Annotated in this window: 49 protein-coding genes; 20 read left to right on the plus strand and 29 right to left on the minus strand. The window is 34.1% G+C overall.

Annotation, left to right across the window (positions count from 1 at the left end):
• Positions 1–291: 291 nt before the first annotated feature.
• Complete coding sequence (locus Q5O30_RS06955) at positions 292–963, minus strand: PHP domain-containing protein (RefSeq protein ID WP_021953030.1); 672 nt, start codon at positions 961–963, stop codon at positions 292–294.
• 180 nt (positions 964–1,143) lie between these two features.
• Between Q5O30_RS06955 and Q5O30_RS06960 the strand changes: the two genes are divergently transcribed.
• The 18 genes from Q5O30_RS06960 (at position 1,144) to Q5O30_RS07040 (ending at position 18,611) form a co-directional block, all read left to right on the plus strand.
• Positions 1,144–3,006: a TIGR03960 family B12-binding radical SAM protein gene (locus Q5O30_RS06960; RefSeq protein WP_021953031.1), complete on the plus strand. Its 1,863-nt coding sequence runs from the start codon at positions 1,144–1,146 to the stop codon at positions 3,004–3,006.
• Entirely contained in the window at positions 2,996–3,676 is a 681-nt protein-coding gene (locus tag Q5O30_RS06965) for a TIGR03936 family radical SAM-associated protein (RefSeq protein ID WP_021953032.1), read from the plus strand. Before Q5O30_RS06960 ends, Q5O30_RS06965 begins: the two co-directional genes overlap by 11 nt.
• The gene (locus Q5O30_RS06970; protein WP_021953033.1) at positions 3,669–4,796 is read left to right on the plus strand and encodes a ribonuclease E/G; all 1,128 of its coding nucleotides are present in this window, start codon (positions 3,669–3,671) and stop codon (positions 4,794–4,796) included. Before Q5O30_RS06965 ends, Q5O30_RS06970 begins: the two co-directional genes overlap by 8 nt.
• The gene (locus Q5O30_RS11710; RefSeq protein WP_021953034.1) at positions 4,796–5,533 is read left to right on the plus strand and encodes an extracellular solute-binding protein; all 738 of its coding nucleotides are present in this window, start codon (positions 4,796–4,798) and stop codon (positions 5,531–5,533) included. Before Q5O30_RS06970 ends, Q5O30_RS11710 begins: the two co-directional genes overlap by 1 nt.
• A 15-nt stretch (positions 5,534–5,548) precedes the next feature.
• Positions 5,549–6,184 (plus strand): extracellular solute-binding protein, encoded by a 636-nt coding sequence (locus Q5O30_RS11715; RefSeq protein WP_370553113.1) that lies wholly within the window; start codon positions 5,549–5,551, stop codon positions 6,182–6,184.
• Between the two features lie 331 nt (positions 6,185–6,515).
• Positions 6,516–8,192: a sensor histidine kinase gene (locus Q5O30_RS06980; protein WP_302674632.1), complete on the plus strand. Its 1,677-nt coding sequence runs from the start codon at positions 6,516–6,518 to the stop codon at positions 8,190–8,192.
• Positions 8,192–9,637 (plus strand): response regulator, encoded by a 1,446-nt coding sequence (locus Q5O30_RS06985; protein ID WP_021953037.1) that lies wholly within the window; start codon positions 8,192–8,194, stop codon positions 9,635–9,637. Before Q5O30_RS06980 ends, Q5O30_RS06985 begins: the two co-directional genes overlap by 1 nt.
• Before the next feature lie 19 nt (positions 9,638–9,656).
• Positions 9,657–10,388 carry a vancomycin high temperature exclusion protein gene (locus tag Q5O30_RS06990; protein WP_021953038.1) on the plus strand — a complete coding sequence of 244 codons (732 nt, stop codon included), beginning with the start codon at positions 9,657–9,659 and terminating at the stop codon, positions 10,386–10,388.
• A 25-nt stretch (positions 10,389–10,413) separates the two neighbouring features.
• On the plus strand, positions 10,414–11,589 hold the full coding sequence (locus Q5O30_RS06995) for a DUF4317 domain-containing protein (RefSeq protein ID WP_021953039.1): 1,176 nt from the start codon (positions 10,414–10,416) through the stop codon (positions 11,587–11,589).
• A gap of 151 nt (positions 11,590–11,740) precedes the next feature.
• Positions 11,741–12,049 carry a 50S ribosomal protein L21 gene (gene rplU, locus Q5O30_RS07000; RefSeq protein ID WP_021953040.1) on the plus strand — a complete coding sequence of 103 codons (309 nt, stop codon included), beginning with the start codon at positions 11,741–11,743 and terminating at the stop codon, positions 12,047–12,049.
• 14 nt (positions 12,050–12,063) lie between these two features.
• Positions 12,064–12,387 (plus strand): ribosomal-processing cysteine protease Prp, encoded by a 324-nt coding sequence (locus Q5O30_RS07005; RefSeq protein WP_021953041.1) that lies wholly within the window; start codon positions 12,064–12,066, stop codon positions 12,385–12,387.
• A 2-nt stretch (positions 12,388–12,389) separates the two neighbouring features.
• On the plus strand, positions 12,390–12,674 hold the full coding sequence (rpmA, locus tag Q5O30_RS07010; RefSeq protein WP_118588605.1) for a 50S ribosomal protein L27: 285 nt from the start codon (positions 12,390–12,392) through the stop codon (positions 12,672–12,674).
• Positions 12,675–12,748: 74 nt separating this feature from the next.
• Positions 12,749–14,032 (plus strand): GTPase ObgE, encoded by a 1,284-nt coding sequence (obgE, locus tag Q5O30_RS07015; RefSeq protein WP_021953043.1) that lies wholly within the window; start codon positions 12,749–12,751, stop codon positions 14,030–14,032.
• A 12-nt stretch (positions 14,033–14,044) separates the two neighbouring features.
• Positions 14,045–14,338, plus strand: coding sequence for a ribosome assembly RNA-binding protein YhbY (yhbY, locus tag Q5O30_RS07020; RefSeq protein WP_021953044.1), 294 nt, complete (start codon positions 14,045–14,047; stop codon positions 14,336–14,338).
• Positions 14,339–14,353: 15 nt separating this feature from the next.
• Positions 14,354–15,556 carry a nicotinate-nucleotide adenylyltransferase gene (gene nadD / locus Q5O30_RS07025; RefSeq protein WP_021953045.1) on the plus strand — a complete coding sequence of 401 codons (1,203 nt, stop codon included), beginning with the start codon at positions 14,354–14,356 and terminating at the stop codon, positions 15,554–15,556.
• A gap of 3 nt (positions 15,557–15,559) precedes the next feature.
• Positions 15,560–15,907: a ribosome silencing factor gene (rsfS, locus tag Q5O30_RS07030; RefSeq protein WP_021953046.1), complete on the plus strand. Its 348-nt coding sequence runs from the start codon at positions 15,560–15,562 to the stop codon at positions 15,905–15,907.
• 14 nt (positions 15,908–15,921) lie between these two features.
• Positions 15,922–17,223, plus strand: coding sequence for an alpha-amylase family glycosyl hydrolase (locus tag Q5O30_RS07035; protein WP_021953047.1), 1,302 nt, complete (start codon positions 15,922–15,924; stop codon positions 17,221–17,223).
• Positions 17,224–17,351: 128 nt separating this feature from the next.
• Positions 17,352–18,611 (plus strand): GTP-binding protein, encoded by a 1,260-nt coding sequence (locus Q5O30_RS07040; RefSeq protein WP_021953048.1) that lies wholly within the window; start codon positions 17,352–17,354, stop codon positions 18,609–18,611.
• A 111-nt stretch (positions 18,612–18,722) separates the two neighbouring features.
• On the opposite strand, the gene lexA is transcribed toward Q5O30_RS07040, so the two are convergent.
• The gene (lexA, locus tag Q5O30_RS07045; protein WP_021953049.1) at positions 18,723–19,340 is read right to left on the minus strand and encodes a transcriptional repressor LexA; all 618 of its coding nucleotides are present in this window, start codon (positions 19,338–19,340) and stop codon (positions 18,723–18,725) included.
• A 216-nt stretch (positions 19,341–19,556) separates the two neighbouring features.
• On the opposite strand from lexA, the gene Q5O30_RS07050 reads away from it, so the two are divergent.
• Positions 19,557–19,934: a LysM peptidoglycan-binding domain-containing protein gene (locus tag Q5O30_RS07050; RefSeq protein ID WP_021953050.1), complete on the plus strand. Its 378-nt coding sequence runs from the start codon at positions 19,557–19,559 to the stop codon at positions 19,932–19,934.
• Positions 19,935–20,094: 160 nt separating this feature from the next.
• Here the strand turns inward: Q5O30_RS07050 and Q5O30_RS07055 are convergent, their stop codons facing one another.
• The 8 genes from Q5O30_RS07055 to Q5O30_RS07090 all read right to left on the minus strand — a co-directional run bounded on the left by Q5O30_RS07055 (position 20,095) and on the right by Q5O30_RS07090 (position 27,005).
• Positions 20,095–21,150: a tyrosine-type recombinase/integrase gene (locus Q5O30_RS07055; RefSeq protein ID WP_021953051.1), complete on the minus strand. Its 1,056-nt coding sequence runs from the start codon at positions 21,148–21,150 to the stop codon at positions 20,095–20,097.
• 15 nt (positions 21,151–21,165) lie between these two features.
• On the minus strand, positions 21,166–21,870 hold the full coding sequence (locus Q5O30_RS07060; protein WP_021953052.1) for an ATP-binding protein: 705 nt from the start codon (positions 21,868–21,870) through the stop codon (positions 21,166–21,168).
• Between the two features lie 118 nt (positions 21,871–21,988).
• Positions 21,989–22,900, minus strand: coding sequence for an RluA family pseudouridine synthase (locus Q5O30_RS07065; protein WP_021953053.1), 912 nt, complete (start codon positions 22,898–22,900; stop codon positions 21,989–21,991).
• A 12-nt stretch (positions 22,901–22,912) separates the two neighbouring features.
• Positions 22,913–23,452, minus strand: coding sequence for a signal peptidase II (gene lspA / locus Q5O30_RS07070; protein WP_021953054.1), 540 nt, complete (start codon positions 23,450–23,452; stop codon positions 22,913–22,915).
• Between the two features lie 39 nt (positions 23,453–23,491).
• Positions 23,492–24,250: an RNA-binding protein gene (locus tag Q5O30_RS07075; protein WP_302674633.1), complete on the minus strand. Its 759-nt coding sequence runs from the start codon at positions 24,248–24,250 to the stop codon at positions 23,492–23,494.
• Between the two features lie 2 nt (positions 24,251–24,252).
• Entirely contained in the window at positions 24,253–24,843 is a 591-nt protein-coding gene (locus Q5O30_RS07080; protein ID WP_021953056.1) for a cell division protein SepF, read from the minus strand.
• Between the two features lie 27 nt (positions 24,844–24,870).
• Positions 24,871–25,563, minus strand: a complete 693-nt coding sequence (locus Q5O30_RS07085; protein ID WP_021953057.1) for a YggS family pyridoxal phosphate-dependent enzyme — start codon at positions 25,561–25,563, stop codon at positions 24,871–24,873.
• Positions 25,564–25,586: 23 nt separating this feature from the next.
• Positions 25,587–27,005 (minus strand): HlyD family efflux transporter periplasmic adaptor subunit, encoded by a 1,419-nt coding sequence (locus Q5O30_RS07090; protein WP_021953058.1) that lies wholly within the window; start codon positions 27,003–27,005, stop codon positions 25,587–25,589.
• 132 nt (positions 27,006–27,137) lie between these two features.
• Here Q5O30_RS07090 and Q5O30_RS07095 point away from each other — a divergent pair, with 132 nt between their 5' ends.
• Positions 27,138–27,353: a DUF378 domain-containing protein gene (locus Q5O30_RS07095; RefSeq protein WP_021953059.1), complete on the plus strand. Its 216-nt coding sequence runs from the start codon at positions 27,138–27,140 to the stop codon at positions 27,351–27,353.
• Positions 27,354–27,466: 113 nt separating this feature from the next.
• Here Q5O30_RS07095 and Q5O30_RS07100 read toward each other — a convergent pair whose 3' ends face one another.
• From Q5O30_RS07100 to Q5O30_RS07190, 19 genes are all read right to left on the minus strand, one after another.
• Complete coding sequence (locus Q5O30_RS07100) at positions 27,467–27,865, minus strand: methylglyoxal synthase (protein WP_021953060.1); 399 nt, start codon at positions 27,863–27,865, stop codon at positions 27,467–27,469.
• A gap of 105 nt (positions 27,866–27,970) precedes the next feature.
• Positions 27,971–29,119: an FtsW/RodA/SpoVE family cell cycle protein gene (locus tag Q5O30_RS07105; protein ID WP_021953061.1), complete on the minus strand. Its 1,149-nt coding sequence runs from the start codon at positions 29,117–29,119 to the stop codon at positions 27,971–27,973.
• A gap of 24 nt (positions 29,120–29,143) precedes the next feature.
• Positions 29,144–29,389, minus strand: a complete 246-nt coding sequence (minE, locus tag Q5O30_RS07110; protein WP_021953062.1) for a cell division topological specificity factor MinE — start codon at positions 29,387–29,389, stop codon at positions 29,144–29,146.
• Entirely contained in the window at positions 29,386–30,183 is a 798-nt protein-coding gene (gene minD, locus Q5O30_RS07115) for a septum site-determining protein MinD (protein ID WP_021953063.1), read from the minus strand. The genes minE and minD overlap by 4 nt, the downstream gene beginning before the upstream one ends.
• Before the next feature lie 67 nt (positions 30,184–30,250).
• Complete coding sequence (locus Q5O30_RS07120; RefSeq protein WP_021953064.1) at positions 30,251–33,088, minus strand: penicillin-binding transpeptidase domain-containing protein; 2,838 nt, start codon at positions 33,086–33,088, stop codon at positions 30,251–30,253.
• Positions 33,078–33,611 (minus strand): rod shape-determining protein MreD, encoded by a 534-nt coding sequence (gene mreD, locus Q5O30_RS07125; protein WP_021953065.1) that lies wholly within the window; start codon positions 33,609–33,611, stop codon positions 33,078–33,080. The genes Q5O30_RS07120 and mreD overlap by 11 nt, the downstream gene beginning before the upstream one ends.
• A gap of 24 nt (positions 33,612–33,635) precedes the next feature.
• Positions 33,636–34,487, minus strand: coding sequence for a rod shape-determining protein MreC (mreC, locus tag Q5O30_RS07130; RefSeq protein WP_021953066.1), 852 nt, complete (start codon positions 34,485–34,487; stop codon positions 33,636–33,638).
• Between the two features lie 43 nt (positions 34,488–34,530).
• On the minus strand, positions 34,531–35,565 hold the full coding sequence (locus Q5O30_RS07135) for a rod shape-determining protein (RefSeq protein WP_021953067.1): 1,035 nt from the start codon (positions 35,563–35,565) through the stop codon (positions 34,531–34,533).
• Positions 35,566–35,589: 24 nt separating this feature from the next.
• Positions 35,590–36,276 carry a DNA repair protein RadC gene (radC, locus tag Q5O30_RS07140; RefSeq protein WP_021953068.1) on the minus strand — a complete coding sequence of 229 codons (687 nt, stop codon included), beginning with the start codon at positions 36,274–36,276 and terminating at the stop codon, positions 35,590–35,592.
• A gap of 132 nt (positions 36,277–36,408) precedes the next feature.
• Positions 36,409–37,701, minus strand: a complete 1,293-nt coding sequence (locus tag Q5O30_RS07145; RefSeq protein ID WP_370553114.1) for an aminotransferase class I/II-fold pyridoxal phosphate-dependent enzyme — start codon at positions 37,699–37,701, stop codon at positions 36,409–36,411.
• Complete coding sequence (gene miaA, locus Q5O30_RS07150) at positions 37,697–38,653, minus strand: tRNA (adenosine(37)-N6)-dimethylallyltransferase MiaA (RefSeq protein ID WP_021953070.1); 957 nt, start codon at positions 38,651–38,653, stop codon at positions 37,697–37,699. Before miaA ends, Q5O30_RS07145 begins: the two co-directional genes overlap by 5 nt.
• Before the next feature lie 12 nt (positions 38,654–38,665).
• The gene (mutL, locus tag Q5O30_RS07155; protein ID WP_021953071.1) at positions 38,666–40,543 is read right to left on the minus strand and encodes a DNA mismatch repair endonuclease MutL; all 1,878 of its coding nucleotides are present in this window, start codon (positions 40,541–40,543) and stop codon (positions 38,666–38,668) included.
• An 18-nt stretch (positions 40,544–40,561) separates the two neighbouring features.
• The gene (mutS, locus tag Q5O30_RS07160; protein ID WP_021953072.1) at positions 40,562–43,252 is read right to left on the minus strand and encodes a DNA mismatch repair protein MutS; all 2,691 of its coding nucleotides are present in this window, start codon (positions 43,250–43,252) and stop codon (positions 40,562–40,564) included.
• Position 43,253: 1 nt separating this feature from the next.
• Positions 43,254–44,660 (minus strand): tRNA (N6-isopentenyl adenosine(37)-C2)-methylthiotransferase MiaB, encoded by a 1,407-nt coding sequence (gene miaB, locus Q5O30_RS07165; RefSeq protein WP_021953073.1) that lies wholly within the window; start codon positions 44,658–44,660, stop codon positions 43,254–43,256.
• A gap of 14 nt (positions 44,661–44,674) precedes the next feature.
• Complete coding sequence (locus tag Q5O30_RS07170; RefSeq protein ID WP_021953074.1) at positions 44,675–45,229, minus strand: 5-formyltetrahydrofolate cyclo-ligase; 555 nt, start codon at positions 45,227–45,229, stop codon at positions 44,675–44,677.
• Positions 45,230–45,235: 6 nt separating this feature from the next.
• Positions 45,236–45,448, minus strand: coding sequence for a DUF896 domain-containing protein (locus tag Q5O30_RS07175; protein WP_021953075.1), 213 nt, complete (start codon positions 45,446–45,448; stop codon positions 45,236–45,238).
• A 1-nt stretch (position 45,449) separates the two neighbouring features.
• On the minus strand, positions 45,450–46,649 hold the full coding sequence (locus Q5O30_RS07180) for a hypothetical protein (RefSeq protein WP_021953076.1): 1,200 nt from the start codon (positions 46,647–46,649) through the stop codon (positions 45,450–45,452).
• Positions 46,650–46,721: 72 nt separating this feature from the next.
• Positions 46,722–48,305, minus strand: coding sequence for an NAD(P)/FAD-dependent oxidoreductase (locus Q5O30_RS07185; protein ID WP_021953077.1), 1,584 nt, complete (start codon positions 48,303–48,305; stop codon positions 46,722–46,724).
• Positions 48,302–49,413, minus strand: a 1,112-nt coding sequence (locus Q5O30_RS07190; RefSeq protein ID WP_302674634.1) for an aminoacetone oxidase family FAD-binding enzyme, incomplete at its 5' end; no start/stop codon positions are given. The genes Q5O30_RS07190 and Q5O30_RS07185, both read right to left, overlap by 4 nt.

Raw genomic sequence — 49,413 nt, forward strand, 5'->3', positions numbered from 1 at the left:
AAGACATTGTGATACCGAAAGGCATCAGCAAGTGCAGTAGTGGTTGAAGCAAGAATCCCCCTGCTTTAGCTGTGGGGAGTGTCAACTATAATTAATACCTGTAAGTGTTAAAAATAGTTTATTATGTAAAAGCAAGGGTTTATACCTTTGCTAATAAAAAAATAATATATGGGAAATGGTCTGATATTAAAGTTATTTCCATAAAAAAATAAAACAGATGTTTTGTTAAAAAATAATTATAATGTTGCTTTACGTTAATTAAAAAATGGGGCTGTGCGATAGCCCCATTTTTTAATTAATGTAAAGCAACTGTTTTGGCTTATTTTCTTTAATACATTTAATGTAGTCCACAATACTTTCAAACCTTTCCTCCACGCCAATGCCGGAGCAGGTAATATCATGATGGTGGCTGTCACCCCCGGCAGTAATTGGAAGATTATATTGTTTTGCATACATATATGCTCTTTCATTTTCTTCGTTATAATTTCCTGCATTGTACACCTCCACCCCGTGTACCTGCTTAGGAAAAAGTCTGATTTTTGGTATATATGGTCTGTCTCTGAAAGGATGAGCATGTATAACCATTCCACCATATTTTGAAACCTCCAAAAACTGCTCCTTTATTGTCCAATGTTCAACTTCAGGGTGATTAAGCAGCCATTCCTTATCAAGTCCATAAACTAAGAAATCCTGTCCATCATATGTTTCTTCCCATCCGAAGAATACCTGAAGACCTATTTTATCTCCATAGTATTTTGCCTCCTCATATCCTCTGCAAAACAGATTAATTCTTTCTTCCCATGGCAAATCCTTTGGTATACAGGTATTTCCCCTAAAAAAATGTTCGGTAATAATAATTCCGGTATAGCCTGCATGCTTGTATTCTAAAGCCTGTCCCTTTCCTGAAATAGTAGCACATGCACTTCCGTGTTTTGTATGTAAGTGTGTTTCGTATTTGTACATTTTATTAAAATCTCCCGGGTTAATATTTCGCTTTTATTGTAAAAAACATTTCTATATAGTATTATAAAGAATGGTATAATACTAAATTAAAGCATATGTGAAACTTATTTTTACAGCTAAATAGTATAACACATTAATATCACAAAAACTACAGAATTAATATAAAAGTCTAGGAGAAATATGAGAAAATTAGCTTTATCAGATGAAATATTGTTAAATATAGAAAAGCCTGCACGTTACATTGGAAATGAAGTAAACATGGTAGTTAAAGACCCTGAAAGTGTAGATATCAGATACGCCATGTGCTTTCCTGATGTATATGATATAGGTATGTCCCATTTAGGTATACAGATTATTTATGACTTATTAAATAAAAGAGATGATGTGTACTGTGAAAGAGTATACTCCCCATGGGTTGATTTAGATAAAATAATGCGTGAGAAAAATATCCCATTATTTGCCCTAGAATCCCAGGATAGTGTAAAGGACTTTGATTTTATCGGCATAACATTACAATACGAAATGTGTTACACTAACATATTACAGCTTCTTGATTTAAGTCAGGTGACCTTACTTTCAAAGGACAGAGGTGAGGATGAGCCTATTGTTATGGGTGGCGGTCCATGTTCTTACAATCCGGAACCGGTAGCAGATTTTTTTGATATTTTTTATATGGGCGAAGGGGAAACTGAATTTTATCACCTCCTTGATTTATATAAAGAAAACAAGAAAAAAGGTGGTACAAGGAAAGAGTTTTTGGAAATGGCTGCGGAAATTCCATGTATGTATGTCCCGGCATTTTATGATGTGACATACAATGAAGACTGCACCATTAAAGAAATGGTTCCTAATAACCCTCATGCCAAAGGTGGCGTGAGAAAAGATATTGTACTTGATTTTGACAAAGTAGAATACCCTGAAAAGCCTCTTGTTCCCTTTATTAAGGTAACACAGGACAGATGTGTTCTTGAAGTACAAAGAGGCTGTATAAGAGAGTGTCGTTTTTGTCAGGCAGGTTCAGTATATAAGCCGTTAAGGGAAAAAAGCCTTGAAAAATTAAAATATTTAGCTACAACCATGCTAAAAGCCACAGGGCAGGAAGAAATTTCCTTAAGTTCCTTAAGCACCAGTGACTATAGTCATTTAAAAGAGCTTATTGATTTCTTAATAGAAGAGTGTAAATCACGACATATAAATATTTCCCTGCCTTCTCTTAGAATTGATGCCTTTTCTTTAGATGTAATGAGCAAGGTACAGGATGTAAAGAAAAGCTCTATAACCTTTGCTCCGGAAGCAGGTACCCAAAGAATGCGTAACGTTATTAATAAAGGACTTACGGAAGAGGATATTTTAAATGGATGTGAACAGGCATTTAAAGGTGGCTGGAATAAAGTAAAGCTTTATTTTATGTTAGGTCAGCCAACTGAAACTAACGACGATGTTGACGGAATAATGGATTTATGCGAAAAAATAGCTGAATTATATTATGAAACAGTGCCAAAAGAAAAGAGAAACGGAAAATGCCAGATTACTGCCAGCACATCTTTCTTTGTGCCTAAGCCTTTTACACCATTTCAGTGGGCACCTATGTGTACCTCCAAAGTTTTCCTGGATAAGGCACGAAGAGTTAATGACAAATTAAAAACTCTGTTAAACAGAAAAAGTATTAAATATCATTGGCATGAGTCAGATATAAGTGTACTTGAAGGTTTACTGGCAAGAGGCGACAGAAAACTGGCCAAAACCATTCTTTATGTATATGAAAAAGGTGGAATATATGATGCCTGGTCAGAATTTCATAATGAAGAATTATGGCAGGAAGCCATTAAAGAAACAAATATAGATGTTGATTTTTATGTAACAAGAGAAAGAAAAGAAGATGAAATTTTCCCTTGGGATTTCATTGATACAGGAGTAACTAAAAATTTCTTACTTAGAGAATGGCATAATGCCCATAATGAAACCGTAACTCCTAACTGTCGTATGAAATGTTCCGGATGTGGAGCAGCATCTTTTGGAGGAGGTATTTGCCATGAAAATTAGAGTGCGTTTTTCAAAACAGGGACAAATGAAATTTATAGGTCATTTGGATATGGTTAGATATTTTCAAAAAGTAATGCGCCGTGGTGAAATTGATGTGGCATATTCGGAAGGTTTTTCACCTCACCAGAAAATGTCTTTTGCAGCACCTCTTAGTGTAGGTGTTTTAAGTAAAGGTGAATACTTTGATATGGAAGTAAACTCCACCCTTTCTACTAAAGAGGCAATAGAAAGAATAAACGAGCAAAACGTTGAAGGAGTAAAAGTTTTAAGCTATAAATTACTTCCTGATAATGCCAAAAATGCCATGGCTGTTATGTCTGCTGCAGATTATTTTGTATATACAGATATATTTACAGACGATGATATTACCGGTTTTATAAATCAGGATTCCATCAATGTAATTAAGAAGACTAAGAAAAGTGAGAAGGAAGTAGATATAAAGCCATTGATATATTCCATCAAAAAAGAGGATAATGGCATTTTTATAAAGCTTGCCCAGGGAAGTGCTCAAAATCTGAAACCAGAATTAGTAGTTACAGCCCTTGAAAATTTCACACAAAAAAGTGATACCTCATATATTTATGAGCGTCTTGATATGTATTGCACTGAGGATGGCAAGCTCATTTCCTTAGATAATATTGGTAGTGATATAGGAGAAAACATTGGATAACAGGCTGATTATAAGTGATTTTTATAATAACATATTACTTGGATTTTATTTTATTAATGATGAATTGTATCGTATTCAAAATTTCAGTGACAATTCATTAATAGGTAATATCTATTGCGGATATGTTAAGGATGTTGTAAAAAATATTGATGCAGCTTTCGTGGAATTCGGGGACAATTTAAAAGGATTTCTTTCCCTTAAAAATATAGAGAAAAAGCCAAAGTCCGGGGGCAAAATTTTAGTTCAGGTTGCAGGAGACAAAATAAAAACCAAGGACTATGCCCTTACCTTAAAGCTAAACCTTTCTTCTGATAATTTGGTAATGGTAGTAGGTGGCAGTGGAATAAGCATATCAAGAAAAATCACGGATAATGACACACGCAACCGGTTAAAGTCGTCCCTTTCCTCTCTTGACACCGGGGAATATGGATTTATTTTACGAACTTCCGGAGCCGATTGTTCCATGGAGGATATATTAGCTCAGGCTGATTTATTAAAGAAACAATATGAAGATATATTAAGGAAATTTAATTTTTCAACTTCTAAAGCTTTGCTTTTTGAAAACAACAAAATTGTTAATGCATGTAATGAATTTATAAATAAATATTCAGGAGAAATAAAAACAGACAATGAAAATGTTTATAAATTTCTTACAAATAGCCGGATATCTGCAACTTATTTTACAGATACTTCCATAAGCTTATGTAACAAATATGCTTTAGGAAAACATTTGAAAAATGCATTATCAAAAAAAGTATGGCTTAAGTCAGGAGCTTATCTGGTAATTGAAGTTACGGAAGCGTTAACTGTAATAGATGTAAATACGGGAAAAGCAGAATTTCGTAGTAACAAAGAAAAAACATTTGAAAAAATCAATCTTGAGGCAGCCCTTGAAATTTCTAAGCAGCTTAGGATTCGTAATATTTCAGGAATTATAATTGTAGATTTTATAAATATGTCTAAAAAAGAAAGTTACCAAAATCTTGAAGACATCTTAAAATCATATGTTGACTGTGATTACGTTAAATGTAATATATGGGGAATGACACATTTAGGCTTAATGGAAATTTCCCGCCAAAAAAAAGAAAAGCCATTAAATGAAATAGTAGGTGATAAGTAATGAAACATAAACAGATAATTAGTGTATTGTTATGCATTGCACTGGCATTATCGCTGTTTTGCAGTTGTGGAAAAAAAGAAAAAGCAGAAAAATATACAGATTTGTCATGGTATATAAATTTTTCGTGGTTTAATACAGACTGGGGTAATAACATTGTATCAAAGGCCATTACCAGGAAAACCAAGTGTAACATCAGCTTTATTACACCAACCGGCAATCCCAATGAGAAGCTGGATTCAATGATTGCCTCCGATTCCCTTCCTGATTTAATAACTCTGGGATGGTGGGAACCTGAAATAAGTGAAATGATAAACGATAAAAAAGTATATGCTCTGGATAAACTTGCAGATGAATACGATACTTACTTTTATAACGTTGTAAATGAGCAGGTTGTAAAGTGGCACTCACGACCTAACGGACATTTATACGGCTATCCAAATTCAGCCTGTTCTCCGTCAGATTACGAAAAATATGATAATTTAGCTTCCAATGAAGCCTTTCTTGTAAGAAAGGATATTTACGAAGCCATTGGAAGTCCTGATATGACTACACCTGAAGGCTTTGTTAAAGCAGTAGAAAAAGCAGCCAAAATGTTTCCTACAATTGACGGAAATGAAATGATTCCTGTAGGTTGTACTGAATTTAACGATATAGGCTGTGATTCCTTTGATAATTATCTTTTGGATTTCTTAGCGGTTCCTTACGTTGACAAAAAAGGGAATGCCATTGACCGTTAAAAAAACAAGGACTATATTACATGGCTTAAAGCCTTTAGAAAACTTGGCGGAGAAGGTCTTTTAAAGGATGAAATTTTTGTTGAGAGTCGAACCCAGAAATCTGAAAAAATTAATAACGGACAATACTTCTGCATGATATATCAATATACGGATTTATCTGATCAGGAAAAAAATCTTTATAAAAACAATCCTGATAGCATATACATTGCCGTTGACGGTCCGAAAAATCTTTCCGGTGACGACTACACTCTTCCGGGAACAAGCGTAAATGGCTGGACTGTAACCATGATTTCAAAGAAGTGCCAAAACCCTAAGGCTGCCATAAAACTTCTCACATACCTTTTAAGTGAAGAAGGGCAGAAAATGACATGGTTAGGAACCCAGGGTGAGATGTGGGACTACAACAAAGATGGTGTTCCTGAAATAAAGGATGACGTTAGAAAGCTTCTATACACTGACCGTAAAAAATACAACAGTATATATGGAGGTGATTCCTGTTACTGGATGATGCAAAATGATGCCATGGCATCCCAGTGGATTAAGGATGATCCTGATAATCCCGTTACCCAGCTAAAAAAATGGTCATATCCTTATACAAAAATGGTCATATCCTTATACCACATACGTTGGGCAATATACCATTGTTTTTGACACTTCAACAGATGTTGGAAAAATTAAAAACAAAGCCGAAAAAAAATGGGGTGACGTTTTACCTCTTTTATTACTATCAAAATCCGACAGGGAATTTGATAAAATTTATAACAACTATATGAAAGAAAGATATCAGATGGGATACGAAAGGGTGTTAAGTGCCCTTACATTAAAAATACAGGAAAATATAGAAAAGTTAGGTTTAGATAAATAAATGAAACGTGTTTCTAATAAAATCAAATTTAAAATGCATATAAACTCCCTAAGCGGCAAAGTAATTATTATAATTACCACATTTATAATTTTATGTGCCGTTTCCTGGACTATTATTATGTTTATAAACATGAGCGGCAATGCCAAAGATATTGCATTAAAAGACGAAAAAATTTATATGAAAACTTTTTTGCAAAATGCCAATGATATACAGGAAGTTTGTAATTTAGCCAAACAGACAATAGAACAAAATGACTCCATTAAGGATTATATAAAGTTAAGACAAAAAGGTGAGGAATTAAGTTCTTCTGAAAAAATCAATTTTTACAAAAAAGAACTGTCTGCCCTTGAAACCATGACCACTATTAATCCTTACATATATCAGGTGCGGCTTTTTGTAAACGCTGACATTACAGAGAAAAAACCATCATTTTACAAAATAAGACGGCTTTCAAATATGGACTGGGCAGATACTTATAAATACAGTCCATGGCAGATAGATTATTTAGATAAGGTGTTTCCTGATAGTGTAAATAAAAACTCTCACCTGATAGGTTTAGTAAGCCAGATAAAAGATGACAACGGCAGACTCCTTGCTATTTTAGAAATATCAACGCCTCTTGAAAATATGTTTTCAGGATATTTTGACGAAAATAACAGTGAACTATGCTGTTTTGTGGACAATAACGGTGGCATTTATTCTTCAGACAAAAACAAAAAGATTTTTGATAAAAACAGAAAAAAACTGTTTGAATTTACATATAAATTAAAAAACAAGTCAGTTTTTGCAACTTTTAACAATCAAAGCTGTATTGTTTCTGTATCTGATTTACCTTCCATGAATGGATGTTTTGTACATATAAAAGGAATAAAAGATACCGTTGACTCCTTTTATATGAGCCAGATACCTTACTTGTACGTTATGCTTATTTCAACGGCAATATTCATAATTATTGTATTTTTTATGATAAGAAATATTTTTAGAAGATTTAATATTCTAACCAGTGAAGTTGCCCAAATTGAAAATGGCGAGAACATTAAACTTACAGAATCAGGAAATGATGAAATATCAGAGCTTGGTAAACAAATAAACAAAATGGTTGTTTCCCTTGATGAGTTAAACCGGGAAAATACCCAAAAACAGCTGCTGGTAAAAAATGCAGAGATTAAATCCCTACAAAATCAGATAAATGCTCATTTTATGTATAACGTTCTTGAAACAATAAAAATGATGGCTGAAATTAAGTCTGAGTTTGAAATATCAGATGCCATTACATCCCTGGGGCAAATGTTCAGATATAGTATGAAATGGACCTCAGGTATGGTAGAATTAAGTGAGGAGATTCATTACATACAAAATTATTTAAATCTTCTAAATTTAAGATTTGACTACGAAATATATTTGTCTCTTAATATACCTGATAAATATATGAAACTTAGAATACCTAAAATGTCTCTACAGCCTTTAGTAGAAAATTCCGTATACCACGGTATTGAAAATATGGCAGAAGACACTTATATTTATATTAAGGCATTTGAAGAAAATAATGTAGTCAATATAGAAGTATCCGATGCCGGTGCAGGTATGTCCGAAGAGAAATTACAGGAACTTAGAGAACGTATAAATGCCGCTGATGGAGTTGATGAATCTAAGGAACACGGACGTGCTTTATATAACGTTTCTAAACGACTAAAAATGTACTTTGGAGCCGAATACGGTTTACAGATTTTTTCAAAAGAAGGCGTATACACAAAAGTGCTTATAAAAATACCACTTGACAAGGAGAATCAATAATGAAAACTTTACTTTTAGTTGAAGATGAGAAATTAATAAGGCAGGGCGTTCGCTCTATGATTGAGAGAAGCGGTGTGGAAATAGAAAATATTATTGAATGTAACAACGGTGAAGCTGCTCTTGAAATTCTAAAAAATCAGGAAGTGGACGTAATGTTTACAGATATTAGAATGCCTAAAATGGATGGAATTACATTAGTAAGCAAAGCTTCAGAATTTAAGAAGAAGCCTTTAATAGCCGCAGTAAGTGGATTTGATGATTTCGACTATGCGGTAGGTATGCTTAAAAACGGAGTTCAGGAATATATTTTAAAACCTGTAGATAGAAAAAAAATCACGGAAACATTAGTTAAGTTTGAAGACATCTATGAAGCAGAACAGGAAAAATACATGCAGGAGCGTAACGTAGCCTTCCAGCAGCTTAAATATATGATTTTCTGCGATGATATTACCGTGGCAGAACTTGAAAACACATGCCATATAATACACAAATACATTCCTTTTGATAAGTATGCAGTATTTTGTTTTAGTGCAAAGGAAGACGATAATGAATTTACGGAAAAGGATAAGTATTTCTATGTTCAGGGGCGTGACTCTCTTAACTTTATTATTACTGATGCCCAATATTTTAACGATGTTAAAGCCAAACTTCAGCATTACTATGTTGGTGTAAGTTTAGTATATGAAAATTTCTTTGACGTTAAACAGGCTTTTTGCGAAGCTGCACAAATGAGAAGATTTTCCTTTGAAAAATGCGAAAAGTTAGTAGATGCAGATGGTTTCAAAGAACTTCCTAAAGACTTTGAATATGGTGTTAAATATATGATGCAGACAGCCAATCTTATTTGTTCAAACAAGTTAGAGGAAGCTATATCACAGCTTACTGCATTTTCAGAAGGTGTAAAGTCCGGCAAATACAACATTAATGAGTTTCAGGAGCAAATGAAAATAATTATAAGAACCACAATGAAGGTTTATAAAAATGTTTTAGCCAACAAAGAAGAGGACATTAATGAATTAGCTGATATATATGCCTTTGAAACCATTGATGTATACATGGATGTGATAAAAGAATGGATTAACCATTTTAACGAACTTGTAGGTCAGGATATAGACGAACACAAAACTAATATAAAAATGCAAAAAGCTATTGAATATATAAAGGAAAAATATGCTACAGACTTGAATATGGCTGTTGTTTCTAATTATATATCCATGAATTATTCATTATTTTCTTATACATTTAAGCAGTATACCGGAACTAATTTTGTCAACTACTTAAAAAACATCCGTGTTGGAGAAGCAAAAAAACTTCTTACTGAAACAGATATGAAAATAAATGAAATTTCTCAGGCTGTAGGATACGACCATGAAAAACACTTTATGAAAACCTTCAAAAGTATTACAGGTCTTACTCCTTCACAGTACCGTAATAATTTAGGTTAAATCTAAAGGAGAAAGCAGAATGAAAAAGTGCAAAGACCAAAAAGGTACTAAAGCGGACAAGAAACAAAAAGGTGGATTTAAAAAAATGCTGATAAAAATTTTCCTATGGATACTTTTTATTTGTCTCGTAACACTGTTAGCAGTTGTTGGTATAAATCTGTACATGACTAACTCTGTATCCGAAAATGTCATTTCATTAGAGGATGCTAAAGATATGGATGCTGACTGCATTATTGTTTTAGGTGCCGGAGTGAGAAAAGACGGCTCACCTACTAATATGCTTGAAGATAGAATTATAATCGGTGACAGATTATATAAGGACAATGCAGCCGGTAAAATACTTATGTCAGGGGATCATGGCAGAGAAAATTATGACGAAGTAAATACCATGAAAAATTACGCAATTAACGAAGGTGTTCCTTCAGAGGATATATTTATGGATCACGCAGGTTTTGAAACCTACGATTCAATGTATCGTGCAAAGGAAATTTTTGGTGCCAGAAAAGTGATTATTGTTACCCAGAAATATCATTTGTACAGGGCTCTTTATATTGCCAAAAGCTTAGGACTTGATGCCTATGGTGTATCATCGGATTTACGGTACTACAGCAAAAAAATGATATATTGGCAGTTTAGGGAATATATTGCAAGGATAAAGGCATTTGGCAAGTGCATTGCCCGTCCGGAACCTAAATATTTAGGTGATAAAATAGACTTAAAGGGTAGCGGTGACATAACTAACGACAAATAAACTACAACAACCAAGGGAGGCTATAATGGATAAAAAATCTATTGGTGAATTACGAAGAAGACTAAAGAAAGACAGCTGCACATTTACAAAAATGTGTGGATGTTATGTAAATGATTCAAAAAATAAAGTTATAAAATTAGATGAAACATTTTTAAATTTGGAAGATGAAGAATATTATAAATATTTAGAAATTGCAAAAAAAGTTTTATCCACAAATGTTGGAAATAATATACTTGAACTGGATTTCCCACTTGAAGAAGAACAGCCGGGAGGCCATCAGCAGTTCCTTTTAGGAATTAAGAAAAGCGGTTTAAAGGATCAGGGATTATTGGATGCTTTCTATGACATGGTTATAGAAAAATATGACTCTTTAGGCAACTATCTTATTTTACTGTTCCATGATGTATATGACGTTATGACTAAAACAACAGATAATAACAAGCTTGATGAATCAGAAGAAGTGTATGAGTACATAATATGTGCCATTTGTCCTATGATTTTATCAAAGCCGGGACTTGGATATAACAAAAGCGATATGCGCATTGGAACCCTTAACAGGGAGTGGATGGTTGGAATGCCTGAAACAGGATTTATTTTCCCGGCATTTAACGAAAGAAGCAGTGACATTCATTCAGTATTAATGTACACGGCTGACAGCAAGAATCCTCATAATGAGTTAATTCAGGATATACTGGGATGCCGTGAGAAACTTACCTTTGTCCAGAAGCAGAACGTACTTTGCGATATGGTATCTGATGTAACTTCTGAGGATGATTTAAAAGAGGTTATGGAATCAGTTAATATTGAACTGGCGCAAATTTCTGATTCAGAGCCTGAAACAGTAGTAAACGAAGAAAATATAAAAAGTGCCCTGACTTATGCAGGAATAGAAGAGAATAAAGCCGACAAAATCGGTAAAGAATATATTACTGCAATAGATAAAGACGAACTGCCTCTTTTAGGAGATATTATTCCTAATAAAGCAGTAAAGGCAGTAAAGGACAATAACGAAAAAGTGCTTTTAAAAGAAGAAATAAAAGAGCTTAACAGAAAAATTGCCCAGGCCTATGATACAGAGGGAAGTGATATAATAATTAAGGTAAACGATGAGAAGCGTGAACTTATACGCCAGGAAGATATTGACGGTGAAACCTATTTAGTTATTCCAATATCTCAAAATGACAGTATAAAAATAAATTAATAACCTAAATCATGTAATATATCGTCAAAAATCAATTGACATCTACATCTTATGATGTTATTATACAATGGTATGCCGCTCAGTGTGGTTATAAGTACTGCATATGCAGTCACCGAAGCTGGCGAGTAATGAGTAATAGGAGGTGCCCATAATGTACGCAGTTATAGCAACAGGTGGTAAACAGTATAAGGTTTCTGAAGGCGAAACAGTTAGAGTTGAAAAGCTCGGCGTTGAAGCTGGAAACAAGTTTACTTTTGATCAGGTTCTTTTGGTTAGCGGTGATGATGTTAAGGTTGGTAACCCAACAGTTGACGGTGCATCAGTTGAAGCTACAGTTGTTGGCGATGGCAAGGCTAAGAAAGTTATCGTTTACAAGTACAAGAGAAAAACCGGATATCATAAAAAGAATGGTCATAGACAGCAGTATACAGAGCTTAAGATTGACAAGATCAATGCATAGTGAAGGTATAAGATATGACAAACATTACTATTTATTGCAGTAATAATGATTATGTTGGTTTTCGTGTAAGCGGACACAGCGGATATTCGGAAGCCGGATATGACATTGTATGTGCAGGCATTTCTGCTTTAACCATTAACTGCATGAATTCCATTGAAGAACTTACTGAAGAAAGATTCAGTGTTTTTCAACATGAGGATGACGGCGTTATTGATTATATGCTAGACGACAAGCCCGGCATGGAAGCAGAAATTTTACTTAAATCTCTTGTTTTAGGACTTAGGGATTTGGAAAAAGAATACAAAGATTTTATATCATTAGATTATAAGGAGGTATAGCTATGATGAAGATGAACCTTCAGTTCTTCGCTCATAAAAAAGGTATGGGTTCTACAAAGAACGGTAGAGACTCAGAGTCAAAGAGACTTGGTGCTAAAAGAGCAGACGGACAGTTTGTTTTAGCAGGAAACATTCTTTACAGACAGCGTGGAACAAAGATTCACCCGGGCGTTAACGTAGGACGTGGTGGTGACGATACATTATTTGCTACAGCTGATGGAATCGTAAGATTTGAAAGAAAAGGCAGAGACAAGAAACAGGTTTCTGTTTATCCGGTAGCTGAATAATTTATACACGAACAGTATTGGGCTTCAAATCAGGTTTTGATTTGGAGCCTATTTTAAATAATGGAGGATTTATCATGTTTGCAGATTTTGCTAAAATTTTTATCCAATCCGGAAAAGGTGGAGACGGACACGTCTCATTTAGAAGAGAATTATATATACCAAACGGTGGCCCAAACGGTGGCGACGGTGGAAAAGGTGGAGATGTAATATTTGAAGTTGATAAAGGACTTAATACTCTTTATGAATTCAGACATAAACATAACTACAAAGCGGAACCGGGACAGGAAGGCGGAAAACAGAATAAAACAGGTAAGAATGGTGCAGACCTTATTATAAGAGTTCCTGAAGGTACCATTATAAGAGAAGCTGAAACCGGCAAAATTGTTGCAGATATGAGTGGCAAAAATCAACGTGTCATTGTACTTAAAGGTGGACGTGGTGGTAAGGGAAATCAGCATTACGCCACAGCTACAATGCAGGTTCCAAAGTATGCCCAGCCGGGTCAGAAAAGCATGGAATTAAATGTTACCCTTGAATTAAAGAGTATTGCCGATGTAGGACTTGTAGGTTTTCCAAATGTAGGTAAATCAACTCTTTTATCAAGAGTTACCAATGCAGACCCGAAAATTGCCAACTATCACTTTACAACATTAAATCCTAACCTTGGTGTTGTGGATTTAGATGGTGGAAGGGGTTTTGTAATCGCAGATATTCCGGGATTAATTGAAGGGGCATCTGAAGGAGTAGGATTAGGTCACAAATTCTTAAAGCATATTGAAAGAACCAAAGTAATCATTCATATGATAGACGCAGCTTCCGTAGAGGGACGTGATCCTATAGCTGATATTAAGGCTATTAATAAGGAGCTTGAAGCATACAACCCTGAACTTCTTACCCGTCCTCAGGTTATAGCTGCCAACAAAATCGATGCTATATATGGTGACACTAACGAGGTTATCGATAAAATCAAGGCAGAATTTGAACCGGAAATTAAAGTATTTCCAATATCTGCCGTAAGCGGTAAGGGACTTAAGGAATTATTATTCTATGTAAGGGAAATGCTTGATCAGTTTGATGATGCCCCAACAGTATATGAACAGGAATATAACCCTGAAGATTACCAGTTAGGAATTGAATTGCCATACACGGTAGAAAAAATCAAAGACGGACTTTATTCTGTTGAGGGACCTAGAATTGAACGTATGCTTGGTTATACAAATATTGATTCTGAAAAAGGATTTATGTTCTTCCAGAACTTTATGAAGGATAATGGCATATTGGAAGAATTGGAAAATCTCGGTATAAAAGACGGTGATACAGTAAAAATTTATGGTCACCAGTTTGATTATTACAAATAAATGGAGAAAAAAATGAATAGTAAACAGCGAGCATATTTAAGAAAAATTTCAGCAATGGAACAGCCTATATTTCAGGTTGGTAAGTCCTCCGTAACACCGGAACTTACATCAGCCATTGATGAAGCCTTGGAAAAAAGAGAATTAATTAAAATAAACATATTAAAGAACTGCTTTGATGACTGCCATCAGGTTGCTCAGGTTTTAGCTGAAAGAACAAAGTCAGAAGTGGTTCATGTTATTGGTCGTAAAATTGTATTATACAGACCTGCAAAAGAAGAAAAGAACAGAAAAATCATTTTACCGTAATTAAAGGAGTGCGTAATGAAAGTCGGTATACTGGGAGGAACTTTTGATCCCATTCATAATGCTCATATTACAATTGCAAAAGAAGCGCTTAAGCAATTTAATCTTGATGAAATATTAATTATGCCAACTCCTTATCCTCCTCATAAGGATAAGAACAAAATAACAGGCAATTTTCACAGGGCAAATATGATTAAGCTTGCCATTGGTTCACTGGACAAAATCAGATTTTCCGATTTTGAGCTTAACAGTCATGATGTAACATATACAGCAGACACTCTTCATATGTTAAAGGAGCTTCACCCTGAAAATGAATATTATTTTATTATGGGAAGTGATTCCATTGCCTCTTTTAAAAGCTGGTACAGACCTGACGTTATATTAAAGTTTGCTAAGCTTATTGCCGTTAAGCGTGACGACGAAAGTTCAAAAAAAATGGATGTTAATATTTCTGAAATAGAGAAGGAGTACAATACTCATATTGGTATTCTTTCCATGCCTGCAGTTGATATTTCTTCAAGTTATATCCGCTGCAACAGTTATGAAGCCATAAAATCCATGGTCCCTGAACCTGTATACGAATATATTGTAGAAAATAATTTATACAACAACAATAACAATGTAAATAAGGCATGGTCCATTAATAAAATCAAGGAAGATTTGGAAAGTTTATTGAAACCTTCCCGTTTTAAACATATTTTAGGAGTTGCAGACACAGCCAAAACCATGGCGGAGCATTTTAAGGTAAACCCTAACAAAGCTTATTTTGCAGGTATTCTTCATGATTGTGCCAAATACATGAGTGATTCTGAGCTTTTAAATATATGTTATGAAAACAATATAGAAGTATCTGATTCAGAAAAGAAAAAGCCTGATTTGTTACATGCTAAGGTAGGAGCTTTTATTGCCCAAAAGAAGTATAATATTACCGACCCTGAAATATTATCTGCCATCCGTTGGCATACTACAGGCAGGGAAGATATGACTGATTTGGAAAAAATAATTTTTTCAGCAGATTACATTGAACCGGGACGGACAAAGCAGCCTAATTTAGATTATTTAAGAAGCATTTCTTTAAAAAATTTAGATTTACTTGTGTATGACATATTAAAAGACACCATGGATTATTTACAGGTAAATTCAGCTGATTTAATTGATGATAACACAAGTAAAGCATATTCTTATTATAAAAATGTAATTAACGAAAATAAGGAGAATTAATACATGACCTCAAAGGAAATGGTAAAAATTGCCTATAATGCAATTGATGATAAAAAAGGAATGGATATTTCCATAATTGATATTTCGGAAATTTCAGTTTTGGCTGATTATTTTATAATAGCCGGTGGAAGTAATATTAACCAGATAAAAGCCATAGCTGACAATGTTGTTGAACAGTTAGGTAAAGAAGATGTTCACCCAAAAAGCATTGAGGGATATAATAATGCCAACTGGATTTTAATGGATTATAAGGATATTGTAGTTCATGTATTTAATCAGGACGACAGACTATTCTATGATTTGGAAAGAATCTGGCGGGATGGCAAAACCGTTAATATAAACGAACTTTAGGAGATGAGATATAAATGTGGGCATATGAGAGTGTATTTTATCAGATTTATCCCTTAGGATTTTGCGGTGCACCCTTTGAAAATGACGGAGTTTTAACCCATCGTATTACAAAGGTTGCCTCATGGATTCCCCATATCAAAGAAATAGGTGCCAATGCCATTTATTTTTCACCTATATTTGAATCTGATACTCACGGATACAATACAAGAGATTATAAGCAATTAGACGTAAGATTAGGGGATAATTCCGATTTTAAGGAATTGTGCAGTCAGTTGCACTCCAACGGAATAAAAGTAGTTATTGACGGCGTTTTTAATCATGTAGGACGTGGTTTTCCGCCATTTATGGATGTGATAAAGAATCGGGAAAACTCACCTTATTTTCATTGGTTTAATATTGATTTTAACGGGAATTCAAACTACAATGACGGTTTATGGTACGAAGGCTGGGAAGGCAATTATGACCTTGTAAAACTTAATCTTTACAACAACGATGTAGTAGAATATCTTTTAGATGCCGTAACCTTCTGGATAAAAGAGTTTGACATTGACGGAATACGTCTTGATGTAGCATATTGTCTTGATTTTGACTTCTTAAGAAGATTAAGAAAACATGTTGATAGTCTTAAAGATGATTTCTTTTTAGTAGGAGAAATGCTTCACGGAGATTATAACCAGCGCATGAATCCTGAAATGCTTAACAGTGCCACTAATTATGAATGCTGCAAGGGACTTTATTCCAGCTTTAACAGCATGAATATGTTTGAAATTAATCATTCACTCCTTCGTCAGTTTGGTCCGGAGAACTGGACTCTTTACAAAGGAAAACACTTGTTGTCATTTGTAGATAACCACGATGTTACAAGAGTGGCAAGTATTCTTTCCAACGAAAATCATCTGCCGCTTATTTATGCACTTTTATTTGGCATGCCTGGTATTCCTTGTATCTATTATGGAAGCGAGTGGGGTGAAAGGGCAGATAAAAATCAGGGAGATCCTGCTTTAAGACCAAGCTTTGATAAACCTGTTTTCAATGAATTAAGTGCCTATATTGCAAAATTATCCCACATAAAAAAGAGTCAGCAGGCATTAAATTATGGAGATTTTACATCAGTTGTTCTTACAAACAGACAATGTATATTTAAACGAAGCTGTAATGGTGAAAATATTTATGTGGCAATTAATGCAGATGAGAACAGTTTCAGCTGTTCCTTTAATTCAGAAAAAGACACTTTTACAGATTTGATTTCAGGTAATAATATAGCTGTAAAACCTGATTTTGAAATGAAAGGTTACACAGCCTATATTTTAAAATAGATATTTAACATTTACTTAACATTATATGTATATTTTTGTATTACCATATAATGGTTTAAGAGGATTATATCTTTGCAGTATACTGCAATATTATATAAATAAATTATTAACGAAGGGAAGTAGATAATATGGAAAAGACAGCAAGAAAATTAGTTCCTGTCACATTACTTACAGGCTACCTAGGAGCCGGCAAAACAACATTACTTAACCAGGTTCTTTCAAATCAGAAGGGATATAAGGTTGCTGTTATTGTAAATGATATTGGCGAGGTAAACATTGATGCCTCATTAATTGCCAAGGGCGGACAGGTTACCCAGAAAGATGACAATTTAGTTCCACTGCAAAACGGTTGTATTTGCTGTACTTTAAAAGTTGATCTTATTAATCAGATTGTTGATTTAATTGGTTCAGGAAAGTTTGACTATATTTTAATTGAAGCCAGTGGTATTTGCGAACCAATTCCTATAGCTCAATCCATTACGATGTTAGACGGTTCTTATGACAAGAGAGCAAAAATTGCCCGCTTAGACAATATTGTTTCAGTAGTTGACGTTGCAAGGATGGCAGATGAGTTTGGTTGTGGTGAAAATCTTGTAAAAGATGACATAGATGATGAAGATATTGAAAATCTTTTAATTCAGCAGATTGAATTTTGTAACACCATTATTTTAAATAAAGTTGATACAGTTACACCTGAACAGCTTGCCAAGGTTAAGGCAATTATCAGAAAGCTTCAGCCAAAAGCTGTTATGCTTGAAACAACATACGGACAGATTGACGTTGATGAAATTCTTAACACTAACAGATTTGATTTTGAAGATGCAAGTATGTCTGCCGGCTGGATTCAGGAATTAGATTCATACGATTACAGTGAGGAAGATGAACGCCGCAAGCACCATGAGGAAGTGGAGGAACATGATGAGCATGAACACGATGAGCATCATCATGACGAGCATGATCACGACCATGACGAACACGGTCATCACCACCATCATCACCATCACGGAGAGGGTGAAACGGAAGAGTACGGCATCGGCTCATTCGTTTACTACAGAAGAACTCCTTTTGAAAAGGAAAAATTTGAGGACTGGCTTGACAATATGCCAAAAACAATTATAAGAAGTAAAGGTCTTATCTGGGCAGCTGAAGATAACAATAATGCTTATCTTTTTGAGCAGGCAGGAAAGCAGTGCAACATTTCCAATGCAGGTCAGTGGGTTGCTACAGCTCCTAAAAAGGTTCGTCAGAAAATGATGCAGGAAGACCCTACACTTATAGATGATTGGGATGAAAAAGTAGGAGACAGAATGATTAAATTGGTATTTATCGGTCATGATATGGATAAAGAAGGTATCATTGATTCTCTTGATAAATGTCTTGCCTACTAATTTCAAAATTAAATAGAACAGCAAAAATCCGGTATTAAGCAGAAATGTTTAACACCGGATTTTTTATGAATAAGAGCTCATTAATCTCAATAATAAATTAACCATCTAATTTTACATAATATTTCTTCTATAAAGTGCATGTGCCCTTCCAACAATAATACAGTCATTCACAATAATAGGATCCATGTTGTCATTTTCAGGTTGAAGTCTGATATATCCGTTTTCCTTGTAAAAACGCTTAACTGTAACAGAATCATCTATTAAAGCCACAACGATATCTCCGTTCTTAGCAGTATCAGTTTTTTCTATAATAAGATAATCTCCCTCTAAAAAACCTACATTAATCATACTGTCTCCATGAACCTCTAATATGTATGTCTCTGCATTAGGCAAAAACTCTGTAGGTATGGCAAAATAATCCTTAATATTCTCCACAGCAAGCAGTGGTTCTCCGGCAGCCACCCGTCCTATAACAGGTATATTGGTCATTTCCCTTCTGGACAATCCAAATTCATCATCTATAATTTCAATTGCCCTTGGCTTAGTAGGGTCTCTTCTGATATAGCCCTTTTCCTCTAAACTGTTAAGATGAGCATGAACAGAAGAAGTAGACTTTAAGGATACCTTCTCGCATATTTCCCTAACAGTAGGAGGATATCCCTTTAACAAAATTTCATCTTTTATATAATCTAATATCTGTTGCTGTTTTGGTGTAATCTTTCCAGCCATAAAAAAAATCTCCTTTTCATATTTGTAAGTCCCGTTTAATGTACTTAATATATGTTAATATTATCATATATGAAAAGAAAAGGCAATAACAAAATCGAACAAATATTCGAAAATGTTGTTGACAAACATTTGTTCTGGTGATATTATATCAATACAAGATACGAACAAATGTTCACTACTTTTTATAAATACAATTATTCGACGGAGGATTTACATATGAAAGAATCAATGAATTACAACAGAAGGGAAGTTGTTGCACAACAGAAACGTACCCGCATTGCTGAATTAAAGAAGAGAATTATTTTATCCTGTAGCTTTATTGCATTATTGGCAGTAGCTGTTGTTACAGCCATTAGTTTCGTTAACGTAAACGCAACTGTACAGGGAGATAACCCTTCATACAAATATTACACCAGCTATGAAGTTCAGCCTGGAGATACATTAACATCCATAGCACAGAAATACACTGCCAATAGCAATGTTTCTGTTCCTGAATACATATCTGAGGTAAAGAAAAACAATGAACTTTCCTCTGATAACATTACAGCCGGAAACTACATTGTTATTTCATATTATTCTAATGAATATAAATAATCTTTTTATTTATATATTTTTGTTTCTGTGGTAGTAGAATAAGTTATCCGTATGTTATTTTACATCCACATTATAATACCGGAAAGGATGTTTATCCCTTCCGGTATTATTTCCCCAAATACAAACTAAATTATTTTCTTCTTAAAATTAGTCTTTTCTTTTAATCTTTTCTTAACTTGACGGCATTTCTTGCCTTACGGCGTCGTTCGTCTTCAATAGCTGCATAGTGTTTTCTGGTTGTATTTACATCCTTATGTCCTAAAACATCTGCAACCAAATATATATCTCCCGTTTCCTTATATAAAGATGTACCATATGTGCTCCGAAGCTTATGAGGAGTTATTTTCTTTAAATTAGTAATTAAGGAAGAATATTTTTTTACCAATTTTTCCACTGAACGCACACTCATACGTTTTTTCTGTAGAGAGAGGAATAGTGCATTTTCATGGCCTGTTACAGCAATAATATGCTTTCTTTCCTCTATATAATCAAGTAAAGCTTCCTCAACCTCCCTGCCGAAGTATACAACAGTTTCGTTTCCGCCTTTTCGCCTGATTTTAATTCCTGAATTTTTAAAATCAACATCTCCAATATCTATTCCCACACATTCAGAAACACGAATACCTGTACCTAACATCAATGTTAAAATTGCCACATCACGAATCTTTGTTTTTTCATGGAAATACTTTTGATTATCCGTTAATTTATCCCCTGTTTCCACCTCATCTAAAAGATTGCCTACCTCATCTGCATCAAGTCGTACAATCTCTTTTTCGTGGATTTTTGGCATATCAACAATAGAAGCAGGATTAGTGCTTATTTTTTCTTTTTTATAAAAGAATTTATATAAGGTTCTAAGACAACCTAATTTTCTTTTAATTCCACATTCTTTGTTAGTGTGTTCCTTACCATCTGAATCTATATAAAACTTAAGATAATCCAAATATTCTTCAATATCAGTAGCTGTAACCTTATCTAACACATCAAGGGTTATATCATGAATATTAACATTCTTTAATTTCGGATTATTTGATTTTAAGTAATTAAAAAATACTGATAAATCATATCCATAGGCAATTCTTGTCCTAGAAGAAGTAGTAGGCTCAATTCCTCTAAAAAACTCCCCACAAAACGCCGGAAGACTTTTAAGCAACTCCCTAAGTTTTAAATTATTATCTACAATAACCTGATCATGATAATTTCTTTGTGTAGCCATTGTTCCTCCTGAAATCTAATCAAAACCGCCATTTAAAACAGCAGTAAAAAGTCTGTCTTTGCAATTAGGATTTTCCCTGTTTAACTGACGGACTAGAGTTTTAATATATTCCCTTTTAGTATGACCGTCCACCGGACATGGATTTTTAGCCACCGGAAGATTATATTTATTGGCGAAACCAATCACATCCATCTCCGAAACATACATCATTGGACGTATAACATTAAGCCCCATACGGTCAAGATATGTAACAGGATTAAAGCAGTGGAAGCGCCCTTCATAAATCAGTGACATAAGCATTGTTTCAATCATGTCATCTCTGTGATGGGCATATGCCACCTTATTACATCCCATTTTCTTTGCCACATCATTAAGAGAACCCTTGCGCATTTTGGCACAAAGAGAGCAGGGATTAGATTCCTTTCGCTTATGAAATACAATATCACCAATTTCCGTGTCAATTATTTTACATTCCACATCTAAATTCTTACAAAAATCTTTTATAAGATTAAAGTCCTGATTTTTGAATCCTAAATTAACCGTCAAAGCCACAATATCAAACTTTTTAGGATAAAATTTTCTTAAACCACTTAATGCATATAAAAGTGCCAGGCTGTCTTTGCCACCTGATACACCAACAGCAATTTTATCACCGTCATCAACCATAGAATAATCATCCATGGCACGTCTTACATAACTATATAATTTCTGAAGCTTCATAAATTACCTCACCAAAAGCAAAAATAGTACTAAAAATTTTTTTCTTACTTTTTCAATTATTATAATACAACTATTCGCAAAACACAAGTTTAACGAATAAAGATATAACAAAAAAGTGCTATGAAAGCACTTTCTCAATAAGATTAATCATATATTCCGGTATTGGAGCCTCAAACTCCATATATTCCTTTGTTGTAGGATGTACAAAACCTATAACCCTTGCATGTAAACATTGTCCTTGAAGCTTATATGGGCATTTATTATGGTTATAAATGCTGTCACCTAATAAAGGATGATTTATACTTGCCATATGAACTCTTATCTGATGTGTACGTCCTGTTTCTAACTGAAATTCCATAAAGGCATATTTATCTAATTGCTTTAAAACCTTATAATGGGTAACTGCCGGCTTTCCGTTTTTTTCATTAATGCACATTTGTTTCCGATTATTTGGATGACGGCCAATTGGTGCATCTATAACGCCTTCAGTTTCATCAAATCTGCCTTGGACAATCCCTACATATTTTCGTGTAATGGAATGAACCTTAAGCTGTTGTGAAATAAAATTATGGCTGTAATCATTTTTACATATTATAAGTGCGCCTGTAGTATCTTTATCGATTCTATGAACAATCCCCGGCCTTAAGACTCCATTAATACCGGATAAATTATCTTTACAATGAAACATTAAAGCATTAACTAATGTTCCTGTGTAATGTCCCGGTGCAGGATGTACAACCATGCCCTTAGGCTTGTTTACAATTAAAACATCATCATCTTCATATAAAATATCCAAAGGGATATCCTCGGCTTTAATGCTGGCAAATATCGGTTCCGGAATATCAACGGATATAACATCACCTAATTTAAGTTTATAATTAGATTTACATTCCCGGCCATTCACTAAAATATTTTTATCATCTATAAGTTTTTGTACATATGACCTGGAAGTATCCTGTAGTGCCTTGCCTAAAAACTTATCAATTCTCTTTCCCTGGGTCTCTTCATTGATGCATATCTTTTCACACATTATCTGCTTCTCCTATCTGCTGTCATTTCTTTTTAAAGAAATAATATTGTTAAAATCATCTTCGCTTATAATAAAAGCGCACATAACAATAATAATGAAACATGAAACTGTAACATAAATATCTGCAACATTAAATATTGGGAAATTAATCAGCTTAAAATATATAAAATCTATTACATACTGGTGTAAAACGCGGTCAATCAAATTGCCAACCGCCCCTGCCATAAGTGTTGCAAAAACATAATTTAGAGCCACAAGTTTTGTGCTTTTATCAGATCGCATTAATCTGAAAATATTTGACATAATTTTTACAATAAATGCAATTGCCACTAAAGTAAAAATTACAAATAAAAAAGTCTTTCCAGACAACATTCCCCATGCTGCACCTGTATTTCCACCATCCAAATAATGAAAACACAAAACATCTTTAATTATATTAAATTCATTTTTGCCTTTTAAGCTGATTGCAGCCCAATACTTGGTTATCTGGTCGAATATAATCAAAATCATCTCAAATAAGGCAATTTTAAGCCAGTATTTATATTTGTTCATTGCTGAAACGTCCTTTCAATTTAATCTGAAAATATAATTTTAAACATAAAGGTCTATGGATATAAGATTTCTTCCTTTTTTAGTTTCCTTTAACACCCTGTTGAAAACGAAACGGCCTAACCCTCTTACGGAAATAATATCATTTTCCTTAATACTGTAACCGTTAGATGTTATTAATTTTCCATTAACAAACACCTTGCCGTTTTCGATATAGGCAATAATACTGTTTCTGGACATATTAAAAGCCGTGGATATAACGCTGTCTAGCCTTACATTGGAAATGGTACCTGTTATATTCTTTAATGTAGGTTTAATATCCACGCTGTTATTAACCGGTAAAACCTCATTATCAATAAAAGTATGTTTGACCTTTGTGAGATTCTCACATATATATTCTGCAATATCTGACATACAGTAAATATATGCAATGTTATCCTTTATAAAAATATCACCTATTTTACTTCTTACAATTCCTAAATTTAAAATAGCACCTAAATAATCCCTGTGAGTAAGATTGTCAGCATATTTGGAATTCTTTGGTGCAATTTTTATTATGGAAACTGGAATTTCCTCCTGATAATATATCTCCATTGGAGAAAATATGGCAATTTTTCTTTCTGCATAATTATTACCCCCTGTAAGGTTAATTCTAACAGGAGGTAATTTATTTTTCACTGATTCTAATATATTTATTTCATTTATGTTTAAAAACTCGGTGTTGGTATATATATTTCTATTAAATGCCACATCTGCAAGCTCATTAAACCTGTTTATTAGAAAATGTTCTTCTTTATTCAAATCTATTCACCGTAATAACTTCTCCTGGATTCATAGGATGCTGAATTGTAATCACTGGTTCTGTCACTGATACTGTCTGCGAAATCCCCTGTAATGTCAACAGAACTTGGAGTTACTAAATATATGTACCCACTAATCTTTTGAAGATTTCCTCTTATGGCATAACATCCGCCACTGACAGAATCAACTATACGCTGTGCCAGTTCTAAACGCATTCCTTCTAAGTTAAGTACCACTGACTTTCCATCTAATAATGTATCAATAATATCCTTTGTTTCCTCATAAGCTGTCGGCTTGATAACACATACTTCCATATCACTGTTACTTCTCATTGGTACTACCTTGCTGCTTCTTGTACTTCTTCCACTGTTTCTTGCGGAAGATGTTGAACGGGTAGTTCTTGTTCTTGAAGGTGTAGGTGACGGTGCTGATTCAAAGTCATCATCCCTTACCACTCTTTCACGTTTTTTCTTTACTACCGGCTCTGCTTCCTCTGCATTATCCTCTTCGTAATCATCATAGAAATCATCATCGTAATCATCTTCATAATCCACGGTGAAAATATTTTTAAATTTATCCCCAAATTTTGACATCATTCTCTCCTATATCTATCATTAAATTTATATATTATAATTTCTCTCACCAAATATTCCGGTTCCAACTCTAACCATGGTAGCACCTTCTTCCACAGCCACCATATAGTCACCTGTCATTCCCATTGAAAGAACATCCATACTAACATTATCAATGTTTTTATCTCTTATGTCAACTGATAATTTCTTAATTTCCCTAAAGTAATCTCTGTTACTTTCAGGATCCTCCGTATATGGTGCAATTGTCATAAGCCCTTTAATTCTTACATGTTCAAATTTTGCAATTTTTCTTATAAGTTCTTCTGTCTCCTTTGCATTTATGCCAAATTTGCTTTCCTCCTGAGCTATATTTACTTCCACTAATATATCACAAACCTGATTATGTTTAGCAAACTCTTTTTCAATCTGTTCTGCTAATCTTAAAGAATCAACAGAGTGAACAAGATACGTTTTACCAACTAAATATTTAACTTTATTTCTCTGTAAATGACCTATCATGTGCCATCTGATATTTTTCGGTAAAACATCATATTTATCGCATAATTCCTGAACCTTATTTTCCCCGTAATCTAATGTTCCTGACAAAAGAGCTTCCTCTATGGCAGAAACCGGTTTGGTTTTACTTACTGCAATAAGGGTTACCTCTTCAGGATTTCTTCCTGCCTTTTCACATGCCTTAACAATATTTTCTCTTACCTTGCTGATATTTTCATTTATCATTTCTTTTCACCTTCCTGTTATATCTATTGGTAAATAACCTGATTTTCCGTCACCTTAGATGCATCTAATACAATTCGGTCATAAATCTTCAGGCTATAATCCATAATCTTAATAATGTTATATTCATCTGTGCTGTCTAAAATAGATACCACGGTAAAAACAGTATAACCATTGTTTATATTATAGGCACCCATAAACTTTCTGGTATGACCTATAACATATGTTTCGTGAGAGTCAGGCTTCGTAATAACTTCTCCGTCATTAAAATACAACCTGGATACATAATAATTCTCATCATCTGCATATGCAATAGGAGGATAATATATCTTAGATTCTCCCTTGTTTCTGTCACTGCTTTGAACGTTAAAGCCTACATTATTGTCATTCTTTCCCTTTGTACTGTATTTTGCCGGAATAACATACAAATCATTTGATACGATAGATGACTTTGGCACCTTATATCCGTTTTTTGGAGTATTGACAATTTCAATATCAATATATCTGTCTGTAGCATATCTAACAACATATTTTGAAAGAGTAATTACTCCATAATATTTTTTATCAGTGCCTCTGACTACCTTGATGTTGGCAGTGGTATTTAAACCGTCTTTTAAAAATTTTATTTTTATATTAGCATAATCAGACTTTCTTTCCTTTGCCTCTTTTTTGTATTCACGGGCAGTCTTTTTAGTCAACTGAACTGCTATGCTCCATTCATCGGAATTGATGGTCTTGTAAACCGGTGCGCCTTTTTCTATTTTATCTCCTGACGAAAATAAAGCTGAATTATATAATGATTTATCAAACATTGATGCCTTTAGTTTTTTTGACGTTAACGTTTCAAAATCATCAACCCTGTAAAGAACAATTCCTGTAGCAGCTGACTTTTCTATGGCAAAATTTCCACCGTTTTTCTTTGCTAACTGTTGTAACGAGTTCATATTAAGCAAGTCCACAATGGAACCCTTTAATGTACTTTTAAAATCATAAACATCAGAAAAATCCATGTCGTCATAATTGTTGCTATAATCATACAGCAAATTGGAAATCGTCTGCATGTTTTCATCTGTCATATTAGAGTAATCCTCTCCTGCCTTTGACAGTAGCTGATTTAAATTTCCTGTGGAATCAATACTATACAAGGTGGAATTTTTTGAAACACGGGAGCCCTCCCTGATAAAATAATCAACATAACCTGTCTGATTAGCATATTCAATTATTTCATTTCTCATTGCTATACCAACGTAGGAAGTGTTAATTCCCTTTGCATTTGACCCTGTAACAACCTCATAATATTTTGTTTTTTCTGTTGTAAAGTAAATAACAGCATTTATCAATATGTAAACAAGTATAAGACCAAATACAACTATTCCTATATTTATGCTAATAGGTGAGTTAAATTTAACTACCTTTTTTTTTCTTTTTCTTTTTTGCTTTTCCATTATGTTTCTCCTAAAATTCAATTTTCATTATCTAATATTCTTATTACTAAGTCAATATTTTAAAACATTTTTAAATGTATTATTTTTTTTATTTTGGAAAAAATAATAGCAGTCATTAAAGGAGGTAAATACATGAAATCTAAAGGTTTTGATTATTTTGTACTGACACTTGTTATTATCGGTGCCATTAACTGGGGACTAATCGGCTTTTTTAAGTTTGACCTTGTAGCTTTTCTCTTTGGTCAGATGACATGGCTTTCAAGAATTGTATATGCCATAGTTGGAATATCCGGCTTGTATACCATTAGTCTTTTTGGCAGAGTATGCTCTTTTGGCGAAAACAGATAATATTTCTTAAGTGTTTTAAACATACTTTATAAGCTTATAAGACAAACAGTAATAAAACATCCATATACTATAGTTTAAATCTATAATATATGGATGTTTTATTTAAATATTTACTAATTTTTGTAAATTTCACGCCACTCTAAATCTCCTCTGTTAAGTGATTTAATCAGTAGCTCTGCAGTTGCAATATTTGTTGCTAAAGGAATATTATGCATATCACACAGTCTGACTGCCTTGTGAATATCAGGCTCATGTGATTTTGGGTTAAAAGGATCACGAAGAAAAATAAGCAAATCCAAATCGTTCTGCTCTATCTGGGAGCACATTTGCTGTTCTCCTCCTAAGTGACCTGCTAAATATTTATAAACTGATAAGTTGGCAGCTTCCTCAATAAGTCTGCCTGTAGTTCCTGTGGCAAACAATGAGTGCTGACATAAAATTCCTCTATACGCAATACAAAAATTCTGCATTAATTTCTTTTTTGAATCATGTGCTATTAATCCGATGTTCATATTATCCTCCATTCCATAAGAATAGTATACCTAAATATTTCCAAAACTTCCACAAAAATTATGTTAAATTTAAAATTTTTTCAAAAAAATTTGTTTATTTAATTCTTAAACTCTTGCTTTCGTCCGTTGTAATCCAATATTTAGAACTATTCCCACACCAATATACATACTAAGAAGCGATGTAAGACCATAACTTACAAAAGGCAGGGTCACACCTGTATTAGGCAATAAGAATGTAGCAACTGCAATATTTACAAAGGATTGAATTGCAATCAACACCCCAAATCCGAAACAAAACAGCTTTCCGGAAAACGTGGGGGCTCTGGAGCCTGTTATAAAACACTCAAGAACAATCATAAATAACAAAAGAATTACTGCAGCCGCTCCAACAAATCCCAGCTCTTCACCTACTATTGTAAAAATAAAGTCTGTATGTGACTCTGAAAGGAGTTTACCGTTTTTAACTGATGTTACCGTATTATTATATAATCCCTTTCCTGTTAAACCACCTGAACCAATTGCCAAAAGGGAATTTTCCTGCTGATATCGTATCTTTTTGGCTGTTTCATTATCGTCCTGGAAGAAACCTACAATACGGTTATACTGATATTCACTTAATATTTTCTTTCCTGTATCCGGCTGAACAACAAAATATCCGAAAATACAAAATACCGGTATTGCAATTACAATAACTGCAGTTACAATTTTATGGTTAATTCCTGATAAAAACAATATAGCTGCCATGGTTACTGCTATTACAATAGTTGTTGATAAGTCGGGCTGTGCCAATATAAGTACCATTGGAGCGCCTAAAAACAAAACTGCACCACCTAATGTCTTAAAGGTATCAAGGGTTTCACGCCTTTTATAAAGGTACGTGGCAATAAATATTATTAAAAATATTTTTGTAATTTCCGACGGCTGAAACTCTGTAAAGCCTAAATTAATCCATCTTTTAGCACCTTTATTTACAGTACCAACTGCCAGTACCAAAAGAAGCAGGGTACATGTAACAAGGTATATGGCCCAGTAAAACTTGAAAATTAATTTATAGCTAATAAATGATAATACCAAAATCGCTATTAATCCCAGCGCCAGACCTACTATCTGTTTAGTTTGAAAATTCTCCCCTTCAGTAGCACTACCTATACATAAAATTCCAATGACTGTAATAGAAATAACATATATAAGTAATCTAAACTTAAAATTAGATAATTTGTAACTTTTTATTGTATTTCGTATTTTTCTAAACATTAACTGTAACCTCAATTATAATTGTTAAATTTTAATTTCCTTAATTGGTATATTAGCCATAAGACACGGTCCTTTTTCATGCTGTATCTCTATATGGCAGTTTTCTACATCGATGTCTATGTACTTTGTTATTACTTTTATTATATCATTCTTAATAGCCTCTGTGGTATCAGGATTACATCCTAATCTGTCAGTAACTAATAAAATCTGTAGTCTCTCTCTTGCAACTTTGCCTGAACGTTTTCTATAGAATAACCTACTAAAAATCATCTGGACTCCCCCCTGCTAAAAATATTTCTGATAAACCAAAAAGAAATTCTGCTTTCTGTTTTATCTTCTGTTCCTCTTACTCCACAGAGTTTTTCAGCAATTTTTGTTATGGACTTTCCTGAAACCGTGTTTAAGTCAACCACAGCCTCACCTCTGTTTGTGGCAATAACAACATTTATATCATCATTTACACATCCGATAATTTCAGTACCTAATATATCCACCACATCTTCACTGGACATCATATCTCCACGTCTGATAAGCTCCGGACGTAATTTATTTACCAAAAGATATATAGGCTCAATTCCATCTTTTTCCAAAAGTCCGATAATACGGTCTGCATCCCTTATGGATGAAACCTCCGGGGTAGTAACTACAATAGCCTTTGTAGCGCCTGCTATGGCATTCTTAAAGCCCTGTTCAATTCCTGCGGGGCAGTCGATAATAACATAGTCAAACTCTTCCTTTAAACAGGCTGTAAGCTCTATCATCTGCTCCCTTGTAACTGCATCCTTGTCCCTTGACTGGGCACTGGGCAGCAGATAAAGATTACTATGTTTTCTGTCCTTTATTATTGCCTGTTTCAGCCTGCAATTGCCTTCAATAACGTCTACGAGATTGTATACAATGTAATTTTCAAGTCCCATAACAACATCTAGATTTCTAAGTCCAATGTCTGTATCAATGGCTAAAACACTGTTTCCCATTTTTGCCAGGGCAATACTTAAATTTGCGGTAATTGTTGTTTTTCCAACACCGCCTTTACCTGATGTAACAACTATTACTTCTCCCATTTCTTCCTCCTAAAATAAAATAATATACTATCTTTTGTATTTTATTCAGGAGTCATAACCTAGGCTTTTAATCCTGGGTTACATTATTAGAATCATCCTTTTTAACATTCTTCTTAACATCCTTATCAGTAATTTCACCATAATAATACTGAATAACGTTCTTTGCAAGCTCTGCAGAGTCATGGGATGAGTTACCAAAAGGAATAACAACAGATGTTGCTATTTTCGGATTATCATATGGAGCATATGCAACAAACAAAGCATGGGAATTACGCTTCTTGTTTTCCTGCGCCGTACCTGACTTACCTGCAATATTAATTTTTGTATCTTTAAAATATTTATAAACAGTACCTTCAGTAATAACTTCACGCATTCCTGTATGAATTGCGTCCCATGTACTACCAGAAGCATCTACTGTATTTGTAAGCTTTGACTTCTTTTTAAGGACGGTTTTACCTTTAGATGAAACCACCTTGTCTAACAATGTAAGAGAGTAATTCTTTCCACCATTAGCAATTGTTGAAACATATCTTGCCAGCTGCACCGGTGTATAAGCATTACTACCCTGTCCGATAGCTGAATGGACAGCACTTTCCGTTGAAAAATGCGGATCTCTTTCAGTAATTTCCACACCTGACTTCATATCAAGTCCTAAAACCTTGGCATATTTTTCTATTTTACTAAGACCTAAGGCACTATCATAGTTACCCTTACTGTTAGTTCCCAATCTGTATCCCATTTCATAGAAGAAATAGTTACATGACTGCGCCAGTGCCTGCATAACATTTATACTACCGTGAGTTGCACCGCCACCTGAGGTAAATATCCAACATTTAGGTGATGGAGTGATTTTCTTAAACTCACCTTCATCCACAACAGTATCGCCCTGAGAAATAATCCCTTCTTCCATGGCTGTCATTGTTGTACACATTTTAAATGTTGAACCCGGTGCGGAGGCTCCCTGGGTTGCACGGTTATAAAGAGGTTCTGACTGATCATCTACTAACTTAGCCCAATAATCAGGATCCACTGAACCAGAAAGCATATTGTTATCATAACTTGGATAAGTAACCAATGCCCTAACCTTTCCTGTTGACGGGTCAGTTATTACTACTGAACCGGAACACGGATCTAATGCCAGCTGTGCCGGTGTAATATTTAACTTCTGAATCTGATTTATAATAAATGTATAAGTATAATATGTGTCATATGTTGAAAGTCTGCTGTATGTTGCTTCATCCTTCTTTAAAACTCCCTGATCATATAAAAGCATACATACTTCGCTGCCGGAAATAGTTCCGTCAAATATGCGATAATATACAACTTCCTTACCAAAGGACGTATTTTTCCTTAAATCAGAAATAATATACTTTGTAATTAAATCATAAGTCTCCTCTGTTGATAAATAAGAATCCTTTACATCTAAATTATCAAGACTAATCCAGTTTTGTTTAATTGCATATCTTATAAACTCATTCATGCTGATTTTTCCGTCAACATATTTATTGTAGGTTTCGTCTTTTGTGTCAATAACAGATGTGAGAAGTATTCCGTCATTCTTTAATAAATCATATATATAATCGTAATACTTCTGATATTCCTTACTTAAATCATTATAAACCTTGCCATTTTTTGAGCTTAACTGCTGTTTTAATTCTGCAACAGCCACTTTAACACTGTCCTTATATTTACTGTAAACCCTGTTCTCATTAGGTGTACTTTTCTTTGCTAAATGCTTAATACTTACAACATTATTAGTCATTAACTGGGCATAAACCTTCTTAACTGAAATGTTGTGTATTTTTTCGTCAGTTTCCTGATCTTCATCTATGTCATAATTTTGAATTTCTGATATAAGGATAGATGCTATCCTTTTTTCAAGCATAGTATAAACAGCTTTCTGAAGTTTAGAATCAATGGTAAGATATACATCTTTTCCTGCTTTTGAATCTTTCTTAGAAATAGTGCTAAGTTTCTTACCTGTATTATCTACAAATATTTTTTCTTCGCCATGTTTTCCCTGAAGATACTTTTCAAAAGAAGATTCGATTCCTGCCTTTCCCACAATATCACTGGAAGTATATGTTTTACCTTTTTTATCATATTCTTCAATCTGTGTATCGGAAATAGTTCCTGTGTATCCTAAAATTGGTGCAAAATATTCACTGTCATTGTATTTTCTTACAGTTTTTTCTTCTACCATAACACCTGTTAAATCTGCCTCATTTTCATAAATGGCAGCAACAGTTTTTTCATTAATGTCCTTTGCAATGGTTACACCAACATACTTCTGATAAGAATTGGCAAAAACATTGTATCTGATGGACAAAATCTTAAGAAGCATTTCGTCATCAACATCTAACTTAACCTCAAAGAATACATTTTTAAGGTGAGAAATAAGTTCCCCTGCAGATGCATTGGAAAAATCCCTATCCTTATATTTCATCTTTTCTCCGAATATATTTTTAAGAAAAAGCTTCTTTGCAGCATCTGAAGAGAAATTCTCTTTCCACTTTCCATCCTGATCTAAGATTATAGGGAAATCCACAATAACCTTATCGCCATACTTTTCTATAACATTAATTGCCTTGTAAACAATGTCATTCATAAGCTGGTTCTTTTCATTAGAACTGTCAAGCTTATCTTCCATTCTTACCGTATATGCTAATTCATCATAAGCTAAAACTTTTCCGTTAACATCATATATCTTTCCACGGGTTCCCTGAGTGTAAACAGTTCTCTCCGCCTGCTGGATATATGTACTCATATAGTAATTTTCATTTACAATCTGTAAATCAAATACTCTGTACAGCAAAGTTGAAAACAAAGCGATAATGATTAAACTTACAATGAATATTCTTGATTTAATTATTTTAGATACCGTATATAAAAAATCACCTATCAAAACTTAATTTATTCTCCTGTTTTTGTGTTAATACTTTTTCGTTTAATAAATAAAATAACTTGTAAACTATAAGGGTTACAAATGTGGTAATAATCATTTCCGGAAAGAAAATGTTCCAGAAATAATATGAGAAATCCAACTTGTTTCTCAACAGCAGTCTAAATGTATAACAGCCCATATTGTATGCAAAATCACCGGAAAACACCAGCAATAAAGGCATAAATACGTGGTCACTGTAAAACATTTTCTTAAACAAACCACCGAAAAATCCCACATACATGTATATAAGGGCATATAAACCTATTACATCTCCAAAAAATATGTCTACTAACAGTCCGCAAAACAATCCTGTTACACTTCCGTAATTACAGCCCCTCATAAATCCAAATATGCATGTCGTAATTAAAAGCAGATTTGGAGTTGCCACGCTTCTGTAATTTAACAGTGAAAAAGAACTTTGCAGGGCAAATGACAATGTAATAATTCCACCTGTTATTAATATTTTAATTATTCTATATTTCATAATTATTTCCTACAATACCATTAATTAATCTTTCAATTCCTCTTTAAGTTGCTTAATTACCAAAACTTCACTTATATGTTCAAAATCCACAACAGGTTTCATCTGACCTGACTGGGTAAGCCCACTGGCATCCTTGGATATTTTTGTAAGATACCCTACTAAGATGTTTGGAAGAAACTTATCACTAATTTGTGATGTGACAACCATATCTCCCTCAGCTATTTTTGCATCCTTAGATACCTCTGTGATATTCATAACGTTATCTTCCATAAGTTTTAAATCACCACTGGCAATTCCTGTATCTGAAGTATTGGCAAAGGAAACGCTTACACTACTTTCATCATTAATTATGGACCGTACCTTTGCATAGTTTTTTCCAACATCATAAACAATACCTACAAGACCGCCTCCACTTATAACATTCATATCCACCTGAATACCGTCATCTGAACCTCTGTTAATAATAAAGATGTCAAAAAGATTTCCCGTATCCTTTCCAATGACATTAGCAGCCACTTTTTCATATTGTGAATAATCCTCATCTAGTTTTAAAAGCTCCCTAAGTCTTGTAAGTTCATATTTGTTCTGGGCTAAAAGGCTGTTTTCCTGAGTAAGCTCATCCACCTGTTTTTTTAGCTTGGAATTACTGCTTTTTAACTCTTTTACTGTTTTTAAAAGCTCTTCCTTGTCAGTAATCCATCCGCCAATGTTATTAATTCCTGTTTGAAGAGGAACTACAGCCACACCGGCTACAGCTTTAAAAGGTTTTGAAAAACCTGAAAAAGCAAATGACAAAATAAGGGACGCAATACATACTAACGTCAGAACAAATATTAAAATCTTTGGTTTTACACTAAATTTTGATTGTCTTTTCATTGTTTCATCCTATATATAATAATAAAAATTGTAACTGTAACTGTTAAAATGAGCTTTCTCTTGGCTCATACATAAGTTTCCTGTATCTTGAATCAGACATAATAATTGATATGCCTCTTATAACTGAATCCTCTGCATTTTCAACTGTATTAACCTTAAGATCTGTCTCCTTTGCAATGAGTTTATCTAAATTTTTAATTGAAGAAGATCCTCCTGTAAGGAAAATACCTGTATCTATAATATCTGCTGACAATTCAGGCGGTGTTCTCTCTAAAAGATTCTTAATGGAATCTGTAATATCATCAAAGAACTGCTTAATTGCCTCATATATGGTGTCCTTAGAAACTCCACGTTCAGAAGGAAGACCAGTAATAACATTTCTTCCATAAACATATAAAATGTCATCACCCTCCTCTTCATTATCTTCATCATACATGGCATCTGATAATGTTTTCTTAATCTGTTCGGCAGTTTTTAAACCAATTAAAATATTGTATTTACGCTTTACCACATCACAAATCATCTGATCAAGTCTGTTGCCACCTAATTTTATAATTCGGCTTACAACAATTCCACCTAATGAAATAACTGATATTTCCGTAGTGTCAGCTCCAATATTAATAATCATGTTACCTCTGGAACTAGTCATGTCAATACCAAGACCTACGGCATCTGCTATAGGCTTCTCCACTATTTTGATTTCTCTTGCCTTTATGTCTGATTTGGCAACAACATCATAGAAAGCTCTTTTTTCAACTTCCGTAATATCTGCCGGAACAGCTATACAGAATCTTCCCATTTTGCTGCCTCTAGGTCCTGTCATTTTCTTATAAAACTGTTCAAAAAGCATTTTCATGCTTTTCAAATCAGCTATAACCCCGTATTTAATAGGGAAAATAACCTGAATATTTTCAGGTGCCTTCTCATACATTTTATAGGCTTCATCGCCAATTTCAAATAAAATGTCCTTATTCTTAATGGCAATAATATTTTTTTCATTTAAAGTGGTTCTAGTAATTCCATTATATATTTTTATATTACTTGTACCAAAATCAATACCAAAAACGCTACGACTCATAGTATATCCCTTCAAGTTGAATTTCTATATAACTTTCAATTCCCTTAAACTTGAGAATTTATTATCTCCAATAATGATATGGTCTAAAAGTCTTATTCCTACCATATCGCCTGCTTCTTTTATCTTTTTTGTACTTCTAATATCATCCCTGCTGGGTGTAGGTTCACCGCTGGGATGATTATGCACCAGCACAATATTTACTGCATTACATTTTAGTGCTTCCACAAAAATTTCCCGCTGGGAAATCATGGACCTGTCAATGGTTCCCTTTGTAATCTCCTTACTTTTAATCAGCTTACATTTAGTATCAAGAAACATAACATGTAAAGTTTCCTGTTCTAAATGTCTTAGCCTTTCCATGTAATATCCGGCGATTTTCTTCGGTGAATCATACTTCACATTATCCACAAAAGGCATTGACGCAATTCTCTTTGCCAGTTCACCAATACATAAAATCTGAACTGCCTTTACCATTCCCACACCTTTAATGTGCAAAAGCTCTTCCTTTGTAGTATGCATTATTTTCAGGAGATTAGTACCATCTCCCTGCTGCGTAATAATTTCTTTTGCCAAATCATATGCACTGCTTCCCTTAACTCCCGTCCTTAAAATAACAGACAAAAGTTCACAGTCTGACAATGTTTCAGGACCATTTTCAAAACATTTCTCATATGGTCGCTCACTTTTTGGCATATCTTTAATTTTATTCATATCTTCCTTTCTTCATCTCCAGGTACAAAGTAAAATATAAATAAATTTAGAACTCAAAGCATATGATATTGTAACACAATAAAAATTATGTGTATACGTTTTTTACAATAAAAGGCAAATAATAACAAAAACTTATACTAAATGAATTAATTCGTCATCTACCATATTCTGGAATGCCTTAAGTATGCCAAGCTTTGCATGCTGCCATGTAAGGCCACCCTGAAAATACACTGCGTAAGGCGGTTTTATAGGTCCGTCTGCACTAAGTTCAATAGATGATCCGGAAACAAATGCTCCGGCGGCCATTATAACCGGTGCATCATATCCTGGCATATCCCAAGGTTCCGGTGTAAGATAGCTATCCACAGGTGCAGCAGCCTGTATTCCTTTGCAAAAGGCAATTACTGCCTTAGGCTTACCAAACTCTATAGCCTGAATAATGTCATGTCTGCTTTCTTTTCCGTCAGGTATTACCTTAAATCCGAATTTTTCAAATAAATTTGCCGCAAAAATGGCTCCTTTTAAAGCTGATGCCACAACTGTAGGTGCTAAAAACAAGCCCTGATAAAATGAAGTCATAACTCCAAGATTAGCTCCAACTTCCTTCCCCAGTCCCGGTGTTGTAAGTCTGTAGGCACAATTTTCCACGCAGTTCTTTGTTCCGCATATATATCCACCTATTGGAGCAAGTCCTCCTCCGGGATTTTTTATTAATGAGCCAACCACCATATCTGCCCCTACATCAGAAGGCTCTATGGTTTCCACAAACTCACCGTAACAATTATCAACCATTACAATTATATCCGGGTTAATGCTTTTTACAAAAGAAACTGCTTCACCTATTTTTTTCACTGACAGTGTAGGTCGTGTGGCATATCCCTTTGACCGTTGTATTCCAACTAATTTAACATCAGAGGTAAGCTTATTTTTTATTCCGTCAAAATCAAAATCTCCGTTATCAAGTAAATCCACCTGATCGTATGTAACTCCATACTCCCTTAAGCTTCCCTTTGATTCCCTTATTCCAATTACCTCTTCTAAAGTATCATAAGGCTTACCTGAAATATAAACCATTTTATCTCCGGGTCTTAAGTTAGCGGAAAGTGCCAGACCTAATGCATGAGTTCCACAGGTTATCTGTGGTCTTACCAAAGCATCTTCCGTATGAAAAATATCTGCATATACCTTTTCTAAAGTATCCCTTCCTAAATCATTATATCCATATCCGGTAGTCTGGGCAAAATGCGCCTCTGATACCTGATTTTTCTGCATGGCATTAACCACCTTCAACTGATTGTACTCTGCAATTATGTCTATTTCTTGAAATCTTTGTTTCAAAGCATCTGTAATTTTAACTGAATAATCATACACATCCTCTGAAATGCCGAAGTTTTTATACATTTCCTTAATGTCTGCCATTTTAATCCTCTTTTCTTATTATGTTTCTTTTTTCCAAAATCATAAGCATTTCATCTAAAACTTTCTGTCTGTTATATGCAAACTCATTAATATTTATCATGGTAACATCTCTTTCCCTTCTAAACCATGTCAATTGCCTTTTAGCGAAATGCCTTGTATTTAATTTTATCTGATAAATGGCATCTTCAAGGCTTATGTTCCCATTTACACATTGTGCCATTTCCTTGTATCCGATTCCCTGCATGGAGGTTAAATCTTCACTATATCCTAAATCAAGAATACCCTTTACTTCATCGTAAAGACCTTCTTTAATCATATTGTCTACTCTGTTATTTATTCTGAAATAAAGGGCATCCCTGTCATCGTTTAAAACAAAATAAACAAAATTGTATGGTGATTCATTTTCATGCTGCTGTTCATTATGCTCTGACATACGTTTTCCTGTTTCATAAAAATACTCTAATGCTCTTATTACACGTTTTAAATTGTTATAATGAATATTGTCAGCAGAAACCGGGTCAATGCTTCTTAGCATGTTATGAATATACTGATTTCCTTTTTGTGCTGCAAGTTCCTCAAATTCTTTTCTGTATTCATGTTCATTTCCTGTTTCATCAAATTTTATATCATACAGAACAGATTGAATATAAAATCCCGTTCCTCCCACAATAATGGGAATCTTTCCCCGCTTATATATGTCCTCCATACACTCCTTTGCCATTTGCTGGAATGTATGAATGTTAAACTCCTCATCGGGATTTAATACATCAATAAGATGGTGCTTTATTCCCTTAGTTTCCGACGGTAAAACCTTCGCAGAGCCTATATCCATATATCTGTATACCTGTATTGAGTCAGCACTTATAATTTCACCATTAACCTTATTAGCTAAGTCAATGGCTAATTCTGTCTTCCCTACAGCTGTGGGACCTGTAACAATAATAAGTTTCTTCTTCATTGCTATTTTTCCTTAAATTATTCGTTTAAATTTCTTTTCAAGCTCGTATTTGCTCATGGAAATAATTGTTGGTCTTCCATGAGGACAGTTATACGGATTTTCAAGGGCAAGTAGCTGGGTAATTAATGCATCAGCCTCGTTAAATGACATATTGCTGTTTCCCTTTACCGCAGCCTTACAGGACATGGATGCAATTTTGTCTGTAATGCTGTCTGCCACAAGCTTTGCATTTTCATTAGAAAGATTATCAATTATTTCCATTAATACCTCTTCACTATCTAAGGAATACAAATCTGAAGGCACACCCCTTACTGCGTAATCCTGCCCGCCAAAATGCTCAATTTCAAATCCTATTTCCTTAAAATGCCCCATATATTTCTCTAACAATGCAGCCTCGTTCATGGAAAGAGAAAGAATTATTGGTGGATTAATAAACTGAGTGCTTATGTTTTTTTCATGAAATTTCTTCATGAGAGACTCAAACATTACTTTTTCGTGGGCAGCATGCTGGTCTATAATATACATTTTATCCTCGTATTCAATAATCCAGTATGTTTTAAACACCTGCCCTATAATTCTATGCTTAGGCTTAGCCACCTCACTTAAGAAATCATCATAAACCTCCGTGATTTGCTGCTGAACCATATTATTTTTAGGTGTAACAGCCACCCTGTCTGTATTTGCCTTGTAATTATTATCTTCCCCTACATCTAAATGCTCAGGCAAATCACCTAAAACGTGATCCGGTGTCTGATAATTAGTACTGCCATTGCTTTGACTATTTACACTTAAAGCCTTTGCTTCTTCAATATGCTGTCTGTTTATCTCAAAGGGCTCAGGAACATATTTAATTTCATCCTGTATTTCCTTGATTTTTTCTAATTCAACATCAATAATATTCGGTTTTTCAATTAAGGCATTGTTAATACATTCCTCCACCCAGGGATATATACTTTCACCTTTTCTAAATCTAAGTTCCATCTTTGACGGATGAACATTTACATCCAGATATTCCGGATTAATTTCAAAATTTAATACAGTGAAAGGGTACTTATGCTGCATTAGTATAAATTTGTAACCCGCCTCAATGGCTTTAGAAAGAATGTTACTTTTTATATATCTGCCATTTATAAAATAATTTTCAAAGGTTCTGTTTCCCTTTGATATTATTGCCTTTCCAATGTATCCTGTCATTTTCATAAAATCATTTTCCTGATTTATTTCAATTACATTACCGGTAATTTCACGACCATAAACATTATATATGACATCCTTCAAATTGCCATTTCCTGCAGTATGGATTTTTAACTGTCTGTTGCTTTTAAAACTAATGGATATTTCCGGATGTGAAAGGGCAATTTTTTCCACAATGTCTGAAACATATCCTGCCTCTGTCTGGGCTGTTTTTAAAAATTTTCTTCTAGCAGGAGTGTTAAAGAATATATTTTTTACAATAAAAGTTGTACCTTCCGGCGCACCAATTTCCTCAAACAGTGTTTCTTTTCCACCTTCAATTTTGTACCTGTATCCTGTAAGGTTTTCAGCAGTTTTTGTAATAAGTTCTACCTGACATACAGCAGCTATACTTGACAAAGCTTCACCTCTAAATCCCAGGGATGATACACTTAATAAATCCACGGCAGTTCTAATCTTACTGGTAGTATGCCTTTTAAATGCAATTCTTATATCTCCCGGGTCAATACCCATGCCATTATCCGTTATTCGGATAAGAGACAGTCCGCCGTCTTCTATTTCAACGGAAATCATTGTAGAGCCTGCATCAATGGCATTTTCCAACAATTCCTTTACTACCGATGCAGGTCTTTCAACCACTTCTCCTGCCGCAATCTGATTAATTGTACTTTGGTCAAGTTCCTGAATTTTCTTCATGTAACACTCCTAAAATAACTACCATCTGTTTTTCAACTGATTTTGTAGCTTAAATAAATAATTAAGTCCCTCTATAGGTGTCATTTCACCTAAATTTAGTTCCTCAATTTCTTTTATAATTTCATCACCGTTAATAGTATCAAATAAGGTCATCTGATGTGCTTCCGCATCATCATTTATTCCCGGTAAAACATTACTTCCCGGCTGAAGTCCCGCAGCAATATCCTTTGCCTTTGCGGAAATATCCGCATTGCTTAATTCCACCACCAGCTGTTTTGCACGGTTTAATACACTGTCAGGAACTCCCGCTAATTTTGCCACCTGAATACCATAACTTTTATCTGCTCCACCTTTTACGATTTTTCTAAGGAATACAATATCATCTCCCTGCTCCTTAACGCTTATGCAGTAATTGTTAACTCCCGGCAGCGTTCCCTCTAACTCCGTAAGTTCATGATAATGGGTTGCAAACAATGTTTTTGCCCCAAGAATTTTCTTGTCACAAATATGTTCAACAACAGCCCATGCTATACTTAATCCATCAAAGGTACTAGTTCCTCTTCCTATTTCATCTAAAATCAAAAGGCTCTTTGATGTGGCGTTTCTTAATATGTTAGCCACCTCTGTCATTTCCACCATAAATGTACTTTGACCACTTGCCAGATCATCTGAAGCCCCCACTCTTGTGAAAATCTTATCACATATGGATATATTAGCTTCACTGGCAGGAACAAATGACCCTATTTGAGCCATTAGCACAATCAGTGCCGTCTGTCTCATATATGTAGATTTTCCTGCCATGTTAGGACCTGTAATAATGGATAATCTGTTATGATTCATGTCCAGATATGTGTTATTAGCTATAAACATATTCTCAGGAATCATTTTCTCTACTACAGGATGTCTTCCGTCTTTTATGTCGATTACACCCTTTTCATTTATTTTCGGCTTCACATAATGATTTCTTTCAGCAACAAAGGCAAGGGATGCAAAAACATCAATTTGAGCCACTGCCTTTGCAGTCTGCTGTATTCTGTTTATTTGGTTAAATATTTCATCACGAATAGCCGTAAATATATTATATTCAAGAGAAAACAGCTTGTCCTCTGCCCCTACAATAACCTCTTCAAGTTCCTTTAACTTATCTGTAGTGTATCTTTCTGCATTAGTAAGGGTTTGTTTTCTAATATAATAATCCGGCACTAAATCCTTAAATGAATTTGAAACTTCAATATAATATCCGAAAACCTTGTTATATTTAATTTTTAACTTAGAAATGCCTGTAGCTTCCTTTTCATCTGCTTCAAGCTGAGCTAACCATGTTTTACCCTCTGTTTTGGCACTTCTTAATTTATCAATTTCCTCATTGTAGCCACTTCTGATTATTCCACCTTCTTTAATATTAATAGGAGGGTCATCATTTATTGATTCAGCAATAAGCTTTGTTATGTCCTCTAATGTATCTAATCTGCCTAATATATCAAGAAACAGTGGAGACTTAAAATCTTTTATGATGTTCTTAATATGAGGTAACATTTCCAATGATGTTTTAAATGCAATTAAATCCCTTGGATTTGCAGACCTGTAGGAAATTTTGCTAAGTAATCTTTCCAAATCATAAATAGGAGCAAGATATTCCCTAAGTTCATCACGGGTAATAAGGGAATTGTTAAGCTCCTCAATCACCTTTTGTCTGTTTATAATTTCTTCTTTATCTATTAAGGGTTGCTCAATATAATTTCTTAAAGTTCTTGCTCCCATGGCAGTTTTTGTTTTATCAAGAACCCACAGCAGGGAACCTCTTTTTTGCTTTTCCCTTAAAGTTTCACACAGTTCCAAATTTCTTCTTGTGGAAGTGTCTAAAATCATAAAGGTACTAGTAGAGTACGGAATAAGCTTAGACAAATGTGAAAGGGAATTTTTCTGAGTTTCATAAAGATATTTAAGAAGTGAGCCTGAGGCAATAATTCCTAAACTCATTTCAGAAATACCAAGCCCTGATAAGTCTATTATATTAAAATGTTCTTTAAGAATATCTGAACAGTTTTCCTCATCAAAATACCATTCCTCTAACTCAAAAACAGATATGGATAGACGATTTTTTATATCTTCTATATCCATACCGCACATTAAAAATGAGTGATTACATATTATTTCACTAGGGGTAAACTTGTTTATTTCATCTAAAACATTTCTTTCAGTTGCCACTTCCGTAACATAGTAATCTCCTGTAGTTACATCTGCTATTGAAATACCAAATTTTCCCCCTACATAAGCAATGGACATAAGATAATTATTCTTTCCCTCATCCATTGCCGTGGTATTTAAGTTAGTTCCCGGTGTGACAATTCTTACAACCTCTCTTCTAACAAGACCCTTTGCCTGTGCCGGGTCTTCAGTCTGTTCAACTATGCAGACTTTATATCCTCTTGTAACTAACTTATTTATATAAGTATCCACTGCATGATATGGGACACCACACATAGGTGCCCTTTCCTTTAATCCACAGCTTTTTCCCGTAAGGGTAATTTCCATAGTCTTTGATGCTGTTATTGCATCGTCAAAAAACATTTCATAAAAATCCCCTAAACGGTAAAATATTATACAGTCATCATTCTGCTTTTTTGTTTCTAAATACATTTTCATCATAGGCGTAAGTTCACTTAAGTGATTATCCCATACGTCCTGCATCATCTGTGGTAAAGCCATATTAATCCACCATTTCTCCCATATAGTAAAAACCTTTTGCTTCTTCTAATTTAACATTTACAAGACTTCCGATTAGAGATACATCAGCCGGAAAATGTACAACTGAATTGTTGCTTAATCTTCCTGAAACATATCCCGGAATTTTTTTATTTACTTCTTCTACCAAAACTTCCTGAACACTACCTTCTAAAGCTTTTGTTTTTTCTTTTGAGATGCTATTTACCAAACTTAAAAGTCTGTCAAATCTATCTTTTACAACATCCTCCGGCACCTGGTCAGGCATTTTTGCAGCAGGTGTTCCGGAACGTTTAGAATATATAAATGTAAAGGCTGAATCATACTGTGCCTTTTCTACAACATCAAGGGTTTCTTCAAAGTCTTCTTCTGTTTCTCCCGGAAATCCCACTATAATATCTGTTGTAATACCAATATCCGGTATTTCTTTTCTTAATTTTTCCACAAGGGTTAAATATTGTTCCTTGTTATAATGCCGGTTCATGATTTTAAGTAAACGGCTGCTTCCAGACTGAAGGGGCAAATGCATCTGCTTACATATTTTCTTTGATTTCGCCATAACCTTTATTAATTCATCTGACAAATCCTTTGGATGGGAAGTCATGAATCTAATCCTCTTAAGTCCCTCAATATCCTCTATCCGCTGTAAAAGCTGTGCAAAGGTTATGGGATTTTCAAGAGTCTTTCCATATGAATTAACATTTTGACCTAAAAGCATTATCTCCACAACACCGTTAGCTACTAACTGCTTAATTTCATCAATAATATCTTCTGGATTTCTGCTTCTTTCCCGGCCTCTTACATAGGGAACAATACAGTAACTGCAAAAATTGTTACAGCCGTACATAATGTTTACGCCGGATTTAAAGTCATACTTTCTAACTGTTGGAAGCTCCTCAACTATTTCCGTTGTTCCATCCCATATATCTTCAACCTTGTGTCCGCTTATAAGTCTCTCGTATAAAAGCTGCGCCAGCAAAAATATGTTGTGGGTTCCAAAAATTATATCAATAAATCTATAACTTTTATTTAACTTTTCAACTACCTGTGGCTCCTGCATCATACATCCACACAAACCTATAATCATTTCAGGATTCTTCTCTTTTATCTTTGAAAGATAGCCTAACCTTCCATATACCTTTAAATTGGCATTCTCCCTTACGGTACAAGTATTATACAACACCAAATCAGCATGTTCATCGTCAGTTTCTTCGTAACCTATTTCACTAAGTATACCCATCAGTTTCTCTGAATCCTTAAAATTCATCTGACAGCCGAAAGTGACAACACATGCTGAAAGTTTTCTGCCATATTGCTGTTCTTTTATTTTCACTAATTCCTTACATTTCTGTATATAATATTTCTGCTTTTCCGTCTCGTTAGTAAAACTCATTCTAATCTCCTGTTTTAATTAATATTTATAAATCTTTTTTCGCTAATAATATGATACATTTTCACATCATGGTCCTCTGTGGGTATTTCCTCAAAAATCTGATAATCATAGCATATTCCCACAGACTTAATAGGGTAATCCTTAAGGTATCTGTCGTAAAAGCCTCCTGCCTGACCTATTCTGTCACCACTTTCAGAAAAAACCACTCCCGGAACTAATATTAAATCAGCCGTAGTTTCTTCATTTTTTTCATCAGGCTCAAATATTCCATAAGCTCCCTTTTTAAGCCCTGATAACCTGTCAATGGCATAAAACTTCATAATGCCTGCCTTATCAAGAACCTTGGGCAGAGAAACCCTCTTTCCATCTGCAATTGCCTTTTCTATAAGAAATGATAAATCCACTTCATTTCTTATGGAATTATAGCAAAACACCGACCTAGCTTCCCTGTAAACGGAACTGTCTATTAATCTTTCACATATCTTTTTACTTAATATGTCTACCTGATTTTTAGGCATTTCTTTTCTTTTATTTTGTATTTCTTTTCGTAAAGAGTCTTTTGTTATCATTTTAAATTAATGTCCATCCCCTTTAGGCTGTACTTTTTTAATTGTTCCGTCAGGATACTTAATACTCATGGTATTAAGCTCTCCTGTTAAATTACCAATAATTGCCATTCTATATTCTGTTCTAAGTTTCTGCTGTTCTTCCTTTTCAGCCTCAGTAAGTCCTGTTGTCTTTGACTTTTTATATAATTCATTAATTCTGTTAATTTTGTTTTTGTCCATTTTATTTTAGGAATATATATGTAGTCTCGTTGTTAGAAGCAACACTGCCTATATATTCTCCCCTTTCCTGTAAAATAATTTTCTTTGACGGGAACTTATGTATTCCCACTAACTTAATTTCCTTGCCAAATAAAGTTCTATCTGCAAATGTTGAAATAACCGTGTTGTTATTTACAAATTTTATATTTAAATCCTCAGGATATGTTGCATCCACATCATTTGTAATTAAGTTAAAGAACTGGGTGCCTGAAGAATTTTTCTTAATCATATAAGGCTTATTATCTATAACTGTTGCATTTTTAAGAAGATACTCCCCTGTTGTGGTTTTATTAATGCAGGTATAAATTTTCTCTTCTTCCTTTTTTGAAGTTAAATCGTAAAAAACAATTATTTCATCATTTTTTTCATAGTTAAACTTTGAATAAATCAAAAAATTATCAATAATTTTTGCATTAATTACCGTTGTATCATAGTAAGCCTGGTCTATGGAATTCATAACCATATTTTGCTGTTCTAACTTTAAATCACTGATAAACTGCTTAATGTTTACAATTATAAGGTTCTCAACAGCTGCCTCTTCCTTCTCAAGGTTTAAATGTCTGTCGTTTTCAAAAACCGAATATCCCGTTTTCATTATGCAGTTTGTCTCATTGTATGGAAGGACAAACTCAATACCGTTATTTTTCAGATTTTCGTCTTCAATTACAATCTGCTTATTTTTAACAAAATCAAATAAAACCAAGGTGAAATCAAAAAATTCCTTTAACAGTCCATTGGCACTTACCTTTGGAAGAGCTCTTTGAATAATCAGATTTGACTCATCTAAAATAAAGATTTTTATCTGCTTATTGTCAGGATACAAATTAATATTGTCCTTTAGAGAAATAATCTTTGTATGAGTATGGTCTGTTATATTATATCTTATAATATTAAAAGTGTAGCCGCCGTCTAACATATCAGTGTACTCAGTAAAATACAGATAATCTGATTCATACTGACAATTGGTAATATTAAAAACATCTACCTTGTCAGTATATGGCATAACTTCCTTTCTTACATTTTCCTCAAGATAATACAGAAAATATCTCACCTTTGGCAGATTAGTAAAAGGACCCTGTTCATATTCCTTTTCCAAAATAATATCATCTTTTAAATGTAATCCGTTAAAGTATTCTGACTGCGCCAAAAAACGTATATTCATAATGCCTCTCCTTAACAATGTTTCTACATTTAACACATCTTTATATAATACTACATTTTTTCAAAAAAGTCATTATTGCAAAGGTCTGTATTTTTTTGCCAATGCCTCAAATGCCTTAATTCCATCTATTGCCGCAGATGTTATTCCTCCGGCATATCCTGCACCTTCTCCTATTGGATATAGCCCCTTGATTTCTGATTCAAAATCATCATTTCTGATAATTCTTACAGGAGATGAAGTTCTGCTTTCCGGTGCTGATAAAACAGTATCTTCATTGTTAAATCCATCAATTACCTTTCCAAAATAATCAATGCCTTCCACTAAGGCTTCACACACAAAATCCGGTAATACCTTATTAATATCCGCCATAGTGTATTCCCCCTTAATTTGAGGAATAATCTTTCCAATTTTCTCTGACTTTATTTTTTTCTTAAAATCCCCATATGTTTGCAGGGGAATATTGCCCTTTCCCTGTTTATAGGCAGCCTTTTCTATATCTCTTTGAAGCCACATTCCTGCCAATGGATGACTGCTTCTAAAATCCTTGGGTGATAATGCCACAACTATAGCACTATTGGCATTTTCGCCGTCTCTTTTAGAATAGCTCATGCCGTTTACTGCTATCTCCTTTTCCTCTGATGAAGCATTTACCACAAAGCCACCGGGGCACATACAAAACGAATATACTCCACGGTCTTTTTTTGTTTTGTAAGTAAGCTTATAATTTGCAGCTCCTAACCTATTGTCTTCAAAGTCATACTGGCTTTTATTTATCATTTTCTGGGGATGTTCAACCCTTACTCCCATGGCAAAAGGCTTTCCTTCCATAGGGATGTTTAGTCTGTTAAGCATCTCAAAAGTATCTCTGGCACTATGTCCTATTGCCAATAAACAAATATCCGTATCAATTACTTCTTCATTTGACAATTTAAGCCCATTAACCCTGCCATTTTTTAACAGGATTTCACTAACTGTAGTGTCAAAATAAAAGGTTCCTCCCATATCTTCAATGGCATGACGCATATTTTTTACAACTTCGCTTAAAACATCCGTTCCAATATGTGGTTTTGCATCATATTCAATTTTAGGATTAGCGCCAAATTTAACAAAGGTATTTAATACAAAACCGATTCTGTTTTCTTTATCTTTAATACCTGTGTTAAGCTTTCCATCTGAAAAAGTTCCTGCGCCACCTTCTCCAAACTGCACATTACAGGAAGTATCCAGTTTTTCACCATTCCAGAAAGCATTTACTTTTTTAATGCGCTCATCCACTCTGCTTCCACGCTCAATAATTATAGGCTTGTAACCATACTTTGCCAGCATATATCCGCAAAACATTCCTGCCGGCCCAAATCCCACAATTATCGGTCTTTTGTTTATGGAGCAGGTTCCTGTGGGAGCAAAATCATACTTTTTTTCCTTATCTGTCACCGTAACGTTTTTTCTTGTTTTATTATAGTTTTCTACCTTAAATAAAACCGTATAAATCTTGTTGATTTCCGGCTTTTTTCTGGCATCAATGGAATATTTTAATATCTTTTTTTCTATTACGTCGTCACTATGTATTCCTGCTATTTTTATAGCTTTTTCAAATGCCTTCTGTTCCTTTTCATCTATACTCAACTTTATATTTGAAACCTTTAAAAACTTCATTTACTTATACTTTCTCCTGCTATATATCCGCTACTCCAGGCAAACTGAAGATTATAACCACCGCATCTTCCGTCAACATCAATTATTTCTCCTGCAAAATAAAGATTAGGACAAATAAGGGATTCCATTGTATCTCTATTAATTTCAGAAGTATTAACCCCTCCTGATGTTACCTGAGAAAAATCAAATCCTTTTTTTCGCTTTACGGTAACTTCAAAGGACTTTATAGTATCACATAACATAGTAATTTTATCTATAACATCAGTACATTTAACATTACTTTGCAGTTTTATTTCCTTAAGAAATACAGCTGCCAGCTTTTCGTTAAACAATCCGTTAAGTGCCGTTAATACCGGCATTTTATCTCTTCTTTTAAGGATTTTTTCCAATAATATTTTCACTTCGTCATATGTATAATCAGGAGCAAAATCAATAATTACATTTTCTTTCTCATTAACACTCCTGCTTATATTAAATACCGGAATACCGGATATTCCATAGTCTGTAACCTGAAGTTCCCCTAAATCCTTTATGTTTTTATCTTTAATTTGTACCTTTGCCTTCACCCTTACACCTGATGCCTTTTTTAACTTTTCATCACATACTAAGGCTGTAAGTGCAGGACAAGGCTTAACAATGGTGTGACCTAAGGCTTTTGCTAATTCATATCCGCTACCGTCACTACCTGTTTTAGGTGCCGCCATTCCCCCTGTTGCAATTATTAATTTGTCACAAAATAAATCAATTCCTATATCCAGTACAAAGCCATCATCTTTTTTTGTTACACTTTTCACATTATTATTTGTTTTTATTGTAACCCCTAAAGACAATGCTTCATTGTAAAGTGCATTAGTAATCGTAACAGCCTGATTACTTAAAGGATAATAAAAGCCGTTTTTTTCATAACAATAAACTCCCATATTTTCAAAAAAATTAAGAGCATCTTTATAATTAAATCTTTCTATTACGTTGTTTATAAAATCTTTATTGCCATAATATTTATCCGGTGTAAGAGCACTGTTTGTAATGTTACATTTTCCATTACCGGTTACGTTTATTTTCTTTCCCGGCTTGTTTTCGTGCTCTATAACCGTTACCTTATGACCAC

It is taken from the genome of Eubacterium sp. CAG:161 (assembly GCF_000432355.1).
In the GTDB taxonomy this organism is placed as follows: domain Bacteria; phylum Bacillota; class Clostridia; order Lachnospirales; family Lachnospiraceae; genus Eubacterium_G; species Eubacterium_G segne.

Excerpts from the sequence above, each read along its gene's own strand:
- Q5O30_RS06995 (WP_021953039.1), top strand. The coding sequence starts at position 10,414 with ATGGATAAAAAATCTATTGGTGAATTACGAAGAAGACTAAAGAAAGAC.
- mutL (WP_021953071.1), bottom strand. The coding sequence starts at position 40,543 with ATGAAGAAAATTCAGGAACTTGACCAAAGTACAATTAATCAGATTGCG.
- mutS (WP_021953072.1), bottom strand. The coding sequence starts at position 43,252 with ATGGCTTTACCACAGATGATGCAGGACGTATGGGATAATCACTTAAGT.
- minD (WP_021953063.1), bottom strand. The coding sequence starts at position 30,183 with ATGGGAGAAGTAATAGTTGTTACATCAGGTAAAGGCGGTGTTGGAAAA.
- Q5O30_RS07090 (WP_021953058.1), bottom strand. The coding sequence starts at position 27,005 with ATGGAAAAGCAAAAAAGAAAAAGAAAAAAAAAGGTAGTTAAATTTAAC.
- rsfS (WP_021953046.1), top strand. The coding sequence starts at position 15,560 with ATGACCTCAAAGGAAATGGTAAAAATTGCCTATAATGCAATTGATGAT.
- Q5O30_RS07175 (WP_021953075.1), bottom strand. The coding sequence starts at position 45,448 with ATGGACAAAAACAAAATTAACAGAATTAATGAATTATATAAAAAGTCA.
- Q5O30_RS07185 (WP_021953077.1), bottom strand. The coding sequence starts at position 48,305 with ATGAAGTTTTTAAAGGTTTCAAATATAAAGTTGAGTATAGATGAAAAG.
- Q5O30_RS07105 (WP_021953061.1), bottom strand. The coding sequence starts at position 29,119 with ATGTTTAGAAAAATACGAAATACAATAAAAAGTTACAAATTATCTAAT.
- Q5O30_RS11710 (WP_021953034.1), top strand. The coding sequence starts at position 4,796 with ATGAAACATAAACAGATAATTAGTGTATTGTTATGCATTGCACTGGCA.
- Q5O30_RS07065 (WP_021953053.1), bottom strand. The coding sequence starts at position 22,900 with ATGTGTGAAAAGATATGCATCAATGAAGAGACCCAGGGAAAGAGAATT.
- radC (WP_021953068.1), bottom strand. The coding sequence starts at position 36,276 with ATGAATAAAATTAAAGATATGCCAAAAAGTGAGCGACCATATGAGAAA.
- lexA (WP_021953049.1), bottom strand. The coding sequence starts at position 19,340 with ATGGCTGGAAAGATTACACCAAAACAGCAACAGATATTAGATTATATA.
- nadD (WP_021953045.1), top strand. The coding sequence starts at position 14,354 with ATGAAAGTCGGTATACTGGGAGGAACTTTTGATCCCATTCATAATGCT.
- Q5O30_RS06990 (WP_021953038.1), top strand. The coding sequence starts at position 9,657 with ATGAAAAAGTGCAAAGACCAAAAAGGTACTAAAGCGGACAAGAAACAA.
- rplU (WP_021953040.1), top strand. The coding sequence starts at position 11,741 with ATGTACGCAGTTATAGCAACAGGTGGTAAACAGTATAAGGTTTCTGAA.
- Q5O30_RS07060 (WP_021953052.1), bottom strand. The coding sequence starts at position 21,870 with ATGAAGCTTCAGAAATTATATAGTTATGTAAGACGTGCCATGGATGAT.
- lspA (WP_021953054.1), bottom strand. The coding sequence starts at position 23,452 with ATGAACAAATATAAATACTGGCTTAAAATTGCCTTATTTGAGATGATT.
- miaA (WP_021953070.1), bottom strand. The coding sequence starts at position 38,653 with ATGAAGAAGAAACTTATTATTGTTACAGGTCCCACAGCTGTAGGGAAG.
- Q5O30_RS07085 (WP_021953057.1), bottom strand. The coding sequence starts at position 25,563 with ATGATAAATGAAAATATCAGCAAGGTAAGAGAAAATATTGTTAAGGCA.
- Q5O30_RS06960 (WP_021953031.1), top strand. The coding sequence starts at position 1,144 with ATGAGAAAATTAGCTTTATCAGATGAAATATTGTTAAATATAGAAAAG.
- Q5O30_RS07095 (WP_021953059.1), top strand. The coding sequence starts at position 27,138 with ATGAAATCTAAAGGTTTTGATTATTTTGTACTGACACTTGTTATTATC.
- mreD (WP_021953065.1), bottom strand. The coding sequence starts at position 33,611 with ATGAAATATAGAATAATTAAAATATTAATAACAGGTGGAATTATTACA.
- Q5O30_RS06980 (WP_302674632.1), top strand. The coding sequence starts at position 6,516 with ATGTTTATAAACATGAGCGGCAATGCCAAAGATATTGCATTAAAAGAC.
- Q5O30_RS07080 (WP_021953056.1), bottom strand. The coding sequence starts at position 24,843 with ATGTCAAAATTTGGGGATAAATTTAAAAATATTTTCACCGTGGATTAT.
- Q5O30_RS07005 (WP_021953041.1), top strand. The coding sequence starts at position 12,064 with ATGACAAACATTACTATTTATTGCAGTAATAATGATTATGTTGGTTTT.
- yhbY (WP_021953044.1), top strand. The coding sequence starts at position 14,045 with ATGAATAGTAAACAGCGAGCATATTTAAGAAAAATTTCAGCAATGGAA.
- obgE (WP_021953043.1), top strand. The coding sequence starts at position 12,749 with ATGTTTGCAGATTTTGCTAAAATTTTTATCCAATCCGGAAAAGGTGGA.
- Q5O30_RS07050 (WP_021953050.1), top strand. The coding sequence starts at position 19,557 with ATGAAAGAATCAATGAATTACAACAGAAGGGAAGTTGTTGCACAACAG.
- mreC (WP_021953066.1), bottom strand. The coding sequence starts at position 34,487 with ATGAAAAGACAATCAAAATTTAGTGTAAAACCAAAGATTTTAATATTT.
- miaB (WP_021953073.1), bottom strand. The coding sequence starts at position 44,660 with ATGAGTTTTACTAACGAGACGGAAAAGCAGAAATATTATATACAGAAA.
- minE (WP_021953062.1), bottom strand. The coding sequence starts at position 29,389 with ATGATTTTTAGTAGGTTATTCTATAGAAAACGTTCAGGCAAAGTTGCA.
- Q5O30_RS06955 (WP_021953030.1), bottom strand. The coding sequence starts at position 963 with ATGTACAAATACGAAACACACTTACATACAAAACACGGAAGTGCATGT.
- Q5O30_RS07040 (WP_021953048.1), top strand. The coding sequence starts at position 17,352 with ATGGAAAAGACAGCAAGAAAATTAGTTCCTGTCACATTACTTACAGGC.
- Q5O30_RS06965 (WP_021953032.1), top strand. The coding sequence starts at position 2,996 with ATGAAAATTAGAGTGCGTTTTTCAAAACAGGGACAAATGAAATTTATA.
- Q5O30_RS07035 (WP_021953047.1), top strand. The coding sequence starts at position 15,922 with ATGTGGGCATATGAGAGTGTATTTTATCAGATTTATCCCTTAGGATTT.
- Q5O30_RS07170 (WP_021953074.1), bottom strand. The coding sequence starts at position 45,229 with ATGATAACAAAAGACTCTTTACGAAAAGAAATACAAAATAAAAGAAAA.
- Q5O30_RS07135 (WP_021953067.1), bottom strand. The coding sequence starts at position 35,565 with ATGAGTCGTAGCGTTTTTGGTATTGATTTTGGTACAAGTAATATAAAA.
- Q5O30_RS06985 (WP_021953037.1), top strand. The coding sequence starts at position 8,192 with ATGAAAACTTTACTTTTAGTTGAAGATGAGAAATTAATAAGGCAGGGC.
- Q5O30_RS07100 (WP_021953060.1), bottom strand. The coding sequence starts at position 27,865 with ATGAACATCGGATTAATAGCACATGATTCAAAAAAGAAATTAATGCAG.
- Q5O30_RS07055 (WP_021953051.1), bottom strand. The coding sequence starts at position 21,150 with ATGGCTACACAAAGAAATTATCATGATCAGGTTATTGTAGATAATAAT.
- rpmA (WP_118588605.1), top strand. The coding sequence starts at position 12,390 with ATGATGAAGATGAACCTTCAGTTCTTCGCTCATAAAAAAGGTATGGGT.
- Q5O30_RS07180 (WP_021953076.1), bottom strand. The coding sequence starts at position 46,649 with ATGAATATACGTTTTTTGGCGCAGTCAGAATACTTTAACGGATTACAT.